This is a genomic window from Streptococcus cuniculipharyngis (assembly GCF_007859195.1).
Lineage (GTDB): Bacteria > Bacillota > Bacilli > Lactobacillales > Streptococcaceae > Streptococcus > Streptococcus cuniculipharyngis.
The window spans coordinates 345,153-402,823 of record NZ_VOHL01000001.1 but is presented as its reverse complement, the minus strand read 5'-3'; the positions used below and the strand labels follow the sequence as shown (position 1 = coordinate 402,823).

Sequence of the window (57,671 nt, the reverse complement as noted above, 5' to 3'; positions counted from 1 at the left end):
CACAGATGATACGGTTAAGACCTTAAAGCTCAATGGTTATGCTCCAACGGCAGAAAATGTCCAAACCAATAAATGGCCTATCTGGTCTTATGAACACATGTATACCAAGGGCAAACCTAGCGCTTTAGCCCAAGAGTTTCTTGACTACATGATGAGTGATGATGTCCAAAATACGGTCATCAAGGAAATGGGTTATATCTCAATTAAGGATATGACGGTCAAAAAAGACGCCAATGGTGTCGTAACGGAGAAATAAGATGGCTAACGATATTTCAAAACGTTTATTATCAACTTCCAAAAATTCTAAGTTGGAAAAATTTGGTAAGACAATTACCTTCCTATGTTTGGTGCTGATTGTCTTTGTAGTCGCTTTAATTTTGTTATTTGTGGCACAAAAAGGTCTGTCAACCTTCTTTGTTGATGGGGTTAATCTGTTTTCCTTCTTGTTTGGCACAAACTGGAATCCGTCACAAACTGATGCCAACGGTTTACCTGTATTAGGGGCCTTACCCATGATTGTAGGATCTTTCTTGGTAACCTTTTTATCAGCCCTCTTGGCAACTCCTTTTGCCATTGGTGTCGCTTTATTTATGACGGAAATTTCTCCTAAACGAGGCTCTAAAATTATGCAACCAGCTATCGAGTTGCTGGTGGGGATCCCTTCTGTTGTTTATGGATTTATCGGATTAACGGTAGTGGTGCCGGCTGTCCGCTCTGTTTTTGGCGGTTCAGGATTTGGTATCCTGTCAGGGGTTTTTGTTCTCTTTGTCATGATTTTACCAACGGTGACCTCAATGACAGTAGATTCTCTGAAGGCTGTGCCACGTCATTACAAGGAAGCAAGTTTAGCCTTAGGCGCTACCCGTTGGCAAACCATCTCCCGTGTGATTTTACAGGCTGCTAAGCCAGGTATTCTAACTGCCATTGTCTTTGGGATGGCCCGTGCCTTTGGTGAAGCTTTAGCCATTCAAATGGTCGTTGGAAATGCAGCGCTGATGCCAACCAGTCTCATCACGCCAGCCTCAACCCTAACCTCAGTGTTGACCATGGGTATTGGAAATACGGTTATGGGAACAGTACGTAATGATGCTCTTTGGAGTCTGGCATTGATTCTTTTATTGATGAGTCTCTTCTTTAATTCGATGATTAAATTGATTACACGTCCGAAAGGTAAGAAAAACTATGTACGCTAAAAAAATTGATAAGGTGGCCACAGGTGTCCTCTATGGCATTTCAGGATTTGTCTTGCTTATCTTGGTCAGCCTGATTGGCTATATTCTCTTTCGTGGGGTATCGCACCTATCATGGTCCTTTGTTTTTGGACAGTCTAGTGCCTATAAAGCCGGAGGTGGTATCGGGATTCAGCTTTACAATAGTATTTTTCTCTTAGTGGTGACCTTGCTGATTTCTTTTCCCCTGTCTTTGGGAGCAGGTATTTATCTATCTGAGTATGCTAAGAAGGGGCCGGTAACGCTTTTGGTACGCAATGCCATTGAGATTTTGAGTTCTTTACCATCTGTAGTAGTGGGCCTCTTTGGTTTTTTAGTCTTTGTTGTTCAGATGGGGTATGGGTTTTCTATCCTTTCTGGTGCCATGGCTTTGACGATTTTTAACTTACCAATGATGACCCGCAATGTTGAAGAAAGCTTAAAAGCGGTCCATCACACCCAACGTGAAGCAGGCTTGGCCTTGGGTCTATCTCGCTGGGAAACCATTATTCACGTGGTTGTACCAGAAGCCTTGCCAGGGATTATTACAGGGATTGTCCTTGCTAGCGGTCGTATTTTTGGGGAAGCGGCAGCCTTGATTTACACTGCGGGTCAATCGGCACCAGCCCTTGACTGGTCAAATTGGAATCCACTGAGTGTATCAAGCCCTATTTCCATCTTCCGTCAGGCGGAGACCTTGGCTGTTCATATTTGGAAGGTTAATGGAGAAGGGCTCTTGCCAGATGCTATCCAGGTTTCTGCGGGTAGTGCGGCTATTCTCTTGTTCTTTATCCTTATCTTTAATTTTTCGGCACGTTACTTGGGTCGGAAAATCCATGCTAAATTGACATCGCAATAAAGGAGAATCATGGTAGAATATAACTGGAATGAAAAGCATATCATTACCTTTGACCAGGATAAGTTGGCTTTGGAGACCAAGGATTTACATGTCTTTTACGGTCAAAAGGAATCCATCAAAGGGGTTGATATGCAGTTTGAAAAACATAAAATTACTGCTTTGATTGGTCCATCAGGTTCAGGAAAATCCACCTTTTTGCGTAGTTTGAATCGAATGAACGACACCATTGATATTGCTCGGGTAACTGGTGAAATTTGGTATGAAGGTTTGGATGTTAACCGACCAGAAATCAATGTTTATGAGATGAGAAAGCAGATTGGGATGGTTTTCCAGCGACCTAATCCTTTTGCCAAGTCCATTTATCGCAATATCACCTTCGCTCATGAGCGGGCTGGGGTCAAGGACAAGGCATTCTTGGATGAACTGGTTGAAACCTCACTTAAACAAGCGGCCCTTTGGGACCAGGTCAAAGATGATTTGCACAAGTCAGCCCTTGCCTTATCTGGTGGTCAGCAGCAACGGCTTTGCATTGCTCGTGCTATCGCAGTCAAGCCTGATATTCTCTTAATGGATGAACCAGCCAGTGCCCTTGATCCGATTTCAACCATGCAGGTGGAAGAGACCATGTTGGAGTTGAAAAAAGATTACACGATTATCATTGTGACCCATAATATGCAACAGGCTGCTCGCTCAAGTGATTATACCGCCTTTTTCTACAATGGCGATTTGATTGAGTACGATCAAACCAAGAAGATTTTCCAAAATGCTAGTTGTCAGTCAACCAATGACTATGTGTCAGGACGCTTTGGTTAGAAAGGGAAGAGAAATGGTAGATCCAATTTTACATATTAGTGACATTTCCCTTTACTATGGGAAGAAGAAGTCCTTAAATAATATTTCCATGGATATTTTTCCAAACGAAATCACTGCCTTTATCGGCCCGTCAGGTTCAGGAAAATCAACGCTCTTACGGTCGATTAACCGCATGAATGATCTGATTCCTAATGTGACCATCACAGGATCCATCATGTATAAGGGGCATAATATTTATAGCCCACGGATGGACACGGTGGACCTACGCAAGGAGATTGGCATGGTGTTTCAGCAACCCAATCCCTTCCCCATGTCAATTTATGATAATGTTGTCTATGGCTTACGCTTAAAAGGGGAGAAGGACAAGGCCAAGTTTGATGAAATTGTGGAAACCTCTTTGAAACAGGCTTCCATCTGGGATGAGGTCAAGGACCGTTTGCATGATTCAGCCCTCGGTTTATCTGGTGGTCAACAACAACGGATTTGTATTGCACGGGTGCTGGCGACCAGTCCAGAGATTATTCTTTTGGATGAGCCAACTTCAGCTCTTGACCCCATTTCCTCAAGTAAGGTAGAAGAAACCCTCTATGAGTTAAAATCTTCTTACACGCAAATCATTGTGACCCATAGTATGCAGCAAGCCAGTCGTATTTCAGACAAGACAGCCTTTTTCTTGAACGGTGATTTGGTGGAATATGATAATACCAAAAAAATCTTCCTTAATCCGTCTAAACAGGAGACAGAAGATTACATTACTGGTAAATTTGGATAGAAAAAGGAGCTCTTTATGTTACGCACACAATTTGAAGAAGAATTAGAAAAATTACACAATCAATTTTACTCGATGGGCACAGAAGTATTAGCTCAAATCAATAAGACCGTTCGTGCCTTTGTTAGTCACGATGTCGATTTGGCCCAAGAAGTCATTGACGAAGATGATGTGGTCAATGAATACGAGGTCAAACTTGAGAAGAAATCACTAGAAATCATTGCTTTGCAACAACCCATCGCCCAAGACCTACGTAATGTCATCACCGTCTTGAAGGCATCTAGTGATGTGGAGCGGATGGGAGACCATGCCGTGTCGATTGCCAAGGCAACCTTGCGAATGCAGGAAGAAAGTCAGTATTTGGTTGGTATTGAAGCTGAAATTAAGAAGATGGGGCGTGCTGTTAAAGCCATGGTTGAAGAGGCTCTTGATGCCTATGTCACTAGCGATGCAGACAAGGCTCGTGATGTGGCCAAGATTGATGCTGATATTGACAATTATTTCCGTACCATTCAAAGTCAGGCCATTGAAGAAATTCGTCAAAATCCAGATGCAATTTTTGCTGGTAAGGAGTATTTCCAAGTCTTGCTTTACTTGGAACGCATCGGCGATTATGCCAAAAACCTCTGTGAGTGGGTTGTTTACCTAAAAACTGGTAAGATTATTGAATTATGATATAATAAGGACAAACAAGGAAGTACAAGGATTACTTCCTTTCCGTCTATATTGAAAAGGAGAAAACGATGGAAAAAGTTGAACATTTAATCCAACGATTTGTGCCGGAACACTATGAACTTTTCTTGGATATTAACCGTAAGGACAAGGTTTTTTCAGGTCGAGTTTTAGTCAAGGGAGAGGCACTGGAGCAGACCGTGGCCTTTCATCAGAAGGATTTAAGCATTGAAACAGTTAGGGTTGCCGGTGAGAGTCTGAACTTTACCGTTAATGACGACTTGGAAGAGGTCCGATTTGAGCTAGCAGCGATAGGACAGCAAGATATTGAGTTGACCTTTTCAGGTCAGATTACAGACGGCATGACTGGCATGTACCCGTCCTACTACCAGCTTGATGGGGTCAAAAAAGAAGTGATTTCCACCCAGTTTGAAAGTCATTTTGCCCGTCAGGTTTTTCCAAGTATTGACGAGCCGGCAGCCAAGGCAACCTTTGATTTGACCATTACCTTTGACCAGCAGGAAGGGGAAATTGTTCTAGCTAACATGCCTGAAAGACTAGCAGGTCAAGGTAGGGAGACTGGGATTTGGGCCTTTGAAACCAGCCCTCGCATGTCCACTTATTTGTTAGCTTTTGCTATTGGTGAGCTACATAGCCAGTTGACAACAACCAAGAGCGGGGTAGAGGTAGGCATTTTTGCAACCAAGGCTCATCAGTCATCTAGTTTGGATTTTGCCTTAGATTTTGCTAAACGTGTCCTGGAATTTTATGAAGATTATTTTGGGGTGCCATATCCGCTCAAACAGTGCTACCATCTTGCCCTACCAGATTTTTCAGCGGGTGCCATGGAAAACTGGGGCTTGATTACCTATCGTGAAATCTACCTGTTAGCTGATGACAATTCCAGTCTCATGTCGCGTCAGCAGATTGCTCTCGTTATCGCCCATGAAGTGGCTCACCAATGGTTTGGTAACCTAGTGACCATGTCCTGGTGGGACGATCTTTGGCTCAATGAAAGTTTTGCCATGATGATGGAAAATCTGGCTGTTGATGCTCTAGAACCAAGTTGGCAGATCAAAAATGACTTTAACATTTCGTCAGTCCCTCATGCTCTTAATCGTGATGCGATTGACGGCGTCCAGTCAGTCCATGTTGCGGTCAACCATCCAGATGAAATCCAAACCCTTTTTGACTCTGCCATTGTCTACTCTAAGGGAAGTCGTCTCATGTTCATGCTCTATCATTGGTTGGGCAAGGAAGCCTTTGTGGCTGGTTTGAAAGACTATTTCGTGGCTTATCAGTATGGTAATACCGTTGGGCAAGATTTATGGCAGGCCTTGTCACATCATTCAGATAAGGATGCGGCTGATTTTATGACTGCCTGGTTGGAACAGCCTGGTTTTCCTGTGGTCACAGCCAAGGTGGTTGATGACAACTTGATTCTTAGCCAAAAGCAATTTTTTGTCGGTCAGCATAAGGACCAAGGACGCCTTTGGCCAATTCCGCTCAATAGCAACTGGACTGGTTTACCAGAAACCTTGACCCAAGAAAGCCTGGTAATTCCTCATTATAGCCAGTTGGCGGCAAATAATACAGGAGCTTTACGCCTTAATCTCGGCAATAACGCCCACTATATCACTGCCTACCAAGGTCAATTACTTGATGACTTGATGGCAGATTTTGCTAGTCTATCTCAGTTAGACAAGTTACAACTTGTTCAAGAATTTTCGCTCTTGGCTGAGGGTGGTGTGATGGCTTACGCTGACTTGCTACCTTTCTTGGACTTGTTGAGTGATGATAGTTCCTACCCGATTGTTTCAGCCCAGCAACAAATTATTGCTGGCTTGAGGGATATGATTGATGAGAATTCTCCAGCTCAAGCAGCCCTCAAAGAGCGTGTTAATCGTAGTTTGATGGCTAGCTATGAACAGTTGGGCTTTGACATCAAGGACAGTGATAGTGATGAAACGGAAAAAGCGCGTCTATTTGTCCTACTAGCCATGACCTGGGCAGGGAATGAGCAAGTTATTGCTCAAGCCAGAGCCATTTATGACCAGTATGCAACTAATATGGAAGACATGCCAGCTAGCCTCCGTCAAGTGGTTTTGAGCACTCAGGTGATGGTTGCTGAAAGTCAAGAACTGGTTGACGCTTATCTGGCTCAATATGTTAAGACACATGATGCTAGATTGCGTTCGGAGTTGTGTTTTGCCCTCTCTCGGACCAAGTCACAAGAAACAGTAAATAAAATCTTGGCAGTTTTGAAGGACAAGGATGTGATTAAGCCACAAGATTTATCCACTTGGTATTATTCTTTCTTGCGTTCTGATTTTGCCCAAGAAGCTTTCTGGACTTGGGGACGAGAAAACTGGCAATGGTTGAAAGAAACCTTTGCTGGTGACATGAGCTATGCTGACTTTGTTGAGAGCGCAGCCGATGTCTTTAAGACAGAAGAACGTTTGGCAGAATTTAAGGCCTTTTATGAACCGGAGATGGAAGATTTGGCCCTCAAACGGGAGATTGTCATGGGGCTTCGTAACATTGACTCGAAGATTGAGCTGATCAAGGCCAATAAAGCAGCCTTGGAGGCTGCCCTAGAAGATAACTAATACAAGAGGGGCTAGATATGGCCTCTCTTTAGTCTGACTTAAGGAAACTGTGCTATATTAAAGGCAGTGAGGATAGTTTATGATTAAAATATTGTTAGTTGAAGATGATTTGAGTTTATCTAATTCAGTGTTTGACTTTTTAGAAGATTTTGCGGATGTCATGCAGGTTTTTGATGGTGATGAGGGACTGTATGAGGCAGAAAGTGGTGTTTATGACCTGATTTTGCTGGACCTTATGTTGCCTGAAAAGGATGGTTTTCAAGTACTTAAAGAACTCCGCGAAAAAGGCGTGATGACCCCTGTCATTATCATGACGGCCAAGGAAAGTTTGGATGATAAGGGGCATGGCTTTAAGTTGGGGGCAGATGATTATATCACCAAGCCCTTCTATCTAGAAGAATTAAAAATGCGGATTCAGGCCTTATTAAAACGTTATGGAAAATTGAGTGAGAATAGTTTACAATATGGCGATTTAGAAATCAATCCACAGACCAATCGGGTCCTGGTCCAAGGAAAAGATGTGGAATTGTTGGGGAAAGAATTTGATTTGGTGGTTTATTTCTTACAAAATCAAAATGTTATTCTGCCTAAATCTCAGATTTTTGACCGGATTTGGGGCTTTGATAGCGACACCACTATCTCCGTTGTGGAAGTTTATGTGTCTAAGGTGCGTAAGAAACTCAAGGGGACAGATTTTGTGGCTAATCTGCAAACCTTGCGCAGTGTGGGGTATATTTTAAAGCATGTTGACTAGGATTAGACGGCTCCTAAAGTCAGAGAATTTTCCCTTCTTTGTTCATTTTTTGGGGGTCTTTACGGGCATTTTTTTGGTCATGACAGTTATTATTCTCCAAGTCATGAGTTTTGGGATTTATACCTCAGTAGATTCTAGCTTACGAACGGCTAAGAATGATATTGATTCCTATATTACCCTAGCCATGATTAAGAATGATTTGTCGTTGCGGTCAAGCAATCAATCACAGGTGATTGAACCACCCAGTGAGGTGGTGGCCAATACTGATATTATCCTTTATAATGCTAAGGGAGAGATTATTAATGCCATAGATGGTCTGTCAGGCTTGGAATATATGGAGTTAGACAAGGAAAATCTAAATAGTATTATCAAGGTATCCTTGAAAAATATTTCAGGGAAGATTTTGGAATATCGAGCTCTGGCCATTCCGGTGAAAAATCTGGCCTATCCCAATGTGGCTTATGCTATGATTGCCATCAATACCAATCAGTTGGAGGAAGCTAATCTTCGCTATTCACGACTGATTATTACGGTCATGATTGTCTTTTGGATTGTTTCAGTGGGAGCTAGTGTTTATTTGGCCAAGTGGAGTCGGCGCCCCATTTTGGAAAATTACCAAAAGCAAAAGACCTTTGTTGAAAATGCTAGTCATGAATTACGGACCCCTTTAGCAGTTTTACAAAATCGACTGGAAACCTTGTTTCGTAAGCCAGAGTCTACCATTATGGACAATACGGAAAATATTGCCTCTAGCCTGGATGAAGTAAGGAATATGCGGCTTTTGACCACTAATTTACTGAATTTGGCACGGCGTGATGATGGCATTAAACCCGAAATTGTTGAGATTAAACCGGACTTTTTTGATGAGATTTTTGATAATTATCAAATGATTGCAGCGGAACAGGAAAAATCGTTTCAGGCTCATAATCGTGTTCAACAGGTGGTTAAATCGGATAAGGTCCTTTTAAAACAGTTGATGACGATTTTGTTTGATAATGCCATGAAATACACGGATAAGACCGACCATATCGTGCTTGAGGTGATAGCGAGGGACAAGTTCTTACTTATTCGGATTTCTGATACGGGGATTGGGATTAGTGCTCAGGATAAACAACATATCTTTGATCGCTTTTATCGAGTGGATAAGGCTAGAACCAGACAACGCGGTGGTTTTGGGTTAGGACTTTCCCTGGCCAAGCAGATTGTTGACTCGCTGAAAGGCAGTATCACGGTCAAGGATAATTCGCCCAAGGGAACGATTTTTGAAGTCAAATTATAAAAAAGAGTTTCGTCATGAAACTCTTTTTTAGTCTTGGTTAGAAATCGAAGCACCTGAGGTGACATCCGACCAGCCCACTAGAGCCTGACCGCTATCTTCTAAATAGCTAGCCAGTAGGTCAGAAATTTCCTGGGTATATTGGAAGATACCTATGAGATTTTTTTGGTCATCGTAGAGTGTTTGAAAAGACTGCACAATTTTTTGGTCAAAGCTTTCTAAACTAAGGGGGAGATGCAAAACACCGGTGGAACTAGCCTTGAGGTCCTGTAATATCCAATCTTCCAAGGGAGGAATGTCCTCATCCAAGAAGAAAAAACTACCGTCGGCTCGTCCATTACTATAAATCAGCTGGCCATCAGGGGCAAAAAAGCTGACCCGCCAAGGGAGATAGTCTAAGAAAGACTTGCTGGTCTGCTGGATAAATTGGTGGATGTCTTTGCTGACTTTCCAAGGGGAGTCAGTTGGGTCAACCACGAGACTGGGCAAGTCTGTCTCAACTGGCTGGGTGGTCAAGATTCCCTGATAGGCTCTCAGGTCAGTTTGGGTCAGCTCTGCCATGTCACAAAAGGTCCAAGTGGCTAAATCAGCAAAATAAGGGGCGATGTCTTGCCAAAAGGTCAAAACCTGTGTCTCCTTGTAGAGGACTAAAAAATCAGCTTTCATCATAATCCTATCTTATGTTTTTTTGTCAAAAAATGCAAGCATGTGCTATACTGGAAAAAAAGAAAGGTCTTAATGTGATGACGAGAATAAATCCTTGGGTTCTTTTAGCCCAGAACAGCGAGCTAGTGACAGAGAGGTTGTGGCTACGCCCCATGACTTTGGCAGACTTGGCTGATTATAGCGAATTTAATCAAGATGATGACCTCCTAAAATATAATTATCCGGCCAGTAACTCTCAGGCGGAATCTTTGGAGGCTCTGGTCTTGTGGTATTTGAAAGCCCCTTTGGGACGCTATGGGATTGAACTGAAAAGTGAGGGGAAGCTGATTGGTAATGCCACTATTTATCTAGATGAGGACTTAGAGCGGGCAGAGATTGGCATTACCCTCAATCGAGCTTACCATCATCAGGGCTATGCTGTTGAAAGTATGACTGCCCTGCGAGACCTTGTGCTCAGCTTGCCCAATATTCGTTTGGAAGCGACTTGCGATGAACGAAACCAGCCTAGTCGAGCAGTTTTGGAAGCTATCGGGCTTAGCCTAGTTGAGCGACAAGAAAATGCTACCAGTTTAAGAGGAGAAAAGATTGTTTCCTTACGTTATCGGTGGTTGGGTGATAAAAAAGATTAGCCCTTGGGCTAGTCTTTTTTGATGGCTTGTTCTTGTCGATATTGTCGGGGAGTACAGTGATAATAGTTTTTGAATTGCCGGTTGAAATTAGAGAGATTATTGAAGCCAACCTGCTGGGCAATGTTCAAAATAGACTCACTGCTGTGTAAAAGGAGTTGGCTGGCCTTGTTTAGCCGAACTTGAATGATAAAATCAGTGCAGGAAATCCCAACTTGCTCCTTAAAAATAGCCATAAAATGCGTCTTACTATACCCCATCTGTTCGGCCAGCTGCCCAATTGACAGCGCTGACGCATAGTGTTGGTTGATGTAATCAATCAAATCACGGAGTTGTTCATTTTTACGGTAGCTGTCCTTGCTTTGTTTGCGGATGACATAGCGATGGAAAAAGAGCAGGTAGAGAAATTCTTGCAACTTGGACTTGAGCAAAAGCTCAAAGTGCCGACCTTCTTCGCGAGCTAGTTGAAAAATCTGCCAGAGACAGTCTTTTAAGTCTTGGTAGCCGGCCATGTCTGGTTTGATGCAAGACAGAAATTTGTATTGACTATTCTGTAAGGGTTGTAGGTAATGCAGGCTGACCTGATCCACATAAGAGGCTCCCACCATATCCAAATCAAAGGCAAAGGTATCTGTCACATGACTGGTCTGAGGTAGGGGGTGAATGGAGTGCATGCCATTGGGCCGAATGAGAATAATATCGCCAGCTTGACTGAGAAAATAATCATAGTCAATATGATACTGGGCACTTCCCTCATAAACATATTGGATTTCTAATTCTTGATGCCAATGAAAGAGAACATCAGGATGACCATTCGTCACTTGTGTACGATAAAACTGGTAGGGAAGCAGGTGCTTGTTTGATAAATCGAGCATGGTAGTCTTTTCTAGTTTTTCTTTTTATTATACCAAAATCAGAGGAAAGTATCAGTTTTTCGCAGGATAATGTCAGATTTTCTGGAAAAAAAGTTTTATATTATTATTATCATAAGATAAAAGGAGTCAACTATGACAAAAACAGTTTTTCCAGATAATTTTTTGTGGGGTGGAGCAACTGCAGCCAATCAATTTGAAGGAGCTTATCAAGAGGGGGGCAAGGGGTTATCTGTCCAAGATGTTCTACCTAAGGGTGGTGTGCCAGTATCGGCAGGCGATAAAAATCCTCGCATTACCGAGGAGCCAACAGCTGATAACTTGAAGTTGGATGGGATTGATTTCTATCATCGTTATAAGGAAGATATCGCCCTTTTTGCAGAGATGGGCTTTAAGGTCTTTCGTCTCTCTATTGCCTGGTCACGGATTTTTCCCAAAGGTGATGAGCTGGAGCCAAATGAAGCTGGTTTAGCCTTTTATGACCAAGTGTTTGATGAATTGGCTAAATATGGCATTGAGCCCTTGGTGACCTTGTCTCACTATGAAACACCTCTACATCTGGCTCGTGCCTACAATGGTTGGGCCAATCGTGACTTGATTGCCTTTTATGAACGCTATGTGCGGACAGTCTTTAGTCGCTACAAGGATAAGGTCAAATACTGGTTAACCTTCAATGAAGTTAATTCTGTCTTGCATGCTCCCTTTATGTCAGGAGGGATCGCGACACCGGTCGAAGACTTGTCTCAACAAGATCTTTATCAGGCTGTCCATCATGAATTGGTGGCGTCAGCTCTTGCGACTAAGATTGGGCACGACATCAATCCAGATTTCAAGATTGGTTGCATGGTCTTGGCGATGCCAGCCTATGCCATGACAGCAAATCCCCTAGACCAGTTGGCAGTTCGTCAGTTTGCTAACCACAATTATTTGTTTAGTGATATTCACGCACGTGGCAAATACCCTAACTATATCAAGCGTTTCTTCAAGGAAAACGAGATTGAGATTGTTTTTGCCCCAGAAGATGAAGAGATTTTGAGTCATACAGTAGATTTTATTTCCTTCTCTTACTATATGAGCGTGGCTCAAGCCCACAATCCAGAAGCCTATAATTCAGGAAGGGGCAATATCATGGGTGGGGTGACAAATCCCTACTTGGAAGCTAGTGACTGGGGCTGGCAGATTGATCCAGTTGGCTTACGTCTGGTGCTCAATGACTTTTATGACCGTTACCAATTGCCTCTCTTTATCGTAGAAAATGGCCTGGGTGCCAAGGATGTCTTGGTCGATGGTCCTAATGGGCCAACTGTTGAGGACGATTACCGAATTGACTACCTGCAAAAACATTTGGTTCAGGTTGGTGAAGCCCTGCAAGATGGTGTAGAACTCTGGGGTTATACCACTTGGGGACCAATTGATTTGGTGTCGGCGTCAACAGCTGAAATGAGCAAGCGCTATGGCTTTATCTATGTTGACCGCCATGATGATGGCACAGGCAGTATGGCTCGTTACAAGAAAAAATCCTTTGATTGGTATAAAGAAGTCATTGCGACAAATGGTGCCAGTCTGTATTAATCCTCAGTTGAGTAGATGTCAGAGGGAGGTAGGATGACTTTTCTTTCTAACCTAAGGAAATTATCTAATCACTAGGTCCATTCCCCAATAGGGGAATTTTTTTGTTATAATAGTAAAAACAATATCTATAAAGTAGGTAAGGACATGTCTAGGATAAAAATTGTAACGGATTCGTCAATGACTATTGCACCTGACTTGATTCAGGAATTGGGGATTACAGTGGTTCCCTTATCCGTAACCATTGGTGATCAGGTTTATTCAGATAGTGACCTGAAAGAAGAAGGCAAGTTTCTCGCCTTGATGAAGGCCAGTAAGGAACTTCCCAAAACCAGTCAACCACCGGTTGGTTTATTTGCAGAGACCTATGAAAGCCTGAAAGAATCAGGGGTTGAGCAAATGATTGCCATCCATCTAACCCATGCTCTTTCTGGCACCAGTGAAGCTTCACGTCAAGGAGCGGCTATTGCTGGAGCAGACGTGACAGTGGTTGATTCTGGTTTTACGGACCAGGCCATGGCCTTTCAGGTTGTTGCTGCGGCAAAAATGGCCCAGCAGGGAGCTAGTTTATCGGAAATTTTAGCTGAGATTGAAAAAGTTCGTCAAGCTACCCAACTCTTTATTGGTGTTTCCACCTTGGAAAATTTGACCAAGGGAGGGCGAATTGGCCGAGTAACTGGGCTTTTAAGCTCGCTCCTTAATATTAAGGTAATCATGGAGTTAAAAGATCATAAACTACACACCGTTGTCAAAGGGCGTGGTCAAAAGACCTTTAGTAAGTGGTTGAATGAGTTGAAGACTAGATTAGCGGCCCGTTCGATTGCGGAGATTGGTATTTCTTACTCAGGTGACGGTCGCTTTGCCACTGAATTGAGGGATAGTTTACAAGATTTGGTGGCTACTGAGATTAGCTTATTGGAAACGGGATCAATTATTCAAACTCATACAGGCGAAGATGCCTTTGCGGTTATGATTCGTTATGATTAACAAAATCTTGCGCGTTCTTTTCTTCTTAGGCAGCCTGACCTTACTCTTTTTTATTCTATTTGATTATTTGATCCCTAAAAGCAAGGTCAGCCTAAATGGAAAAGAGGTGGAAAGGAAGGTTTCGCAGCAGTTTAACTATGTCGCTATTGGAGATTCCTTGACAGAAGGTGTAGGAGATAGTAGTCAGCAAGGAGGTTTTGTCGGTCTTCTCAAGGAGGATCTGGCTAGGACCTATCAGTACAAGGTTAAAGCAAGTAATTATGGCCTTGCGGGCAATACTAGTCAACAAATTTTAACTCGTATGGAGAAGAATCAAGACCTGCAAAATCAGTTACAGATAGCTGATTTAGTAACCTTAACAGTGGGTGGTAATGATTTAATTCAGGTGATTCGGAAAAATTTTGCCCAACTAACAGTGGCAAGTTTTGCCGAGCCCATGCAGAACTACCAAAAGAATTTGCGGCAGATGATTACTTTAGCTAGGCAACAGCAGGACAAACTTCCCATATACATTATCGGTATTTATAATCCTTTCTATCTTAATTTTCAAGAATTGACCGAAATGCAGGAAGTTGTTGATCAGTGGAATCAGGCAACAGAAGCGGTTAGTCAAGACTATCAAGGGGTGTATTTTGTTCCTGTCAATGATTTGCTTTATAAGGGAACAGGAGAGCAAACCACTCCCACTAACGATGTCCTATTTGCAGAAGATAATTTCCACCCTAATACCCTAGGCTATCAAATTATCGCCAACGCAGTAATGGAGAAATTAAATGAAACAAGAAAAGATTGGCAAAAGTAAGCTTTGGAAATGGGCCTTTTTCCTACTTCTAGCCTTGAATCTAGCCTTTGTCGCTTTTATTGCAAGTCGACTGTTGGAAAAAAGTGACCGTCAAATGCCGCAAACAAATCAAACCAGTCAACAAGATGTGACCCTGGGCCTTTTCCAAACCAACCGCCAGCAGCTTAATCAAGCCCTGGCCAGTTATTTAGAGGATTATCAATCTAAGCAATTAAGTTACCAGGTTTATGCAACGGCCAATGCCATTGTTTTTGAAGGGACTTATCAGTTATTGGGGTATGATCTCCCACTTTACCTCTATTTTCAACCCTACCGGCTAGCTTCTGGAGCCCTAGAATTAAAGGTAACTTCAGTGTCTGTAGGGACTTTAGCTCTCCCGATTAAGGAGGTCTTGAAATATATTCAATCCAGTTATAAACTCCCTCAGGTTGTTACTATCTTGCCTAAGGAGGAGGCGATTAGAATCATGCTTCAAGACCTGAAAAATGAGGCTGGTATTTATGTTAAGGCTAGTAAGGTTGATTTGCTTGAGGATGAAATTATTTTTGAAGTTTTCAAGAAAAAGTGACGCCGAAGGGCATTAAATACTTGACCCCAAGCCTTTTTTGCGATATGATATAGCATGTACAATATGAATGGAGGATTTGTTTACATGGCAAACAAACAAGATTTAGTGGCAAAAGTTGCAGAAGCAACAGAATTGACCAAGAAAGATTCAGCAGCAGCAGTAGATGCAGTCTTTGCAGCAATCGAAGAATTTCTTGCAGCTGGTGACAAGGTTCAATTGATTGGCTTTGGTAACTTTGAAGTGCGTGAGCGTGCAGCCCGCAAAGGTCGCAACCCACAAACTGGTAAGGAAATTACTATTGCCGCTTCAAAAGTCCCTGCTTTTAAAGCTGGTAAAGCCCTTAAAGATGCTGTGAAATAAGTAATGATAGTAAAGTCCCTCGGCGCAAGTCTTCTTACTTGTGTGAGGGGCTTTTTATGTTTTGGAACAGTCAATTAGACATGTTTGGGTAGTGTTCCAGTTAGCGTTTTACAGGACTAATTCGTTTGCCTACTTTAGGGAGTCAGCCTTGGTTAATAAATCCCCTCCTGCTATTTTATACAGGAGGGGATTGATACAATGATTAACCAATTCGTTTTTCTGTGTCTTTGTCGAAGAAATGGCCTTTGGCGATATTGAAAGTCAAAGTGATGTCTGTGTCAGGATGGTAAACTTCGCGTGCATCAACACGAGCAGCAAATTCATGTTGCCCCTTTTTAACATAGAGCATGGTTTCACTACCTAGTAATTCAGCAACTTGAATACGAGCCGTCAAGGTAGATTTTGGATAGGTTTCTTGAGCGATTGGTTGACTAGAAATATCTTCTGGTCGAATTCCCAAAATGACTTCCTTACCAAGGTAACCGTGGCTTTCTAAACGCTTGGCTTGACCTTCTGGTAGACCTAGCTCAAAACCATCTTGCGTGATGAGACGATCTTTTTCGATTCTGACGGTAAAGAAATTCATGGCTGGACTGCCGATGAAACCGGCAACAAACTTATTGGCAGGTTGATTATAGAGTTCCTGAGGGCTACCAATTTGTTCAATACGGCCGATCGTTCCATTACCATCAGGATTTTTAGTTGCACTCATGATAACAATGCGGTCTGCGAGCGTCATGGCTTCGGTTTGGTCGTGGGTAACATAGATGGTTGTTGCTCCCAACTTTTGATGAATCTTGGCAATTTCAGTCCGCATGGACACCCGTAATTTAGCATCAAGGTTGGAGAGTGGTTCATCCATCAGAAAGACCTTTGCATCACGAACAATGGCCCGTCCCATGGCCACCCGTTGCCGCTGTCCTCCTGAAAGGTCTGCGGGTTTGCGGTCAAGAAATTCTGTTAAACCTAAGATATCAGCAGCTTCTTGGACCCGCTTGTCAATATCTGCCTTACTGTATTTGCGGAGTTTCAAGCCAAAGGCCATATTGTCATAAACGCTCATGTGAGGGTAGAGGGCATAGTTTTGAAAGACCATGGCAATATCTCTGTCTTTGGGAGAAACATCATTCATCAGGACATCATCAATGTAAAATTCCCCTTGGGAAATATCTTCAAGCCCAGCAATCATGCGTAGGGTGGTTGATTTACCACAACCGGAAGGACCAACAAAAACGATGAATTCCTTATCTTTGATGTCAAGATTGAAATCTTCAACGGAATAGTGGCTACTATTAGGATATTTTTTATAAATGTTATTGAGTTTTAAGGTAGTCATAAGTATCTCCTATCAATTAGGCTTATTTTACAGAACCGCCAGTAATACCTTCAACATAGTATTTCTGCATGAACATAAAGAGTAGGGTAATGGGAATAGCCACCAGAATAGAGCCTGCTGTAAAGGCCTTGAACCAATTATTGATGGTGTCTTGTTCTAGCATGGAGTAGAGCCCAATTGCCACTGTATATTTTTCGTTGGCATCGCCTAGGATAACGCGAGCAAAGATAAAGTCAACCCAGGGACCGATAAAACTGGTTAAGGCAGTGTAGACGATAATCGGTTTGGAAAGAGGCAGGGTAATGTTCCAAAAAATATCCATTCGACTGGCTCCATCAATCATGGCAGATTCGTCTAATGAGTAAGGGATGGTATCAAAGAAGCCTTTGGCGATGTAGAAGCCGAGGGCGGCCCCAGAAGAATAAACTAGGACCAGGGCAGTAAGGGTTTGAGTCAGATTGAAAGCTTTTAAAATGTAGTAGATGGCAATCATGCTCATAAAACCGGGAAACATATTTAAAATCAAGGCTAGTTTTAAGAAACGATTTCTGAATTTAAATTTAATTCGACTGAGCGAATAAGCCATGGCTACGGTAATAAACGTCGAAATAAGGCAAGTAGCTACAGCGACCCAGAGAGTATTAAAGAACCATTTAGCAAAAGGATAAGAGCTATTAGAAAAGAGTTGAGCATAGTTGGCCAATGTCCAAGTCTTAGGAATAAGATAAGAAACATAGGCTGCTCCTTCACCACGAAAACTGGTTAAGAAAATCCACAGAATAGGAAATAGCCAAATGATGGATAATATGCTGAGTATAGTATAAACAAGGCCAAGATGTAGGCGACGTTTGTTTTTCATTAGCGTGCCCCTCCTTCTTTGTATGATGCAGTACGTGTGTAAGCCAATAAACTAAAGATAGCAGACACACTAAAGATGATAATACCGATAACAGAAGCTAAATTATAGTCAGCAGCAGTGACGGTTAATTTATAGAGCCAGGTTACCAAAAGATCAGTAGACCCTGCCTGGTAGAAATTAGAATTGACAGGTCCCCCACCTGTGAGGAGGTAAATCACGTTGAAGTTATTGATATTACCGATAAACTGTTGAATCAGCGATGGTGTCATGACTAAGAGAATTTGTGGGAAAGTAATTGATTTAAAGATTTGGAATTTATTAGCCCCATCAATCTCTGCTGCTTCGATTTGTTCACTAGGTAAATTCATGATGATACCTGTAGCAATGAGCATGGTAAAGGGAATCCCGACCCACATATTGACAACGATAACGGAAAATTTCGCCCAAACTGGATCCGCTAGGAAAGGTAGGGGATTTTGAATAAGCCCAAGCTGCATGAGGAAGCTATTCAACGGACCTGAGTCATTGAGGAGGGTTCTCATAATTAAAAGAGAAATAAATTGAGGAACTGCGATGGTCACCACAAAGACAATTCGCCAAAACTTTTTGAACTTAAGCCCTTTAGTATTAATGAGTAGGGCTAGGACAATGCCAAAGAAGAAGTTGGTCACAGTAGCAAAGACTGCCCAGATGAGGGTCCAAGATAATACTGGAAAGAAGGTACTAGCCATACGACCATTAAAAATACTACCAAAGTTAACCAGTCCAATCCAATCAAACAAGGATTTTGGCGGTAGGTGGTTATGGTCGTAGTTGGTAAAGGCTAAACAAATCATGTAAATTAGCGGCAGCACTGTGAAGAGGAGCACACCGATGAGCGGAACCGTCATTAAGGTCATGTGGAAACGCTCATTTGTTAGGCTTCTAAAATCTTCCCTAAAGTTTGGGATTGTTTCCCCCTGTTCTTTAAGAACATAGATGTTTCGAGCACTCTTGAGGTTGCACCAGTAGATATAGGCAAAGACCAGGCAAAAAATTAGAGAGGCGAGGCCAAAAATAAGCATGAGCATGGAGTTATCCCCATCAACAGCTACCTGCAAACTAACCCCGTCAATTTCACGAGTCTCCATGCCCTGAGTTTTAGTACCTAGTGTGATGAGACCAGCTAGAGCGGGAAGGATTTGATTAACAAAGGCTACTAGGAAGGCTAGTTGACTAATTAGAAAGAGGGAGCCTTTAACCCACTGTTTATTAGCGAGATTTGCAAATCCCATGATAACAGCAGATAATTTTATGTCCCATCCCCCTTTCTGAAGGGCTTCTGGAACAGACGTATTATCAAAATAGATGGTTTTAGCCATAACATTTCTCCTTTTAATAAGTAAAAGGTGGGACAGAACTCAAGGTAACAAGCTCACTGTCCCACCCCTAAGGCTGACTAGATGACATCAAAATAGTGTTAAAATCGGTAAGCTATTACAAGAAGATTAGCTTGCCCAAGTTTGACCACGAAAGACCTAGTCAACTAAGGCTACAGAACTAAAGCATTAGTTAGTAGCTGCAATATCTTTATCAAATTGTTGGAGTTTTGCAAGGTAGTCACTTTCTGGGATTTTACCATTGTAAACATCTGCCATTAAAGCTTTTGACTCAGTCCAGAAGGTCGCCATTTGGCTAAGTTTTGGCATAACCACAGTGTAATCTGATGATGATCCCATGGTAATAACGGTTTTAGCTAGCTCATCAGATTGAACGGCCTCAGAATCTTGGACGGCCTTATTGGATGGCACGATAGAACGTGTCTTGAATTGATTTTCTTGACTTTCAGCATTAGTCAAGTAAGAAGCTAATTTGTAGCTAGCAGCGATACGTTCAGCGTCACCTTTGGCTGGTGCCTGGTTGACCGCATATAATTTAACACCGAGGAAGGCTTTTTGTTGAACGGTTTTACCACCAATAGTGACAGTAGGATATGGTGCTACGCCAAGATTTTCTTTGCCAACAGCATCTTGAGCAGCTTGATAATCCCAGGGACCAGTTTCAATGGCTGCGACGGAGCCGTCACCAAATTTTGAGATGACATTACTTGGGTCTAGGTTGACAAAACCAGGATTATTGTTTTGGTCAGCAATCCATTTGAGGACAGAAACACCCGCTTCATTCCCCCAGTTGGTGCCTTTTGGATCTTCACCACTTTCACCAAAGAGGGTATCCCCTACAGACATGAATAAAGGTCCAGCAGCATAGGCATTGATGTCCTTGAATGGGGCACCAAAGGTTGCCTTACTAGTAATGGTTTCATAGTTGGCAACGTCTTCTGCCGATAATTTTGTTTTATTATAGAGGAGAACTTGTGATTCGATGCCAAATGGGAAAGCATAGGTTTTGCCATTATATTGGGCCCCAACCAAAGCTTGGGTGGTTTGATTATCACTAATGTCTTTAGCATAGTTTTCAGGAATGGCTTGAATGATACCAGATTCTACTAATTGACCGAGTTGATCGTGTGGGAGTGAGAAGACATCAGCTGCTGCACTAGGGTCTTTTTTGATTTTTTCTTGTGCTTGGGAATCGTTAGATTCAATCATAGATACTTTATAGCCAGAATCACTTTCGAATGTTTTAACGATGTCCTCGTAAGATTTCTTAGCATCTGTTGGAACCCAAAGCTTGATGGTTTTGTCTCCTGACTTGCTAGCTTGGTCTGAGCTAGATTGAGATGAATTTGATCCGCAAGCGGTTAGGACACTTGCTGTTAAGGTAAGGCTTGCGCCACCAATCATTAATTTTTTCCATGTTTTCATAAAAATTTTACCTCCATATTTGAAAACGTTTACTTACAACTCTATTATGCAACCGTTTGCGAGTTTTGTCAAGACTTTTTTACTATTTTTTATAAATTAAGTTTAAAACAGTGATAAAATCGCGAAAGCAAGCAATTTTTAAAAAAGGGCTTGCGTTGTGCAAACGTTTGCGTTATAATAGAGGTATCAGTTAAACTATAAAGAAAAGGAAGTGATTCTTATGAAACGAGCGAGTGGCATTCTGATGCACATCAGCTCTTTGCCTGGTAAGTTTGGCATTGGAACTTTCGGTCAAGAAGCTTATCGGTTTGTTGATTTTTTAAAGGCTAGTCAGCAAACTTATTGGCAAATTTTACCTTTGACGACAACTAGTTATGGCGACTCTCCCTACCAATCTTTTTCGGCAGTAGCTGGTAATACCAATTTTATTGATTTTGATTTATTGATAGAAGCGGGTTGGCTCAGTCAAGATGCTTATCAAGGGGTTTCATTTGCCAACCAGGAGGAGTCGGTTGATTATGCCCATCTCTTTAAGGTTAGGCGTCCGATTTTAGAAAAAGCTGTGGAAACCTTCCTTGAAGAAAGTAGCAACCAAGCACTATTGGCTGAATTTGAAGCTCAAAATGCGTCTTGGCTCCAGGATTATGCAGAATTCATGGCCATTAAAGAACATTTTGACCATCGTGCCCTCCAGGAATGGGGAGATCAAGAGGCGCTCTTGCGTCATGAAGCCACTTTAGCAATCTACCGGCAGCAATTAGCCACGGTGATTACCTATCATAAAGTGGTTCAGTATTTCTTCTTTCACCAATGGCAGGAGCTGAAAGCCTATGCCAATCAGGCTGGTATTGCCATTATTGGAGATATGCCAATTTATGTGGCGGCTGACAGTGTTGAAGTGTGGACCCAACCCCGACTTTTCAAACTAGATTCGGCTAAACGTCCTCTGTATGTGGCGGGATGTCCAGCTGATGATTTTAGTGCAGATGGTCAGTTATGGGGCAATCCGATTTATGATTGGGATTATCATCGGCAAACCAAGTTTGCTTGGTGGGTTTATCGCATTAAGGAGAGTTTTAAACTCTATGACTATCTACGCATTGACCATTTTAAGGGCTTCTCTGATTACTGGCAGATTGCAGCTGATTCAGAAAGCGCAGCGATTGGTTCTTGGCAGCCAGGGCCGGGTTATGACTTGTTTAAGACGGTCAAAGAACAATTGGGAGATATGCCAATTATTGCAGAAGATTTGGGTTATATTGACGACAAGGCTAGGGCTTTGTTAGCTGATTGTGGCTATCCAGGGATGAAGGTTTTGGAATTCGGTTTTTATGATATCAGTGGTCATAGTATTGACATTGCTCACCGTTGTGTACCTAACAGTGTTGCCTATATTGGTACCCATGACAATGAGGTGGTTAATGGCTGGTATGATAATCTGAGTAATGAGCAACAGACCTTCGTTGATGATTATACCAACCGTAGGCCAGGTCAGCCCATCAATGAAACCATGCTTAAACTACTTTTTTCAACGACTAGCCAGACCGTTATTGCTAGCATGCAGGATGTATTGGATAAGGGAGCAGAATCTCGAATGAATCTGCCATCAACTGTTGGTGGAAATTGGCAGTGGCGGATGCGTTGGGAAGACCTCAGTCCAGAAAAAATTGATTTTTTGACAGCTATAACCGTATTATATGAGAGAGGAAGAGATGAAGATGACTAATGTAACGACTTATGTAGAAACAAAAACCGGTAAAGCATTGGCCGAGTTAAGCAATCAAGACATTTATTACCAGTTGTTGAATTACACCAAGGATTTGGTGGTGGATTACCCTAAAAATACTGGAAAACGCAAGGTTTATTATATCTCAGCTGAATTTTTGATTGGTAAATTACTATCAAATAATTTGATTAACCTTGGTATCTATCAAGAGGTCAAAGATGACTTGGCTAAGGCAGGTAAATCCTTGAGTGACATAGAGGGGATTGAGCCAGAGCCATCCTTGGGTAATGGTGGTTTGGGACGCTTGGCGGCTTGTTTTATTGATTCAATGGCAACCTTGGGTATCAATGGGGAAGGTGTAGGTCTCAACTATCATTGTGGTCTCTTTAAACAAGTGCTAACAGATAACCAGCAGGCAACAGAACCCAATTATTGGATTGAAGACCAATCTTGGTTAGTCTCCACAGACGTTCATTATGACGTTCCTTTCCGTGACTTTACCTTGCGGTCAACCCTCCAACGCATGGCTGTTTTGGGCTATGGGAAATCAAGCAAGAACTATTTGAACCTGTTTGATATTGAAGGGGTCAATCCTCACCTTATCCAAGAAGGGATTAGTTTTGATAAAACAAAAATTCAGGAAAATCTGACCCTCTTCCTGTACCCAGATGACTCAGACAAGGCGGGAGAGTTGCTTCGCATTTACCAACAATACTTTATGGTGTCAAATGCTGCCCAACTTCTTATCGACGAAGCCTTGGAACGTGGCAGCAATTTACATGATTTGGCTGACTACGCCTATGTGCAAATTAATGATACTCATCCGTCCATGGTTATTCCAGAGTTGATTCGGTTGTTGACTGAAAAACATGGACTGGATTTTACTGAGGCAGTAACGATTGTCAAGAATATGGTCGGTTATACCAACCACACAATCTTGGCAGAAGCTTTAGAAAAATGGCCTCTAGCCTATTTGGAAGAAGTGGTGCCACATTTAGTTCTGATTATCAAAAAATTAGATGATTTGATTCGTGGGCAATATCAAGATCATCAGGTTCAAATTATTGACCAAGATGACCGTGTGCATATGGCAAACATGGATATTCATTTTTCAACTTCAGTCAATGGGGTGGCGGCTCTTCATACCGAGATTTTAAAACAATCAGAATTGAAGGCTTTCTATGAGCTTTATCCTGAGAAATTTAACAATAAAACCAATGGGATTACCTTCCGTCGCTGGTTGGAATTTGCCAATCAGGATTTGGCGGCCTACATTAAAGAATTGATAGGAGATGCCTACTTGACAGATGCTAGTCAGCTTGAGAAACTCCTTGCCTTTGCTGATGACAAGGGTGTACAAGACCGTCTGGCAAGTATTAAATATCAGAATAAGTTGAACCTCAAGGCCTTCTTGCAAACCCATCAGGGGATTGAGTTAGATGAGCATTCCATTATTGATACTCAAATCAAGCGTTTCCATGAATATAAACGCCAGCAGATGAATGCCCTCTATGTTATCCATAAGTATCTTGAGATTAAAGCAGGTAAACTGCCAAAACGTAAAATTACCGTTCTTTTTGGAGGTAAGGCAGCTCCAGCTTATACTATCGCACAGGATATCATTCATCTAATCCTCTGTCTATCTGAATTGATTAATAAGGACCCTGACGTTAGCCCTCACTTGAATGTTTTCTTGGTGGAAAATTACAATGTGACGGTGGCTGAAAAATTGATTCCAGCCACAGATGTGTCAGAACAGATCTCCCTAGCGTCTAAGGAAGCTTCAGGAACAGGGAACATGAAGTTCATGCTTAACGGCGCCTTGACCTTGGGAACCATGGATGGTGCCAATGTTGAAATTGCTGAATTAGCAGGTGCAGAAAATATCTACACCTTTGGTCAGGATAGTGATACCATCATCAAGCTCTATGAAACAGCTGGTTATCAACCAAGTGACTATTACCAAGACCAGTTAATTCAACGGGCGGTGGACTTCATTGTGAGTGAGGAGCTACTAGCATTAGGCAATGCAGAGCGACTTAACCGTCTGTATCAAGAATTGATGACGAAGGACTGGTTTATGACCCTGATTGATTTGAAAGATTATATTGCGACCAAGGAGCAGGTATTTGCTGACTATGAACAAGAAGACCTCTGGCAGAAAAAAGTGATTCACAATATTGCCAAGGCCGGCTTCTTCTCATCAGATCGAACCATCGCTCAGTACAATGATGACATCTGGCATAGTCGGTAACGGAGAGTGTTAGCATGAAATTATTAACTCTCAATGTTCATGCCTGGTTGGAAGACCACCAAGATGAAAAATTAGACCTTTTGGCCCAGGTTTTGGCAGAAAAGTCCTACGATGTGATTGCACTCCAAGAGGTTAATCAATCCTTGGACAGTCTGTTAGTAACCCCGCAGCTTAAAGAAGATAATTATGGGCTGTTATTGGTTGACAAACTTAATCGTCTGAGCGGGCTATCTTATTCCTTTTATTGGACTTATTCTCATATCGGCTATGGTCGATATGAGGAAGGTCTGGCTATTTTGACCAAGTTGCCGGTCTATGCTGTGGATGAGTTTTACTGTAGTCAACACCAGAGCGTGGATTCTATTTTATCTCGTAAGATTATCGGTCTCACCCTGTCTTATAAGGGGAGATTGATTGATTGTTATTCTTGTCACATTAATCTGCCTGACAGTACGGAAGAAAACCAGCTCAGCAATATTAGAACGATTTTAAATCGCGTGTCAACTAATCGACTGGCACTTCTTATGGGTGATTTTAATACGGATGCTTGCTCCAATCCTCTGGCCTATCAGGCAATTCTTGAGCTGGGTCTTGTGGATACCTATGAGTTGGCTCAGGTGAAAGATGATGGCATCACTGCTGCTAAGGCTATTGATGGTTGGGAGGGGCATCTGGCCCAAAAACGCTTGGACTATATTTTCCTAACCCAGGAGCAGGATGTATTAAGTAGTCAGGTGATTTTTAACGGTAAAAATTATCCCCCAGTTTCGGATCATTTTGGGGTTGAGGTGGAAATAAAACTGTAGGAGAAGTAAGATGAAAAAACTGTTTAGTTTTGAGTTTTGGCAAAAATTCGGCAAATGTTTGATGGTTGTTATTGCGGTCATGCCAGCCGCAGGTTTGATGGTTAGTATTGGGAATTCCTTGCCCTTATTGAGTCCTAATTCAGAGTTGCTTGCTCGGATAGGGAATATTATTGCCCAAATTGGTTGGGGTGTGATTGGGAATCTTCATCTATTGTTTGCCCTGGCTATTGGAGGGAGTTGGGCTAAAGAACGAGCTGGAGGAGCTTTTTCCGCCGGCTTGGCCTTTATCTTAATCAATCTGATTACGGGAAATTTCTTCGGGGTAACCTTGGACATGTTGGCAGACAGTAAGGCCCATGTCAACACGGTTTTTGGTAGCCAGATTCCTGTTGCTAATTATTTTATTAATGTCCTAGGGCAGCCAGCTCTTAATATGGGGGTTTTTGTTGGGATTATTGCAGGTTTTGTTGGGGCAACTGCCTTTAACAAATACTACAATTATCGTAAGTTGCCGGATGTCTTGACCTTTTTCAATGGTAAGCGATTTGTGCCTTTTGTGGTGATTTATCGTTCAGTTTTGGTAGCCTTGGTTTTGGCTGTTTTCTGGCCTTTGATTCAAACGGGGATTAATGGTTTTGGGAAATGGATTGCTAATTCTCAAGATACTGCCCCAATTTTGGCTCCCTTTATTTATGGTACCTTAGAGCGCCTCTTGCTTCCGTTTGGTCTGCACCATATGTTGACTATTCCGATGAATTATACATCACTGGGAGGAACCTATGATATCTTGACTGGTGCCCAACAAGGATCACAGGTTTTTGGTCAGGATCCCCTCTGGTTGGCTTGGGTAACTGACTTGATTAATCTCAAGGATGCGGGTGACATGAGTCAGTATCGTCAATTGCTTGAAACAGTCACCCCAGCACGCTTCAAGGTGGGACAAATGATTGGCTCAAGCGGTATTCTCATGGGGTTGACCTTAGCCATGTACCGCAATGTTGATGCTGACAAAAAACATAAGTATAAAGGGATGTTTATTTCATCAGCTTTGGCGGTCTTTTTAACTGGGGTGACAGAGCCAATTGAATACATGTTTATGTTTGCAGCAATGCCCCTCTATATTGTCTATGCAGTGGTACAAGGGTTGGCATTTGCTATGGCTGATTTGGTTAACCTACGTGTCCATTCCTTTGGTAATATTGAGTTTTTGACAAGAACTCCGATGGCTATTAAGGCAGGGATTGGCATGGATATTGTTAACTTTATCTGGGTATCTGCCCTATTTGCTGTGGTGATGTACCTGATTGCTAATGTTATGATTCAAAAATTTAATTTAGCGACAGCAGGTCGCAATGGGAATTATGACACTGAAACAGGACAAGATGGTGAGTCTGATGTCAGTGGCCAAGCTCCTGTAAACTCACAAGTAGCGCAAATTATTCATTTCCTGGGTGGCCCAGATAATATTTTGGATGTTGATGCTTGTATGACTCGGCTCAGAGTTAGTGTCAAGGATACTGAAAAGGTTAGTGATGAAGCATCTTGGAAACAAACAGGGGCTATGGGACTGATTGTCAAAGGTAACGGCGTTCAAGTGGTTTACGGGCCTAAGGCTGATGTTTTGAAATCTGATATTCAAGATGTCTTGGACTCAGGAGTTCCTATCCCAGAGGTGGTAACCAGTCGTCAGCCAAATCTCGAGCTTAATCCTCGTTTTAAAGGCGAAGTGGTGGATGTGTATAGTGTCGCTGCTGGTAGAGCCCAATCAATTACTGAGGTTAAGGATCCCGTCTTTTCTCAAAAAATGATGGGTGATGGGTATGCCATTGAACCTAGTGAGGGGAAGATTTATGCTCCGATTGCGGGAGTGGTTACCAGTGTTTTCCCCACCAAGCATGCTATTGGCCTATTGACCGATAATGGACTGGAAGTACTGATTCATGTTGGTTTGGATACTGTGGCCCTAAATGGCGTACCTTTTTCTAGCAAGGTAGTTGATGGTCAGCGAGTAGAAGTTGGTGATTTGTTGCTGGTTGCTGATCTTGATGCCATTAAATCAGCTCAGCGGGAGACCACTATTATCGTTGCCTTTACCAACATGGTTGAAATCAAGGCAGTCCATCTTCAAGATTTAGGACAGGTTGAACCAGGGCACCTGCTAGCTCAGGTAGAATTATAATGACAGAGGGTCTTTTCTAGTTAAGGCTAGGGAGACCTTTTGGTTAAGGCTGACAACAGGGATAGATTTTGGTAGAATAGTCACATGGTATTTCAAGAAAAATTAGTAACCATCAAGCAGGAGATTTGTCAAGATCCTCGGAATCAGACATACACTGCTGCGGGGCTAGCTCCCTTGTTTCAGGTAGATGAGCAGGCTAGTTTATTGATTATTGGTCAGGCACCAGGAATAAAGACCCAAGAAGCAGGTCAGTGTTTTCGAGATCGGAGTGGCGATCGGTTGAGAGACTGGTTGGGCGTGGGTGAGGAGGAATTCTATGAATCAGGTCAGATTGCCCTTTTACCCATGGATTTCTACTATCCTGGCAAGGCTAAGTCGGGGGACTTGCCACCTAGACCATTCGTGGCTCCAAGTTGGCATCCACGTCTCATCGAATTAATGCCAAAGATTAGACTGACCCTCTTGGTGGGGCAATATGCTCAGGACTATTATTTGGCAGACAAGCGTTCTGTAACGGAACGGGTAGCCTGTTATCATGATTATTTACCGGACTATGTTCCCCTGGTTCATCCTTCGCCGAGAAATAATCTCTGGTTAGCCAAACACCCTTGGTTTGAGGCGGAGTTTATTCCTCAATTGCAAAGTCTAGTGCGAGAAAATTTGGTAAGAACTAGCTAAAATAGTTGACAAAGAGAGAAAATTTAGTTATTCTATTAAGGAACGTGAAAATGTTACATTGAAATTGAGGGGAGTGAAACACATGTCAAAAACAGTTGTACGCAAGAATGAATCGCTTGACGATGCTCTTCGTCGTTTCAAACGTTCTGTTACTAAAGCTGGTACACTTCAAGAATCACGTAAACGTGAATTCTACGAAAAACCTTCTGTAAAACGCAAACGTAAATCAGAAGCAGCTCGCAAACGTAAAAAATTCTAATTGATGATATTAGATAACTGGTAAGGAATTTCCTTACCTTTTTATTATGTCGACGATAAAAAAGCCCTAAACCATGCCAAGATTGTAGAGATAGTGGCAGCATGGTTTAGGGTAGGACTGATTGGGCTAACTCTTTAAAAATTTGGGTGTGTTAGTCAGAGTAGCCAAGAACTCTGGCTAGCAAGGAGGAAGTCTTACTAGGCAGGGGTCCTAAGGACCGTTGTCTGATAAGACAACAAAACGACCACAAAAGTAATCGTTTTCATAGAGTTTATTATAACCTATTTGGTTAAACTTGTCAAAAATTTTAAATGACATTGGAGAAAAGAAAAAAACTCCTACGGAAACGGGAGTTTTCTTATGTGTGTTTAGCCTTATTTTTTAGCCAACAAATCACGGATTTCAGCAAGAAGTTCTTCTTGTGTTGGTCCAGCAGGAGTTTCTTCAGCAGGTGTTTTCATTGCCTTATTGGCAGCTTTAACGATGAAGAACAATACAGTACCAACGATAAGGAAGTTAACCACAGCATTGATGAAGTTACCAATAGCGATTGATCCGAGCATGATGCCAGAGAAATCTGGTTGACCAATAACCATACCAATAATTGGCGTGATGATATCAGTTACCAACGAAGTCACGATTGCACCGAAAGCTCCACCGATAATCACGGCTACAGCAAGATCAACGATGTTACCCTTGAACAAGAAATCTTTAAGTTCTTTAATCATGGAGAGTTATCCTTTCTAAAAATTGATTCGTGTAACATTATACAAGATTTTAATGGTCAAAGCAAGTAAGATGTTCTTTTATTTTACAAGTTATTTTTCCTATGTTATAATAACATTTAAGTGTATTAATTGTAAAAAAGTCTGACGTGGGGGTGGTTAATTGGCAATTCATAAAGAACTAATCACCGATATCAAAAATCAAACGAACATTGTGGAAGTGATTGGTGAGTTTGTTCCTTTGGTACGTTCGGGTCGCAATTATTTGGGGAGGTGCCCGTTTCATAAGGAAAAAACGCCCTCCTTCAATGTTGTTGAAGATAAGCAGTTTTATCATTGTTTTGGTTGTGGAAAATCTGGGGATGTTTTCCATTTTTTAGAGGAATACCGTCAGATTAGCTTTAATGACAGTGTTAAAATTCTAGCTGAGCGGCTAGGCATGAGGGTCGATTTTGGAGATGAAGGGAGACGTCCTCATCATCCCCATCAAGAATTGTATGATATTCATACAGAAGCCAGTAATTTTTATCATGCGATTTTGATGACGACGAGATTGGGGCAATTGGCCAAAGACTACCTTTATCAGCGGGGTTTGACCGACGAGCTAATCAATTATTTTAAAATTGGTTTAGCGCCTGAACAAGCAGATTACCTTTATCAGAAAGTTAAGGGGCAGTATTCAGAGGAGACTATCTTTAATTCAGGTCTCTTTCAAGTTTCCAATCAAGGAAGGGTCTTTGATAGCTTTCAAAATCGTATTATGTTTCCCTTGACGGATGATCAGGGGAGAGTAATTGCCTTTTCAGGTCGTATCTGGTCGGAAAAGGATAGCCAACAGGCTAAATATAAAAACACGCGAAAAACCAGTATTTTTAATAAGTCCTATGAGCTCTATCATTTGGATCGAGCTAAAGCTGTGGCTCATAAAACCAAGGAACTTTATTTGATGGAAGGTTTCATGGATGTGATTGCGGCCTACCGGGCTGGATTGGAAAATAGTGTGGCTTCTATGGGGACCGCTCTGACCTCTGAACATGTCAACCACCTCAGACGATACAGTCAGAAACTGGTTTTGGTCTATGATGGTGATGGGGCTGGTCAGGAAGCGATTGCCAAGTCCTTGGCTTTGCTTGAGGAAATGTCGGTGGAAATTGTCCGTTTACCTCAGCAAATGGATCCAGATGAATTTATACAAAAAAATTCTCCTGAACAATTGGCAGAATTGCTAACCCATTCACGAATTAGTAAGATAGAGTTCTTTTTGCACTATTATTTGCCAGTCAATTTGGATAATCTTCAGGCTCAGCTGGCCTATGTGGAGCAAATGGCTCCTATTATTACAGAAGAAAAGTCTGTGTCTCGTCAGGATATTTACATTCATCAACTAGCTGATTTGCTACCGAGCCTTAATTATAAGCAGGTGGAGTTGGTTGTCAATCAGGAGCGGCTGAAAAAACGACAAACTTCGGCTAAACAGATGCGGAGGCCGGAATCTTCACAGATCTTGGAGACGTCGGTAATTGCCTTGAAATCCCCTTTGTTACGGGCTGAAATGCATTTGTTTCATCGACTTCTCCATCACCCGTCCCTTCTGGCTGAATTTAAGCAGCGGGAGGATTTGGTGTTTCAAACCCCAGAATTGGCTCAGCTTTACCTTATTCTTAAGGAGCAAGGAAGCCTTGAACCCAATCAGTTGCAAGATCTAGGCCTGTCGGAGCAAGAAAGTCAGATGTACTATGCTGTTTTAGCAGAGCATTTACCAGATGAGATAGCTGATGATGAGATTGCTCAATTAAAACAGAGTTTACGGCGTTACCATCAGGGTGAAGCCTTGAATCGCCAAGGACAGAAAATCCGTGACTTTAGTGGTCAGGGTGATGACCAGCAGGTCCTCGCGGAATTGGCAAAGTATATTGCACAAAAACGACAAATGGAAAAAGAGGAATTATGACAAATACAAAAGAAATCACAACCTTTGATGTACAAGTGGCTGAATTTATCCGCCACCACAAAAAAGCGGGAACAGCAGTGGATAATGAGGTGACAGAAAAATTGGTCATCCCTTTTGCCTTGGATGCTGATCAAATTGATGACTTATTGGAGCGTTTAACCGATGGAGGCATTTCAATCACAGATAAAGAAGGGAATCCGTCAACTCAATATGTGGTGGAAGAGGTTGAACCAGAGGAACTTAGTGACGAAGAGCTTTTGGGAAGTAATTCTGCCAAGGTCAATGACCCTGTCCGTATGTACCTCAAAGAAATTGGGGTTGTGCCCCTTCTGACTAATGAAGAAGAAAAAGAGTTGGCTGTTGCTGTGGCAGCGGGTGACCTTTACGCCAAGCAACGTTTAGCTGAAGCCAACCTACGTCTGGTGGTATCCATTGCTAAACGTTATGTCGGCCGTGGCATGCAGTTTCTTGATTTGATTCAAGAGGGCAATATGGGCTTGATGAAGGCCGTGGACAAGTTTGACTACGAAAAAGGCTTCAAGTTTTCAACCTATGCCACTTGGTGGATTCGTCAGGCCATTACCCGTGCCATTGCTGACCAAGCGCGTACTATTCGGATCCCGGTTCATATGGTGGAAACCATTAACAAATTGGTCCGTGAGCAACGTAACCTCTTGCAAGAATTGGGGCAAGATCCGACACCGGAGCAAATTGCAGAGCGGATGGATATGACACCAGACAAGGTGCGAGAAATCTTGAAAATTGCTCAAGAACCAGTATCTTTGGAGACACCGATTGGTGAGGAAGATGATAGCCACTTGGGAGATTTTATTGAAGATGAAGTTATCGAAAATCCTGTTGACTACACAACACGGGTAGTCTTACGAGAGCAACTAGATGAAATTTTAGATACCCTGACTGACCGTGAAGAAAATGTCTTGCGCCTACGTTTTGGTTTGGATGATGGCAAGATGCGCACGTTGGAAGATGTGGGTAAGGTCTTTAATGTCACTCGTGAACGGATTCGTCAAATTGAGGCCAAGGCCCTACGTAAGCTCCGCCAGCCAAGTCGCAGTAAGCAGTTACGTGACTTTATGGAGGACTGATTTCAGAAAAAGGAAGGACAAATGTCAGTAGAATATAATGAAGATCAGGTGATGGCCATCAAGGACCGGATTTTAGAGCAACTGGAATTGGTTATTGATCCAGAACTAGGCATTGATATTGTCAATCTGGGCTTGATTTATGATATCCGTTTTGCTCAGGATGGCTCGACAGAAATTGATATGACCCTGACGACCATGGGCTGTCCTTTAGCAGATTTAATCACTGATCAGATTTATGATGTGATGAAGGCGATTCCTGAGGTCACAAAAACAGAGGTCAAGCTGGTTTGGACACCAGCCTGGTCAACAGACAAATTGAGTCGCTATGCGCGTATTGCTCTTGGTATAAGGTGAGGTTTCTATGCAAGTATTATCCCTAGTTGTCCCTTGTTATAATGAGGAAGAAACCATCACTCCCTTTTTGCAGGCGACGCAGGCAGTTGAGGTTGCCATGGCCGAACAAGTCAGGTTTGAGTATATTTTTGTCAATGATGGTTCTTCCGACCAGACCTTATCGGTTTTACGCCAGGTGGCTAAGGCCTATGCTAATGTTCACTACCTGTCTTTCTCGCGAAATTTTGGCAAGGAAGCAGCTCTCTTGGCTGGCTTAGAGGCAGCAACTGGTGATTTGGTCACGGTTATGGATGTCGATTTACAAGACCCACCTGAGCTTTTACAGGACATGTATGTCAAGATTCAAGAGGGTTATGATGTGGTCGGGACTCGCCGAGCTGATCGCAAGGGCGAGCCGAAAATTCGTTCTTTCTTTGCCCGTGCGTTCTATTTTCTCATCAATAAAATTTCGGATACGGAAATGGTTGATGGGGCCCGTGATTTTCGTTTGATGACCCGCCAAGTTGTTGACAGTATCCTATCTCTGGAAGAAGTCAACCGCTTTTCCAAAGGTCTCTTTTCCTGGGTTGGTTTCAAGGTTACCTATGTTAGCTATGAAAATCGGGAACGTGTGGCTGGTCAAACCTCTTGGAATTTTTGGAGCCTGTTCAAGTATTCCATGGACGGTTTTATCAATTTTTCAGAAGCTCCGCTTAATTTGTCCATGTGGGCAGGTGCTATGTCTTTCCTGGCCTCTATTTTGGGGATTCTCTTTGTCGTCATTCGCAAGTTAACCATTGGGGGGAGTGTGACGGGCTGGGCCAGTCTAGTGTCTATCATTCTCTTTATTGGTGGTCTGCAGTTGCTCAGTCTGGGTATTATCGGCAAGTATATTGCCAAGATTTTTTTGGAGACTAAGAAACGCCCGGTTTATATTATCAAAGAAAAAGGATGATATCATCCTTTTTTTAGTGTATAATAAAGAAAAAGTGCAAAAGGAGATCATCATGATTTTAGTAACAGGAAGTAAGGGTCAGTTGGGGACGGAGCTTTGCCATTTGTTAGATGAACGGCAAGAGGACTATGTGGCGGTTGATGTGGCTGAGATGGATATTCTGGATGCAGCCAAGGTTGATGCGGTTTTTGAACAGGTCAAACCAAGTCTGGTCTATCACTGCGCAGCCTATACGGCGGTTGATGCGGCAGAAGATGAGGGCAAGGAACTCAATTATGCCATCAATGTGACAGGGACGGAAAATGTTGCCAAGGCTTGTGCCAAGTTTAATGCAACCTTGGTCTATATTTCCACGGATTATGTTTTTGATGGGGAAAAGCCTATTGGTCAGGAGTGGTTAGAAACAGACCAGCCAGATCCGCAGACGGAGTATGGACGTACCAAACGTTTGGGAGAAGAAGCGGTGGAAAAATATTTGGATAACTATTACATTATCCGCACGGCTTGGGTTTTTGGTCACTATGGCAAGAATTTTGTCTTTACCATGCAGCATTTAGCAGAAAAACATCCTAAATTGACCGTGGTTAATGACCAGCATGGTCGTCCAACCTGGACGCGAACCTTGGCAGAATTTATGACCTATTTGACAGAGCATGGTAAGGATTATGGCTATTATCATTTGTCAAATGATGCGACAGAAGATACGACTTGGTATGATTTTGCTGTTGAGATTTTGAAAGATACTGATGTAGAAGTGGTTCCAGTAGATTCTAGCCAATTTCCAGCCAAGGCCAAACGCCCACTCAATTCAACCATGTCCTTGGCTAAGGCTAAGGCGACTGGTTTTCTTATCCCAACTTGGCAAGAAGCTCTCGCAGCCTTTTACCGCCAAGAAGTGAAGAAATAAGTCTGTAGCATGCTAGGGTCTCCCTAGCTTTTTTAGTCTCAAATGGGGTCAAATATGGTATAATAGACTATAATTGTAGCTTGAAAGGAGTAGAGCCATGCAGGATGTTTTTATCATTGGTAGTCGAGGCCTACCTGCCCAGTATGGGGGATTTGAAACCTTTGTGGAAGAATTGGTAACGCGTCAGCAGGATAAAAGCATTCGTTATCATGTCGCTTGTTTGAGCGATGATAAGAACAAGCAGCATGTTGACTATCGAGGAACCGATTGTTTTATGGTGCCTGTTCCTAAGTTTTTGGGGCCAGCTCGGGTTATTGCCTATGACCTTAAAGCTATTGCCTATGCCCTGGACATGATTAAAGAGCAAGGGCTGAAACATCCTATTTTTTATGTTTTGGGGAATACCATCGGTGGCCTGATTGGACCAGTGGCCCATCAGATTAAAAAAGTAGGTGGGAAATTGTATGTCAATCCCGATGGTTTGGAGTGGAAACGCTCCAAATGGTCTCGTCCGGTGCAATATTACCTTAAGCAGGCAGAGAAGCAGATGAGTAAATCGGCAGATCTTTTGATTTGTGATAACCCAGGCATTGAAGATTATATGACAACTAGCTATCCATGGGCTAAAACCACCGTCATCGCCTACGGTACGGATGTGGTCAAATCAAGTTTGACGGCTGACCATAAGCAGGTGCGAGCTTTTTTTGAGCAATGGCAGAGCCGAGAAAAAGGCTATTACTTGATTGTTGGTCGCTTTGTTCCAGAAAATAATTATGCGGCCATGATTAGAGCCTTTATGGCTAGTCAGACCCAGCGGGATTTACTGATTATTTGTAACCATGAGGGCAATTCCTATTGGGAAACCTTGCGGAAAGAAACTCAGTTTGACCGAGATAGACGGATTAAATTTGTCGGAACGGTCTATGACAAGGCCCTTTTGTCCTATGTGCGTCAGTCTGCCTTTGCCTATTTGCACGGTCATGAGGTTGGTGGGACCAATCCTGGTTTGCTAGAGGCCCTAGCTCAGACGGATTTGAACTTGGTTTTGGGAGTTGATTTTAACCGTCAGGTGGCTAAGGATACCGCCCTTTATTGGGATAAGGGAAATCAGAGCCTAACTCAGTTGATTGATCATTATGATCAAGAGTCAGATTTTTCGGCTTGGGGTAAGAAGGCTCGGCAGCGTATGCTAGCGGCTTACAGCTGGGAACAAATCGTTGGACAGTATGAGGAGTTGTTTTTAGATGAAGGTTAATATTCTCATGGCTACCTACAATGGTGAGCGTTTTTTGGCGGAACAGATTGAAAGTATTCGTCAGCAGACCTTTGATAACTGGCAACTCTTGATTCGTGATGATGGGTCTAGTGATGCGACAAGACAAATTATTCAAGATTTTGTTGCCCAAGACAATCGAATTCGTTTTGTCAATCCTGATACGATAGAGAATATCGGTGTCATCAACAGTTTTCATACGCTTCTCAAGCAGGAGCAGGCGGATTTTTACTTTTTCAGTGACCAAGACGATGTTTGGTTGCCAGAAAAATTGAGCCTCTGTTTGGAGACCGCTCAGGCTTATGAACCAGACCGCCCCTTGTTAGTCTATACCGATTTGTCGGTGGTTGATGATGGGTTGAATTTAATAACTCAGAGTATGATTAAAAGTCAATCCCACCATGCCAACACGAGTTTACGGCAGGAATTGACCGAGAATACGGTAACCGGGGGAACCATGATGATTAATCATGCCTTGGCTGAAAAATGGTCGCAGACTGACGGTTTGTTGATGCACGACTGGTATTTGGCCCTCTTGGCCAGTGGTTTGGGGCAGTTGGTTTATCTGGACGTGCCAACGGAGCTTTATCGTCAGCATGATGCCAATGTTTTGGGGGCAAGAACCTGGTCCAAACGGATGAAAAATTGGCTCCGTCCACACCAGCTGGTAGAAAAATATTGGTGGCTGATAAAAGCCAGTCAAAAGCAGGCTAATTACTTGCTCCAAGAAAGGCTAAGCTCAGCAGATAGGGACTTGGTCTCTGCTTATGTGACCCTCTTAGACCAGCCTTTCTTGGAACGGATTAAAATATTACACAAATACAAGCTGGCAAAAAATCGCTGGTTTCATACCCTGGTTTTTAGGAGTTTGATCATTAGTAAGTTTGGTTATAGGAGAAACTAATGGATTTTTTTACAAAAGAAAATAGAATTTTACTGAAAGAATTGGTCAAGACTGACTTCAAATTGCGTTATCAGGGCAGTGCTATTGGTTACTTATGGTCTATTTTGAAACCAATCATGCTATTTGCTATTATGTATTTGGTCTTTGTCCGTTTTTTGAAATTTGGTCAAGATGTTCCTCATTTTGCAGTCGCCCTCTTGCTGGGAATGGTCACTTGGACTTTTTTTTCTGAAGCGACTAATATGGGCATGATGTCCATTGTAGCTAGGGGAGATTTGTTGAGAAAACTCAATTTTTCTAAAAGCATTATTGTCTTGTCCTCAGTGGTAGGAGCCTTGATTAACTATGGGATTAACCTCATTGTGGTTATGATTTTTGCCCTTATCAATGGTGTGAGTTTCAAGTGGACAGCTCTCTTTGCTCCTGTTTTAATCATTGAAGTGGCTCTCTTGGCCATGGGAATTGCTCTGTTTTTGGCAGCTCTGTTTGTGAAATTTCGTGACATTGGCCCAGTTTGGGAGGTGATGATGCAGGCGGGCATGTATGCCACACCCATTATCTACCCCTTGAGTCAAATCTCAAATACTAGCCTTGTAGCAGCCAAAATTGTCATGCTTAATCCGATGGCTCAGATTATTCAAGATTTACGCTATCTTCTCATTGATCCAGCCAATACGACCGTTTGGCAGATGGTGAGCTTTCCCTATCTAGTCATTCCTTACCTTTTACCTCTAGCCATTTTTGGTTTTGGTTTTGGTTATTTTAACAAGCATGCGAAAACATTTGCGGAGATTCTTTAATGACAACTAATATTGCAGTAAAAGTAGAACATGTCAGCAAGTTTTTCAAATTGCCGACAGAGAGTACCCATAGTTTGAGGACCAGTTTGGTTAACCGATTTAAGGGAATTAAGGGGTATAAAGAATATCATGTGCTCAAGGACATTAACTTTGAAGTGGAAAAGGGTGATTTTTTTGGCATTGTTGGCCGTAATGGTTCTGGAAAATCAACCCTGCTCAAAATTATTTCCCAAATTTATGTCCCAGAAAAAGGACAGGTGACCATTGACGGCAAATTGGTTTCTTTTATTGAGTTGGGTGTGGGCTTTAATCCTGAACTGACAGGTCGAGAAAATATCTACATGAATGGTGCCATGCTGGGCTTTACTACCGAGGAAGTGGATGCCATGTATGATGATATTGTTGATTTTGCTGAGTTACGGGATTTTATGAACCAAAAACTGAAAAATTATTCCAGTGGGATGCAGGTTCGTTTAGCCTTTTCAGTAGCTATTAAAGCCCAAGGTGATATCCTTATTTTGGATGAAGTCTTGGCTGTTGGTGATGAAGCCTTTCAGCGGAAATGTAATGATTATTTCTTGGAGCGTAAGGCCAGTGGCAAGACCACTATCTTAGTCACTCATGATATGGGGGCGGTTAAAAAATATTGTAACAAGGCAATTTTGATAGAAGATGGCTTGATTAAGGTCAATGGTGAGCCAGATGATGTCGCCAATCAGTACAGTTTTGACAATGCGGTAGTTAAGGAAGTGGTCGAGGAAGACCAAACAGAAGAAGCCCTTGAGAAAAAACTCCAGGTTGATAACCTTCAGGTCAAGCTCCTATCACCTGCTCAGCTAACGCCCAAAGAGAAGATTTCTTTTGAAATTTCTTATGATGTCTTAGAGGACATTGAGACCCATATCGTCTTTTCATTGACGGATATTGATCGGCAGATTTGGATTTATAATGACAATGCTTGGGATATCCCCTCTCAAGGGCGGGGGCATAAACGCTATCGTTATAGCTGTGACCTTCCCAATCTCAATGATATCAAACTGAAACTCCAAGTCACTATCTTGGGCAAATCCAAGGAAATGTTGGCCTTTGCTAATGCCAGCAATGCACCCATTATTCTGATGACTCGTGATGATTTGGCCTTGGATGATTTATCGGCTCTAGATTCGGCCTCAGGTATTATTCAGCGTAATGGTACTTGGGAAATGTTATCTGAATAAATAAGGAAGGCGATTATGGAAAAATCACAACCACTGGTGTCTATTATTTGTACGAGCTATAATTACGCTGCTTATATTGCACAGGCCTTTGATGGTTTTTTAGCACAGAAAACAAGCTTCCCTTTTGAAATTATTGTTGTTGATGATTGTTCAACAGACCATTCGATGGAGATTATTGAAGGCTATAAAAACCAATACCCTGATTTATTTCGCGTATTTGTCAATGATAGTAATCAGGGGATTACCAAGACTTGGCTTGCTATCTGTCAAGAGGCTAGAGGGAAATATATTGCTCGGTGTGATGCGGATGATTATTGGATTGATCCTTATAAGTTACAAAAACAGGTGGATTTACTAGAAAATTCGGCTGATTCTAGATGGTGTAACACTGAGTTCAACATTGTGGATGAAGAGAATAAGGTGATTCACCCTAGTGTTTTTGCTAATGGTCCTATCGCCTATGCCAATACCTATGAAAAAATGTTGGCAACTAAGGGGATGACCTTGACCTCGTCTTGGTTGGTTGAGAGTGACTTGATGCGAGAGGTTAATGCCCTAGTGGACCCTGAAGCTGTTGATGATGGTTTTCCCATGCAGTTGGAATTTTTTAAAAGGACTAGGTTGTCCTATATTGCAGAACCGACAGTGGCCTATCGCATGACCCAAAATTCAGATTCTCGTCCTCAGTCAGAAGAAAAAGCCCTTTGGCGAATCAATGGACTACTGGCAACCCAGTTGACCTATATTGACAAATATCCTGAACAAGATATGACGGAAATGGTTAAACTATTGGTTAAGCAAGATGCTAAACAAGAGGAACGTATTTACCATTTCGGTCAGGCTATTCATGGCTTAAATGAACAAATTCGGCAACAGTCCTTGCAACAGGAACACTTAAGGCAACATATTGCAGAGTTAGAGCAAGCAAAAATGGATCTAAACCAAGAAAAAGAGGATTGGCAGTCGCAGTACCACCAACTCAAACACCAGTATGAACAGTTGTGGACTCAATATAACGGTGTCATCAGTTCTCGGCGGTGGACCATACCAACAAAATTGATAAATATGTTTAGGAGAAAGAAATGAAGAGAGTCCTCTTGTATGTTCATTTTAATAAATACAATCGTGTCAGTTCTCACGTTTATTATCAACTGACTCAACTGAGACCCTTATTTTCAAAAATTTTAGTGATTTCAAACAGTGAGGTTAGCCAGAAGGATTATCAAAGCTTAGTCAATCAAGGCTTGCTGGATGACTTTATTCAGCGGGAAAATAAAGGCTTTGATTTTGCTGCTTGGCGGGATGGAATCTTGCAGTTGGGCTTTGATCATCTAACCACCTATGATAGTCTGACCATCATGAATGACACCTGTTTTGGTCCCTTATGGGAGATGAAGGATTATTATTTGACTTATGAGGCAAATCAAGAGGTAGACTTTTGGGGCTTGACCAATCATCGGGCAACCAAGGCCTTTAAGGAGCATATTCAGAGTTATTTTATCAGTTTCAAGCAGGCTGTTTTGCAGTCTGAGGCCTTTGAGGATTTTTGGCAGGGGGTCAAAGATTTTACGGATGTTCAAGAGGTCATTGCACATTATGAAACACAGGTGACCACGACCTTACTGGATGCTGGCTTTACTTACCAGACCATTTTTGATACGGTTGATGAAGATACTAGCGGCATGTTGCATGCGGATTTTTCTTATTATAATCCCACAGCCATTTTGCAGAAAAAAGTGCCTTTTATCAAGGTTAAAACCATTGATGCCAACCAGTCGATTAGTCCTTATCTGCTGGATACCATTGACAGAGAAAGTGATTATCCAGTGGACTTGATTGTTTCCCATATGTCAGAAATGGGTATGCCTGATAGTAAGTACCTTTTGGGACGCAAATACCTAGCAGGAGGGGAGCTGCCCTTACCAGATAATCCATCGGTTGCGGTTCACTTGCATGTCTTTTATCCAGATTTATTACCAGAATTTTTATTGGCTTTTAAGTCCTTTGAGTTTGCTTATGACCTGTTTATTACAACAGACACCGCAGTGAAAAAGGCGGAGATTGCTAGCTTGCTAGCCGAGGAAAAACAGGAAGCTCAGCTATTTGTGACGGGTAATCTTGGCCGTGATGTTCTTCCCATGCTCAAACTGAAAAATGTGCTATCAGCTTATGATTATGTCGGCCATTTTCATACCAAAAAATCCAAGGAAGCAGATTTTTGGGCGGGAGAGTCTTGGCGTCAGGAATTGATAGCCATGTTAGTCAAACCAGCCAATCAGATTTTGGCTCAGATGGCCCATCAGGAAAAATTAGGTTTGGTAATTGCTGATATTCCTAGTTTTTTCCGTTATAATAAAATTGTGGATGCTTGGAATGAGCATTTGATTGCCCCAGAGATGAATGACCTGTGGCAGAAAATGGGCTTGACCAAGACCATTGATTTTCAGGCCATGCACACCTTTGTCATGAGTTATGGGACCTTTGTTTGGTTTAAGTATGAGGCCCTCAAACCCTTGTTTGAACTGGGCTTGACTGATGAAGATGTCCCTGCTGAGCCTTTGCCACAAAATTCCATTCTTCATGCGATTGAGCGTCTCTTGGTCTATATTGCTTGGGACCAGCATTATGATTTTAGAATCTCGCCAAATCCTCTTGCCCTAACCCCATTTATTGACAACAAACTCTTGAATGAACGGGGCCAGTCAGCGCCTAATACCTATGTTGACTTTACCTATATGGGAGGGATTAAGGGGGCCTTGAAATATATTGTGATTGGTCCTGCTAGGGCAGTCAACTATATTTATCGGCGATTAGTTGGGAAATTAAAACAATGACGTTTGAAGAAAAACTTAGTGCCCAGCTGCCCAAACTGTATCGGCTGGTTATCTTTGTTCTTGTTTTTTATGTTAATTTCCAGTTGCTCAATCTCTCTCTGTTAAGGGCGACCAAAGATGTGGGGTATAAGTGGTCTATTGGCTTTGGTTTTAGCCTATTGTTCCTGTCTTTATTTGCCCTAGCCTTATTTCTCAGTCAGGAGTTATCCAAAAGATTTATTAGGGATCTCGGTTTAGGTTATGCCTCTTATATAGTCATAGCTTATGGCATTCGCATGAGCCAAAACATTAATAATGAAGGCTTTAATCCTTGGCATTTGCTAAAAAATGGCTTTTTCCAATGGAATGCCTTTGGGGCATTGGGCTGTTTAATTTTGCTTAGCCTGGTTTGGCGAAGCTTTTTGCAAAAATATTATGCCAAGAATGAGTTGTTTTTGGCCCTTAAAGACCATGCCCGGTGGCCGACGGGTCTATTCCATCTTTTGATGGCGACTATGATGATTAATGATAGCAGCTACCGAGATTTTTTGAGTCCTTCCTTGGCTGCTAGTCTGGCGGCAGGAGAAATGGCTGCCTACCACCTTAATATCATTTTGAATGTGTTGTGGTCCTTACTGTTTTTTACCTTGATGAGTTATCTCTTGGCCAAGGCTTGGCAGGAGTTAAGATTACAACGTAGAGGATTTTCTTTAGCAATAGCAACCAGTTTCATACTGGCTCTGGTGACCAATTATGCCTTGCAGTTAGGGGTTAGAAAGCCAGAAATGTTGTTAGGACAGTATCTTGTTGTCGGGGCAACTAGTTTCCAAATCAGTATCTTGTTTTTATTGGCCCTACTGGTCTATTTGCTCATCAATCGTTACCTCTTGGCAACCTTCTTTTTGGTCGGTCTAGCCACTACCCTGTCTTTGGTCAATATGATCAAAGAGGCCATGCGGAGCGAGCCCCTATTGCTAACTGATTTTATTTGGTTAGGTCGGCTATCCCTGGTGCTAGATTCAGTTAGTCCCGGACTGATTTGGCTGGTCTTACTCGCCTTAGTCTTTCTTGTCTTTCTTTACAACCTTTGCCATCGCCACTGGTTTTCTCCCCGTCTTTTGTCGTTCAAACAACGCCTGCTGGGATTGCTGGTTGTAATTCTTTCCTTCTTTTTCCTTTTGTTTGTCAATGATGAGTCAGTTAAGAAATTAAGATTCAATTTGCCAAATTTATCTCGTTTAGAACGTTCTATGGCTATTGACTGGCTAGGTTTCTCAACCAATGCTCGTTACAAGTCTTTGATGTATGTTTGGAGCAAGCAGTTAACTCAATCCATCATGACAAAACCAGATAATTATAGGGCGCAGGCCATTGAAGAATTGGTTAATAAGTATACTAAGTTGGCAACTCGTATTAACCAGGAGAGAAGCACTAGAATTGAAGACCAGACAGTGATTTATATCTTGAGTGAAAGTCTAGCCAACCCTAATCGTCTGCCCGGTGTCAACCTGTCACAGGAGGTCTTACCAAATCTGGAACAGATTCAAGAGACAACAACCAGTGGCCTGATGTTGGTAGATAGTTATGGTGGCGGAACGGCTAATACTGAATTTCAGGTCCTGACAGGTTTGCCATCTTATAATTTTTCTTCTTCAGTGTCTATTTTTTACACTGAGGTTGTTCCTAAAATGAAGACATTTCCTGCTATTAGTGACCAGTTCCAAGCTGATAATCGTGTGGTGTTGCACCCGGCCAGTATCAATAATTACAGTCGTAACTATATTTATAATCGTTTGGGGTTTAAGACCCAGGTTTTCTCAGAAGGGATAAGTGATCAGTTTAGTCAAGCACAACGGCTAGGAGCTAGTGTCAGCGATCAGTCGGTCTATGATGAGATATTGAGACGACTGGATCCACAAAGTAATCAATTTTTCTCAGTCATCACCATGCAAAATCATGCCCCTTGGTCTGTCGGTCAACCAGATGAAGTCACCGCAAAAGGGAAAGGCTTTAGTAGTGCTGCTAATAGTAATTTTACCGAATATGCCCGTTTACTGACCCACTCAGATCAAGCTTTGGCTGAATTTATTGACCAGCTAGCTCAAATTGATAAGCCAATTACTGTGGTCTTTTACGGCGATCATTTACCAGGATTTTATCCTGAGTCTGTCTTTGCTAAAGAACCAACCCTGCAATACCAAACCGATTATGTCATCTGGAGCAATTATCAGGACCAGAAACTTGACTATCCTCTGGTACGTTCCAGTGATTTAACAGCCGAGTTGTTAGCCCATACTAATGCTAAGGTTTCTCCCTACTATGCCTTGTTAACCAAGTTGTTAGAGGCTGAAAATTCGAAAAATTTGCTTCAGGTCAATGATCAGGAAGAAGAATTCAGGGAAGACTTAAAATTATTACAGTATGATATGACCTTGGGGAAAAATTATATTAGTCAATACCGTCAATTTTTCGACACGGTAGAATAGATTAGGAGAGGAAAATGAAGCATACTTTTGTGATTTGTGCCTATGGCGAGAGCCCTTACTTGGAAGAGTGTATTCAGTCTCTGAAAGCTCAAACCTATTCATCTCGAATTATTTGTTATAGTTCGACTCCCAATCAGTTAATCAAGCAAGCCTGTCAAACCTATGACATTCCCTTTTATCATAAGGAGGGAGGTGGTATTGGTAAGGATTGGAATAATGCGTTGAGCTTTGTGGAAACACCTTACTGTACCCTTGCCCATCAAGATGATGTCTATGAAAAAAACTATGCGACAAAGATTATGGCAGCATTTGAGGCCTCTCCTGAAACCACGATTGCTTTTTCCAACTATGCGGAATATCGAGAAGGAGTGGTAATGGGGAGCAATCTTAATCTCAAGATTAAATCAGTCATGCTAGCGGTCATGTCCTGGTTTCCCAGCTCCAAGGCTTGGCGGCAATTGATTTTGGCCTTTGGCAATCCGATTGCCTGTCCAGCTGTTTCGTATCATTTGAAGAAGCTGCCAGGATTTCAATTTTCAGAAGAGTTGAAGGTTTCACTGGATTGGTATGCCTGGTACCAGATTTCTAAGCATTACCAAGGTCGATTTTCTTATGTGCCTGAAAAATTGATGTATCATCGTATTCATGCGGATTCGGAGACAACGGCCATGATTTCGGATCAAACACGGACCAAAGAAGATTTGTTTATGTATGAACTGCTATGGCCCAAGCCTCTAGCAAAAGTGCTGAATGGCTTTTATAAATGGAGCCAAAAATCCAATCATTAGGAGATTGTGGTGAAGAAGAAGTTAATAATTATCCCAGCTTATAATGAAGCGGCAAGTATTGTTCAGACGGTAACGGAGATCAAAAAGGAAGCTCCAGAGTTTGACTATGTTGTTATCAATGATTGTTCAACTGACCAAACCTTGGCGATTTGTCGTCAACATGGGTTTGACGTTATTGATTTACCCATTAATTTAGGAATCGGTGGGGCTGTTCAAACGGGCTATCTTTATGCCTATCGTCATCATTATGATCTGGCGGTTCAAGTAGATGGTGACGGTCAACACAACCCAGCCTTCCTAGCCGCTATGGCCCAAGAATTTGAAAATGACTCAGTCAATATGGTCATCGGTTCTCGCTTTATAACCAATGAAGGCTTCCAGTCCTCTTTTGCTCGAAGAATTGGCATTCGCTATTTTACTTGGTTGATAAGATTGCTGACCAGTCAGACCATTACCGATGCTACTTCTGGCTTGCGGATGGTTGATCGTTCCTTGATTGAACGCTTTGCCCATACCTATCCAGATGATTATCCAGAACCAGAAACAGTGGTAGATTCCTTACTCAATGGTTATAAGGTCAAGGAGATTCCAGTCGTTATGAATGAGCGCCAAGGGGGTGTTTCATCCATTTCCTTGTCAAAATCCATTTATTACATGATAAAAGTTAGTCTGGCAATTTTATTTGTCAGAGTTAGGGGGAAAGAATGACGATTACAGCAAGTTTGTTCATTAGTTTGGTCATCTTGACCTTTGTCATTTATCTGCTTAGTCTGATTAAGCACAATAAACTGTTGATTAAATACTCCCTATCTTGGGTTTTGACAGCAGTAGTGATTCTCTTTTTTGTCTGGGTTCCTCAATCCTTGTTGCTTTTGACTAAGGCTTTGGGCATTTACTCGCCGACGAACATGCTTTTTTTCTTGGGTTTCTGTCTCAGCCTGTGTATTATTTTTAGCTTAACCAATACCCTATCTCGGCAGTCTGTTAAGATTAAGACGCTAACGCAAGAACTTGCCTTATTAAAAAAAGAAGGGTTCGTTACTGATGACAAGGAGTAATCACAGTCAATTTATCTGGAATCTATTTGGGAGTTTGTCAACAGCCCTGGTTTCAGTGGTCTTGCTTTGGATTGTCTCACGGACCCTCCCGCTTGATGAAGCAGATATGTTCTCTTTTGCCTATTCCTTTGGTAATTTAATGGTCATTGTTGGCTTATTTCAGGTTAGAAATTTTCAAGCGACTGATTTGAGACACGAATATTCCTTTGCCAGCTATCTTTTATTACGCTTGTTGACAGCCACAGCCATGTTGTTGTTGAGTTTGGCCTATGTTTTTTTTGGAGGTTTATCAGGAACTAAGGCTCAGGTGGTCATTTTGGTGATTTGTTTTCGTTTGGCAGATGTTCTATCAGATGTATTTCAAGGCTTTTACCAGCAGCACAACCGTTTAGATAAGGCAGGTAAGTACCTGACCGTCCGCAATGGTCTTAGTCTGTTGATTTTTGGGCTTATGTTGTCCTTTAGTAAGGGGCTTTCTCTCTCTCTGGCTGGGGTTAGCTTGTTATCCTTGGCCTATGTTTATTGTTATGATTGGCGAAAGAGCTTTACCATCAGCCCCTGGGCAATGGCAGAGCTCTGGCAAAAAGAAACCCTGCTGCAGGCGAAAAGTATTCTTCTGGCCACCTTTCCTCTCTTTTTGAATGGCTTTATCCTTCTGTATATTTACAACAATCCTAAGTATGTTTTGGATAATTTATTGGAGGCTGGAGTGATTCCTAGTGGTTTACAGACTTATTTTAACGTCCTCTTTATGCCTGCTTTTGTGATGAACTTGGTCATGCTATTTTTTAGGCCCCAATTAACTAAGATGGCGGATTTCTTTACCTCTCGGGATATGCTTGGTTTCCATCGTTTGCAATACCAGATTCTGCTTTACTTGGGCCTGTTCAGTGCCTTGGTCCTTATCGGGTCATGGATCTTGGGAATTCCCGCCCTAGAGCTGGTCTACGGCCTGTCCCTCTCTCCATACAAAAGAGCTTTTTTATGGCTAATGGCAGGAGGCGTTTTAGGTAGTTTTGCCACGGCATTTGATAATTTTTTGACCATTTTACGGCAGCAACGATTTTTGTTGGTTTCTTATCTCGGCTCTTTGCTAATGTCCTTGATCATTACTAAGCCCTTGGTTCAAGCGAGGGTGCTAGAAGGAGCAGCTCTTAGTTACTTTATAACCATGCTAGTCTGGTTGCTGCTATCAGTGCTTACTTATAGCTATCTCAACCATCGGATGAAGGAGGTTTATGATGTCGATTCCCTTAAGGATAAAAGAAATAATTAGGAAATTCTCCTATCATTATCACTACTTGCTCCTATTAATTTTGACTTGTTTTTATATGGTTATCATGTACACCGATAGCCTTAAACTCCCTCTGGGACATTTGACTTTCCTCGTTCTGGTATCTATGGCCCTGATCATGTATCAGCCCAGTAGCCAAATCAGGAGAGTTTTAGTGATGATTGGAGTTTTGGGTGGCCTGTCTGCCTTTTATTCCCCCATCAATGATGTTCCTGACGAGTATGTTCACTATGCCAGATCCCTCTTTTTATCAGAAGGTGACTTAAATCTAAGTAACAATCCCCAAGACCTAGAGGTATCAGAAGATATTAAGGCCATTGATCAACGAGCAGGTAAGAGTCTTTTAAAAGATAAGCTAGGGCAAGTCAGGCACAGCGACCAGCAACTATCTTATCTAGCGGTAAAAATGACCAATGCTTACTATAGTATCTCTTATCTGCCTCAGGCCTTAGGGCTTGCCTTGGGGAATGCCTTGAAACTTCCAGTCATTTGGACCTACTACCTTGGGCGTCTAGTCAATCTATCGGCCTACTTGTTGCTTATCTACCTAGCGCTTAAACGAGCGGGTGCCTATCAGCAGGTGATTGCAGTAGTGGCCATGAATCCAATGACAGTCTATCTGGCAGCTTCTTATAATCAAGATGGTTTTGCCACAGGGATGATTTTGTTGGTGATTTCGCTCTTTTTAAATTTACTAGAGTCGCCGAAGGTTTCTTATCGCCAACTGCTAACCTACTATCTGGCTTGTTTGATTTTGGTGGTAACCAAATTTCCCTACCTCTTATTAAGTCTTCTTCCTTTATTTATAAGAGAGGAGGGGGAAAAGCATGAAAGGATGGAAAAATTCCTTAACAAGTTCTTGTTGACTATTATTGTTATCGGCTTTGGTTTAATTTGGTACCTTTTGTATAATCAGATTCAACCACCTAAGCTGGCTGACTTTTTGGAAAAGGTCAATAGCAGCAAGCAGTTACAGACGATTTTTTCCAACTTACCTCTTTATGGCCGTTTGATTTTTAGAAAAATGTTTGAGAGTTTGCTTAATCTAAACGGAATGTTAATCTATGGGCCTCTGACCTATGGTACAGCTAGCAGTTTTACCTTGTATTTGGCCTATCTTGGTTTGGTCTATCTCAATAATCTAGGGAAAGCTAGAGTGGGTGCCGGCCTCAAACTTGGTCTCTTACTCGTTATTTTAGGAGTCTCTGGCATGATCACCTTGGCTCTTTACCTGACTTGGACACCTGTTGGAGATTTGGAAATTTTAGGAGTTCAGAGTCGTTATTTTATCGGCCTCTTGCCTTTGATTTACCTCCTCTTAAGCTCACATAAACCAGCAGCACAAGGACTGACTAATTTAGTTACCGACAAAAAAGTGATAAATTTGGGACTTGTCTTTCTCTTAACCATGTTGATAGCAACCGTCTTACAATATTATCGTTAATAAAAAACTCAAGCGACTAAGCTTGAGTTTTTCTTGTTAGGATGCGTCAAAATCGACTTTCCGCTTAACATCTGCGTATTCTTGAGCAACCTCATCCTTGAGGATATCATCATAAGCAGGAAGGTCAAGGTCTTGACCATATTTATTTCGGAGGGCAGTTGTCACTAAGCGATAGGCTAACTGCGGATTACGGGCTAAAATTGGTCCATGGAAATAACTGCCAAAGACATTTTTATAGTGGACCCCTTCTGTTTGGTCTTCCTTATTATTTCCGCAACCATAGACGACCTTGCCTAAAGGTTTTTCATCTTCAGAAAGGAAGGTGCGGCCTTGGTGATTTTCAAAGCCATAATAGTATTCATCGAATTCTTCATTATGAATTTTAATATCGCCAATAAAGCGGTTATTATTTTGATTGAGGGTGTAGTGGCCCATGACCCCAATGCCATCAATTTTAACCCCATTCGATTGGATGTAGTATTGTCCTAGAAGCTGGAAGCCACCACAGATAGCCAGAATCACCCGGTCATTTTGAATGAACCGGTCAACAGCCTGGCGTTTGCTGGGGAGATCTTTGGCGACTAAAGATTGCTCATAGTCTTGGCCCCCGCCGAAAAAGATAAGATCATAGTAATCAGGATCTAAAGGATCATCAATTGAGACAATATCCACGGTCATGGCGGCTCCCAATTTTTCACTGACGTATTTTATCATGAGGACATTGCCATTGTCACCATAAGTATTCATCAAATTACCATAAAGGTGGGCTAGATTGAGCTGGTAGGCAAAATCTTGAGGATTTTTGGTCTGTAATGAAGTATAGGTCATTAGTTGTCCTCCCTTGTAATGGCTTTTTGCTTGGTTAATAGGTCGCGTAATTCCAGCATGGCAGTATAGGTGGCCAAAATATAGGCGTGCTCTGTTTTTTGATGTTTAATCAGGTCCACCAAGTGCTCAAGACTTTGGGCTGTTTGGATTTTTTGGGAATCATAACCTGTCACACGTAGGCGACGGGCAATTTCTGCCGAGCGAACACCACCAGCAAAGACTTGGCTAATCGGCATGTTGGTAATAGCCTCAAAATCAGCATCCCAAATCCAGCTAGTATCAATCCCATCAGCATAGTTGGCATTGAGCAAGACAGAGAGACTGAAAGGATAAGGAGCTAATTTAATCATTTCTAAAGCTTGGCTGGCCCCGACAGGATTTTTGACGAGAACCAAGGTACATTGTTTATCACCAATGGTAAAGGTTTCCTGGCGACCAAAGACAGCCTTACTTTTTTCAAATCCAGCCTTGATTTGCTGAGGGGATACTCCGAAGTATTCAGCGACGGCAACACTGGCTAGGGCATTATAGATATTGTAAAGGCCGCCGATATTAATCTGATACTCTTGTCCATCAATGATAAATTGAGACGAGACATTAGTAATTTCAGTGAGTTGTGTTAGGCGGTAGTCCAATGGGGGTCTGCTGAAACCACAGGCGGGACAAATATAATCTCCCAGGTTAGCATAGGTGTTGAGGCGATAGGTTAAGATGCTCTGGCAAGCTGGACAGACAATCCCTTCGGTATTGTAATGGGCAAGTCTTGCCTCATGTTTTTCCGTATCAAATCCATAATATTTGACAGGGTTGGTCATGGTAGACGAATGAAAGAGTGGACTATCACCATTGGCTAAAATGGTTGCCTGAGGCGCATTTTTTGCCCCGTCTAAAATAAATTGATAGGTAGTGTAAATCTCCCCATAGCGGTCCATTTGATCTCGGAAAATATTGGTAAAGACGAAAAGACTAGGGGTAATATATTGGGTAATTTTAGGCAGGCTAGCCTCGTCAATTTCCAAAACAGCAATTTTTTTCCCTGATTTTCCTTTTTTAGCAGTTAAAAAAGTAGAGGTGATTCCTGTAATCATATTAGCTCCGCTAGGATTGGTCACAATTTCCCCAAAAGCTTCTTTAAGAATCCCAACGGTCAGAGAAGTTGTTAAGGTCTTACCATTTGAGCCTGTAATGACAACAATTTCGTAATCTTTGGAGAGGTCATCCAGGATCTGTTTGTCAATGCTAAGGGCGATTTTCCCAGGAAGGGTAGAACCACGCCCGAGTTTACTGAGAACAAGGTGGGCTGATTTTCCAGCCATTTTTGCAAATATCGATTTAACTGTCATGATACCATTTTATCACAAAATTTATGTTAAGATAAAGAAAAACAACGCAGAAAATGATATAATAGAAATGATTAATAGATTTTTAAGATAAAAGAAGGACATGTATGAGTAATATCTTTCCCATGGATGCCAAATTTTGGTCCAGTTTGATTGCTGATCCATGGACGATTATGGTTAATCTCCTAGACATTCTTATCGTCTCGTGGCTCATTTACCGGTTTATAAAGACTTTGGCAGGGACCAAGATTATGTCCCTGGTCCAAGGGATTCTCTTGTTTTTATTTTTAAGATTTGTCACTGAGTTGATTGGATTTCCAACCCTGACCTGGCTGATGAATCAAATTTTGACCTACAGTGTGATTGCTCTGGTTGTGATTTTTGCACCAGAAATCCGTTCAGGACTGGAGCGCTTTGGGCGGGCTCCTAATGTTTTGATTCAACAAAATGTAGCCAGTGATGAAGAGCAAATGATTGCTGCCTTTGTCAAAGCAGTTGCCTACATGAGTCCACGGAAGATTGGGGCGCTGATTTCAGTGGAGCAAACCCAAACCCTGCAAGAATATGTGGCCACAGGTATTCCCTTAAATGCTGAAATCACTCATCAATTGCTAATTAATATCTTTATTCCTAACACCCCTCTCCACGATGGGGCAGTCATTGTTAGGGGAAAAGAAATTGTGTCAGCCTGCTCTTACCTTCCCTTATCTGAGTCAACTAGGATTTCTAAGGAATTTGGCACGCGCCACCGAGCGGCGATTGGTTTATCGGAATTATCAGATGCTTTTACCATTATTGTTTCAGAAGAGACGGGAGATATTTCAGTTGCCCATTTGGGGGAATTTTATCATGATCTCAGTCTTGAAGGGTTTGAAAAACTCTTGCGGAAAACCTTTATCAGAGAAACGGCGCCAAGTAAGGTAGGCTTCTGGTCTCGTTTAGGAGGAGGGCGTCATGTTTAAGCGATTGTTTAGTACCAGGTTTAGCCTGATTTTGATTTCTGTAGGACTGACCCTACTCTTATTTTTAACCGCAACGGCAGCTCGTTATAATAACAAAACAAGCCCTTCCAATCAATCATCAGAAACCTACACCTACACCTTAGAACATGTGCCAATTGATATCCAGTATGACAGTGATAAATATTTTATTGTTGGTTATTCTTATGATGCGGAAGTTTATCTCACTTCAACCAATCGAGTCAAGCTAGATTCTGAAATTAATAGCGATACCCGCAAATTTAAGGTGGTAGCAGATTTACGAAATGTCCGTGAAGGAACCACCAAGGTGAAATTGGATATTAGGGATTTGCCATCGGGAATGACGGCAAAGGTTTCACCGCCAAGTATTAGTGTGACAATCGGTCTGAAAAAGACCAAAACCTTCAAGGCCAGTGTGGATACAAATAGCATAAAATTAGCTGATGGTTATCGTCTGGTTTCTATGGCAACAGAGGATGATGAGGTGACTGTCACCAGTGATGAAAATACCTTGGCACAGGTTAGTCGGGTGGTGGCCAAACTGCCAGATGATTTGGTCCTATCTGATAATTATAATGGTCAAGTAACCTTACAGGCGGTATCAGCAGATGGTGTGGTTTTACCAAGCATCATTGAACCGCCTAAGACGAGATTAAAGGTAGAGGTTGCCCCTATTATTAAAACCGTTCCAGTTAAGGTGGAATTAACTGGAAAACTGGAAGATAATTTGTCCAACATTCTGTATAAACTTGAGCAGGAGCAGGTTACTCTACAGGGGAGTCAAGAACGCCTAGACGCCATCAATGAGTTGGTCGCCAAGGTGGATATTACTGGCATTTCTAAAGACACTAGCCAGATGCTAACCCTGACAGCCCCAGAAGGAGTAACAGTGACACCAGCGCAAGTTAAGGTTAAATTAACAGTTGTCCCTAAATAATTACTAAATAAAAAAGATCAATAGAAAGTAGAGGAAGTGCCAAGGGCACGTAATAACATGGGAAAATATTTTGGAACAGACGGTGTTCGTGGTCAAGCCAATCTTGAATTAACACCAGAATTAGCATTTAAATTAGGTCGTTTTGGTGGCTATGTTTTGAGTCAACATGAGACAGGGCAACCACGAGTGTTTGTGGCTAGAGATACGCGGATTTCTGGTCAGATGTTGGAAGCAGCCCTAGTAGCGGGTCTCTTATCGGTTGGTATTGAAGTTTATCAGCTCGGTGTTTTGGCGACACCAGGAGTCTCTTATCTGGTGCGTACGGAAAATGCTAGTGCTGGGGTCATGATTTCAGCCAGTCATAATCCAGCTCAAGACAATGGGATTAAATTTTTCGGTAATGATGGCTTTAAACTCAATGATGATGTTGAATTGGAAATTGAAGCCCTCTTGGATGCGGAGACAGACCAGCTCCCTCGGCCAAGTGCTGAAGGGCTGGGACGCTTGGTTGCCTACCCTGAGGGAATTCGGAAATATGAGAAATTCTTGACATCAACAGGGGTTGATTTAAATGGCATGAAAGTAGCCCTTGATACAGCAAATGGAGCTGCAGTTGCATCTGCTCGGAATATTTTCCTGGATTTGGGGGCAGATATCACTATGATTGGTGAGAAACCGAATGGTTTAAATATTAATGACGGTGTTGGTTCAACCCACCCAGAAGATTTACAAGCCTTGGTGCTTGCGGAAAAGGCAGCCATTGGTTTGGCCTTTGATGGTGATAGTGACCGTTTAATCGCAGTTGACGAGCTAGGTCAGCTGGTTGATGGTGACAAGATTATGTTTATTATCGGTAAGTACTTGTCAGAAAAAGGCTTGTTGGCTAAAAATACCATCGTGACGACGGTCATGTCCAACTTGGGTTTCCATAAAGCCTTGGACAAGTTAGGCATTGAAAAGGCTATTACAGCGGTAGGTGACCGATATGTTGTTGAGGAAATGCGTCAGTCAGGCTATAATCTTGGTGGTGAGCAGTCAGGTCATGTCATTATTATGGATTACAACACTACCGGAGATGGTCAATTAACGGCAATTCAACTTACTAAAATTATGCAGGAGACAGGGAAGTCCCTCTCTGAACTGGCTGCAGAACTAACTATCTATCCACAAAAGTTGGTCAATATCCGTGTTGATAATCAAATGAAGGATAAGGCCATGGAAGTACCGGCTATCGCAGCGATTATTGAGAAAATGGAGACAGAAATGGCTGGTAATGGGCGGATTTTGGTTCGTCCAAGTGGCACAGAACCCCTTTTGCGGGTGATGGCTGAAGCTCCAAGTCATGAAGCAGTTGACTATTATGTAGATACCATTGCTGCAGTTGTTCAGGCAGAAATTGGTCGTTAACCTTAAAAGTACCTGATGGTACTTTTTTGCTACAGAAAGGAAGCGCGATGACCCCTAAGCAAGAAGATTTTGTTAAATCTTTTTCCTCTCAAGCCCAAGTGGTGTTTTCAGAGATGGTCCCTGCTTATCAAGAGGGCTATATGGCCTATGTCTATCAAACCTCCAACCCTCAGACACAAAAAAGACGATTAAGGCAACTGAATAAGATCTTTTGTCGCCTAGCGGAGGAACCTTCATTTTACCTCCAGCCCTTGGACAAGGAACAAGGACAAGAGATTGTCACTAACTGGGCGTCATTATCAGAAGACTCTTTACTAGCTGCGTCCCTTAAAGAATCTCTTTGGGGAAAGGAACCTCCTCAAGCCCAAGGTGAAATCCTCAGAAATGGTGCTCTTGTTGCTTTTTATCAGCTAAGTCTGTTTTCTAGAATAGGGCATCTGGTCCTAATTTTCAAACCCGGCTTGGTTGACAAACATGTGATGACGACAATTTATCAGCTGGTTGAAAATGAAGTAGTCCAGAAAGGTCACATTGATGGCTTACGCCTAAAGGCTACGAATACGGCAACAGAAGCGCTTTATGAACAGTGGGGGTTTCAGTTTAAGGAAGATTTATCAGCTGAAGGGGCTAGATTGTTTCAAAAATCTTTATGAGGTATTTGGAAACATTATCAGGCTCTCTTTGACACTTAAAACCTGGCTTTTGAATGGAAAAGTGGTAAAATATGACTATGTTAAAAAAACCAACCTCAGCCTATGTCCACATTCCTTTTTGTACTCAAATTTGTTATTACTGTGATTTTTCTAAGGTTTTTATCAAAAATCAGCCTGTGGATGACTACTTAGAAGCCTTGATTCGTGAAATCAAAGCTTATGAAATTCGTGATTTACGGACGCTTTATATCGGTGGAGGAACCCCGACCGCTATCACAGCCCGGCAGTTAGATTATTTGCTGAGTCATCTGACCGAGCAAATTAATCTCGACATGTTGGAGGAATTTACCATTGAGGCTAATCCTGGTGATTTAACTGAGGATAAAATTGCTGTGTTAAAAGATTCAGCGGTTAATCGGGTCTCTCTGGGGGTCCAGACCTTCAATGATCGGCATTTGAAGCAGATTGGCCGTAGCCACAATGAAGCTCAGATTTATAGCACCATTGATAGCTTAAAAACAGCAGGCTTTCATAATATTTCCATTGATTTGATTTATGCACTGCCCCGCCAAACCATGGCTGATGTAGAAGAGAATGTCAAGAAAGCTTTGGCTTTGGATATTCCCCATCTGAGCCTTTATAGTTTGATTTTAGAGCACCACACGGTTTTTATGAATAAAATGCGACGGGGTAAGTTAAATTTACCAACGGAAGACCTTGAAGCTGAGATGTTTGAGTATATCATCCAGCAAATGGAAGCTAATGGTTTTGAGCATTATGAGATTTCTAATTTTACCAAACCTGGATTTGAAAGCCGCCACAATCTGATGTATTGGGATAATGATGAATACTTTGGATGTGGAGCAGGGGCGTCTGGCTATATCAATGGTATGCGTTACCGTAATCGGGGGCCGATTCAGCACTACCTCAAGGCAATTCGTGAGACCAACCATGCCCGCCTATCTGAAGAGGTGCTCACTAAAAACGAGCAGATGGAGGAAGAATTTTTTCTTGGTCTCCGAAAAAAATCCGGTGTCTCGGTTAAACGATTTGAGCAAAAATTTGGCCTATCATTTGACGACCAGTATGGTCAGGTTGTCAAAGAGTTACGAGCAGAAGGCCTTTTGTCAGAGGATAAAGACTTTATCCGTATGACGAAAAAAGGCTTGTTTTTGGGTGATACGGTTGCTGAGAAATTTATCTTGGGGTGAGGAAGATGGGAAAACAGTACACGTTTAATTATCAGGTTCCTTTTTATCAAGTTGATGTGAATCATAAGATGCGCTTATCAAGTTTACTATCCTTAGCGTTACAGGTTTCAGGATATCAATCAGAAGCTCTGGGCCTTAGTGACCAGAGTCTTTTAGAGACTTATGGTCTGGTCTGGGTAGTGACAGATTATCAGTTAATGATTGAGCGTCTCCCTCGCTACCGTGAAGAAATTCTTATTCGAACGGAGGCCTTGTCCTACAATCGTTTGATTTGCTACCGTCAGTTTGACGTCTTGACCAAGACCGGAGAGAAATTATTGACCATTAAGGCGAGCTTCGTCCTATTAGATTACCAGAGTCGCAGACCCCATCAGGTTTTAGAAGAGATTGTAGCCCCTTATCAGGCAGAGAAGATCAAACAACGACTCAAAGTCCCTCAATTTGCCAGCTTTACGCCGGAGAGCAAACGGACTTTCCCCGTCCTTTACTCTGATTTAGATCAAAATGCCCATGTTAATAATGGTCGTTATATGGACTGGTTTTATGATGATCTGCCCCTAGCGTTTTTGCGAAACCATAGTCCCAAGACTATTCATTTAAGTTATGTGAAGGAAATTCAGGCAACTGATCAGGTAAGTAGCCAATGTAGCTTAAAGGGAACAAGAAGTCAACACTGTATTAGGTCCGAAGCTGGCCTACATGCCCAGGCAGAAATAGAATGGAGACAAAATGACCTATAGAGGGTATTTAATTGATTTAGATGGAACAATTTATAAGGGGGATGAGATCATTGAGGCCGGTCGTCAGTTTGTCTATGACTTGCAAGCACGGGAACTCCCCTACTTGTTTGTTACCAATAATACGACCCGCACACCAGAGATGATTCAGCAGATGTTGGCTGAAAAATTTGCTATTCAGACCCCCTTGTCAAGTATCTATACAGCTGTCTTGGCTACTGTGGACTATATGAATGATTTGGGGTTGGAAAAAACAGCCTATGTCATTGGTGAAGTTGGTCTACAATCGGCCATTTGGCAGGCAGGCTATCGAGAAGACCTTGAGCAACCAGCTTATGTGGTTGTGGGCTTGAACTGGCAGCTAACCTATGACCAACTAGCTTTAGCCACCCTGGCGATTCAAAAGGGGGCAGTCTTTATTGGGACCAACCCTGATTTGAATATTCCGACGGAGCGTGGGCTGTTACCTGGAGCAGGCTCTATTTTAGCCCTGCTAGAGGCTGCCACGCGAGTCAAACCGACCATTATTGGAAAACCAGAAGGTATCATCATGGAAAAGGCCTTAGCCTGGTTGGGCACTAAAAAAGAGGAAAGCATCATGGTCGGAGATAACTACCTAACTGATATTAAGGCAGGTTTAGATTATGGGCTTGCGACGCTCTTGGTCACCACTGGTTTTACTAAGGCGGAAGAAGTGGCTCAATTACCGGTGCAGCCTAGCCATGTCCTATCAAGTTTAGCGGAGTGGTCATTTGATGAAAATTAATTGGCAATTTTTGGGTCTAGTCTTGTGGCTAGTGGCTTTGAGTGTCCTCGTCACCATTTATTTGGCCTGGCTACTGTTTCCCTGGGAAATTTCTTGGTTGCAGCTAAAGGAAGCGACCTATTTGTCTGCCAAAACCATCATAGCCAATTTTAATCATCTCATGGTCTACTTGACTCAGTCCTGGGTCAATCGTCTAGCCATGCCTGATTTTCCCTCATCTGCCAGTGGTCTTAGCCATTTTAAAGACGTTAAACTCCTCTTTCAATTAGTTACAGCTCTTGTGCTTATTGGTATTTTGCCAAGTCTCTTTTGGCTGAGGCGAGAAATCATAGCGGGGACACTCTTTTTGTATAGGAAATTATTTAGCCAATTAGCTATTTTTCCATTAGCTCTTGCCTTACTGGGGAGTCTAGTGGGCTTCAATCGCGTGTTTATCTTTTTTCATTC

55 protein-coding genes (2 of these 55 cut by a window edge) are annotated in these 57,671 nt (G+C 42.2%); 46 read left to right on the top strand and 9 right to left on the bottom strand.

Annotated elements, in window-relative coordinates; genetic code table 11:
* The 9 genes from FRX57_RS01975 to FRX57_RS01935 form a co-directional block, all read left to right on the top strand.
* Positions 1-256, top strand: the 3' end of a protein-coding gene (locus FRX57_RS01975; RefSeq protein ID WP_146566105.1) for a phosphate ABC transporter substrate-binding protein PstS family protein. Its footprint begins 611 nt before the window's first position; the window shows 256 of its 867 coding nt (coding positions 612-867); its start codon lies beyond the left edge, outside the window; its stop codon occupies positions 254-256.
* A 1-nt stretch (position 257) separates the two neighbouring features.
* A complete protein-coding gene (gene pstC, locus FRX57_RS01970; RefSeq protein ID WP_146566103.1) occupies positions 258-1,193 on the top strand; it encodes a phosphate ABC transporter permease subunit PstC in 936 nt (311 codons plus the stop codon).
* Positions 1,183-2,067 carry a phosphate ABC transporter permease PstA gene (gene pstA / locus FRX57_RS01965; RefSeq protein WP_146566101.1) on the top strand — a complete coding sequence of 295 codons (885 nt, stop codon included), beginning with the start codon at positions 1,183-1,185 and terminating at the stop codon, positions 2,065-2,067. Before pstC ends, pstA begins: the two co-directional genes overlap by 11 nt.
* Before the next feature lie 9 nt (positions 2,068-2,076).
* Complete coding sequence (pstB, locus tag FRX57_RS01960) at positions 2,077-2,880, top strand: phosphate ABC transporter ATP-binding protein PstB (RefSeq protein WP_146566099.1); 804 nt, start codon at positions 2,077-2,079, stop codon at positions 2,878-2,880.
* A 13-nt stretch (positions 2,881-2,893) separates the two neighbouring features.
* Positions 2,894-3,652, top strand: coding sequence for a phosphate ABC transporter ATP-binding protein PstB (pstB, locus tag FRX57_RS01955; RefSeq protein ID WP_146566097.1), 759 nt, complete (start codon positions 2,894-2,896; stop codon positions 3,650-3,652).
* Positions 3,653-3,667: 15 nt separating this feature from the next.
* Complete coding sequence (gene phoU / locus FRX57_RS01950; protein ID WP_146566095.1) at positions 3,668-4,324, top strand: phosphate signaling complex protein PhoU; 657 nt, start codon at positions 3,668-3,670, stop codon at positions 4,322-4,324.
* 68 nt (positions 4,325-4,392) lie between these two features.
* A complete protein-coding gene (locus FRX57_RS01945; protein ID WP_146566093.1) occupies positions 4,393-6,930 on the top strand; it encodes a M1 family metallopeptidase in 2,538 nt (845 codons plus the stop codon).
* A 79-nt stretch (positions 6,931-7,009) separates the two neighbouring features.
* Positions 7,010-7,684 (top strand): response regulator transcription factor, encoded by a 675-nt coding sequence (locus FRX57_RS01940; protein ID WP_146566091.1) that lies wholly within the window; start codon positions 7,010-7,012, stop codon positions 7,682-7,684.
* On the top strand, positions 7,674-8,963 hold the full coding sequence (locus tag FRX57_RS01935; RefSeq protein WP_146566089.1) for a sensor histidine kinase: 1,290 nt from the start codon (positions 7,674-7,676) through the stop codon (positions 8,961-8,963). The genes FRX57_RS01940 and FRX57_RS01935 overlap by 11 nt, the downstream gene beginning before the upstream one ends.
* Positions 8,964-8,990: 27 nt before the next feature.
* Here the strand turns inward: FRX57_RS01935 and FRX57_RS07730 are convergent, their stop codons facing one another.
* Positions 8,991-9,629, bottom strand: coding sequence for a hypothetical protein (locus FRX57_RS07730; protein ID WP_246100893.1), 639 nt, complete (start codon positions 9,627-9,629; stop codon positions 8,991-8,993).
* A 74-nt stretch (positions 9,630-9,703) separates the two neighbouring features.
* Between FRX57_RS07730 and FRX57_RS01925 the strand changes: the two genes are divergently transcribed.
* Positions 9,704-10,255 carry a GNAT family N-acetyltransferase gene (locus FRX57_RS01925; RefSeq protein ID WP_146566691.1) on the top strand — a complete coding sequence of 184 codons (552 nt, stop codon included), beginning with the start codon at positions 9,704-9,706 and terminating at the stop codon, positions 10,253-10,255.
* An 8-nt stretch (positions 10,256-10,263) separates the two neighbouring features.
* On the opposite strand, the gene FRX57_RS01920 is transcribed toward FRX57_RS01925, so the two are convergent.
* On the bottom strand, positions 10,264-11,127 hold the full coding sequence (locus FRX57_RS01920; RefSeq protein WP_146566087.1) for a helix-turn-helix transcriptional regulator: 864 nt from the start codon (positions 11,125-11,127) through the stop codon (positions 10,264-10,266).
* Between the two features lie 132 nt (positions 11,128-11,259).
* Between FRX57_RS01920 and FRX57_RS01915 the strand changes: the two genes are divergently transcribed.
* The 5 genes from FRX57_RS01915 (at position 11,260) to FRX57_RS01895 (ending at position 15,410) form a co-directional block, all read left to right on the top strand.
* Complete coding sequence (locus FRX57_RS01915) at positions 11,260-12,696, top strand: glycoside hydrolase family 1 protein (RefSeq protein ID WP_146566085.1); 1,437 nt, start codon at positions 11,260-11,262, stop codon at positions 12,694-12,696.
* A 144-nt stretch (positions 12,697-12,840) separates the two neighbouring features.
* Positions 12,841-13,680: a DegV family protein gene (locus FRX57_RS01910; protein WP_146566083.1), complete on the top strand. Its 840-nt coding sequence runs from the start codon at positions 12,841-12,843 to the stop codon at positions 13,678-13,680.
* Entirely contained in the window at positions 13,673-14,482 is an 810-nt protein-coding gene (locus tag FRX57_RS01905) for an SGNH/GDSL hydrolase family protein (protein WP_146566081.1), read from the top strand. Before FRX57_RS01910 ends, FRX57_RS01905 begins: the two co-directional genes overlap by 8 nt.
* Positions 14,454-15,050: a YpmS family protein gene (locus FRX57_RS01900; protein ID WP_146566079.1), complete on the top strand. Its 597-nt coding sequence runs from the start codon at positions 14,454-14,456 to the stop codon at positions 15,048-15,050. Before FRX57_RS01905 ends, FRX57_RS01900 begins: the two co-directional genes overlap by 29 nt.
* 84 nt (positions 15,051-15,134) lie before the next feature.
* Positions 15,135-15,410, top strand: a complete 276-nt coding sequence (locus FRX57_RS01895; protein ID WP_146566077.1) for an HU family DNA-binding protein — start codon at positions 15,135-15,137, stop codon at positions 15,408-15,410.
* Between the two features lie 202 nt (positions 15,411-15,612).
* On the opposite strand, the gene FRX57_RS01890 is transcribed toward FRX57_RS01895, so the two are convergent.
* The 4 genes from FRX57_RS01890 to FRX57_RS01875 all read right to left on the bottom strand — a co-directional run bounded on the left by FRX57_RS01890 (position 15,613) and on the right by FRX57_RS01875 (position 20,409).
* Positions 15,613-16,746: an ABC transporter ATP-binding protein gene (locus tag FRX57_RS01890; RefSeq protein ID WP_146566075.1), complete on the bottom strand. Its 1,134-nt coding sequence runs from the start codon at positions 16,744-16,746 to the stop codon at positions 15,613-15,615.
* Positions 16,747-16,768: 22 nt separating this feature from the next.
* Positions 16,769-17,605, bottom strand: coding sequence for a sugar ABC transporter permease (locus FRX57_RS01885; protein WP_146566073.1), 837 nt, complete (start codon positions 17,603-17,605; stop codon positions 16,769-16,771).
* Positions 17,605-18,966, bottom strand: coding sequence for a carbohydrate ABC transporter permease (locus tag FRX57_RS01880; RefSeq protein WP_146566071.1), 1,362 nt, complete (start codon positions 18,964-18,966; stop codon positions 17,605-17,607). Before FRX57_RS01880 ends, FRX57_RS01885 begins: the two co-directional genes overlap by 1 nt.
* Before the next feature lie 186 nt (positions 18,967-19,152).
* Positions 19,153-20,409: an extracellular solute-binding protein gene (locus FRX57_RS01875; protein ID WP_146566069.1), complete on the bottom strand. Its 1,257-nt coding sequence runs from the start codon at positions 20,407-20,409 to the stop codon at positions 19,153-19,155.
* Between the two features lie 220 nt (positions 20,410-20,629).
* Between FRX57_RS01875 and malQ the strand changes: the two genes are divergently transcribed.
* From malQ to rpsU, 6 genes are all read left to right on the top strand, one after another.
* On the top strand, positions 20,630-22,135 hold the full coding sequence (gene malQ, locus FRX57_RS01870; RefSeq protein ID WP_146566067.1) for a 4-alpha-glucanotransferase: 1,506 nt from the start codon (positions 20,630-20,632) through the stop codon (positions 22,133-22,135).
* A complete protein-coding gene (gene glgP, locus FRX57_RS01865; RefSeq protein ID WP_146566065.1) occupies positions 22,128-24,389 on the top strand; it encodes a glycogen/starch/alpha-glucan family phosphorylase in 2,262 nt (753 codons plus the stop codon). The genes malQ and glgP overlap by 8 nt, the downstream gene beginning before the upstream one ends.
* A 14-nt stretch (positions 24,390-24,403) precedes the next feature.
* Positions 24,404-25,195, top strand: a complete 792-nt coding sequence (locus FRX57_RS01860; protein ID WP_146566063.1) for an endonuclease/exonuclease/phosphatase family protein — start codon at positions 24,404-24,406, stop codon at positions 25,193-25,195.
* A gap of 10 nt (positions 25,196-25,205) precedes the next feature.
* Positions 25,206-27,374 (top strand): PTS transporter subunit IIBC, encoded by a 2,169-nt coding sequence (locus tag FRX57_RS01855; RefSeq protein ID WP_146566061.1) that lies wholly within the window; start codon positions 25,206-25,208, stop codon positions 27,372-27,374.
* Positions 27,375-27,458: 84 nt separating this feature from the next.
* A complete protein-coding gene (locus FRX57_RS01850) occupies positions 27,459-28,052 on the top strand; it encodes a uracil-DNA glycosylase family protein (RefSeq protein ID WP_146566059.1) in 594 nt (197 codons plus the stop codon).
* An 82-nt stretch (positions 28,053-28,134) separates the two neighbouring features.
* Positions 28,135-28,311, top strand: coding sequence for a 30S ribosomal protein S21 (rpsU, locus tag FRX57_RS01845; protein ID WP_000048058.1), 177 nt, complete (start codon positions 28,135-28,137; stop codon positions 28,309-28,311).
* 374 nt (positions 28,312-28,685) lie between these two features.
* Here rpsU and mscL read toward each other — a convergent pair whose 3' ends face one another.
* The gene (gene mscL / locus FRX57_RS01840; protein ID WP_146566057.1) at positions 28,686-29,039 is read right to left on the bottom strand and encodes a large conductance mechanosensitive channel protein MscL; all 354 of its coding nucleotides are present in this window, start codon (positions 29,037-29,039) and stop codon (positions 28,686-28,688) included.
* Positions 29,040-29,199: 160 nt separating this feature from the next.
* Here mscL and dnaG point away from each other — a divergent pair, with 160 nt between their 5' ends.
* The 17 genes from dnaG (at position 29,200) to FRX57_RS01755 (ending at position 48,365) form a co-directional block, all read left to right on the top strand.
* Positions 29,200-30,987 carry a DNA primase gene (gene dnaG, locus FRX57_RS01835; RefSeq protein WP_146566055.1) on the top strand — a complete coding sequence of 596 codons (1,788 nt, stop codon included), beginning with the start codon at positions 29,200-29,202 and terminating at the stop codon, positions 30,985-30,987.
* Positions 30,984-32,093 carry an RNA polymerase sigma factor RpoD gene (gene rpoD / locus FRX57_RS01830; protein WP_146566054.1) on the top strand — a complete coding sequence of 370 codons (1,110 nt, stop codon included), beginning with the start codon at positions 30,984-30,986 and terminating at the stop codon, positions 32,091-32,093. The genes dnaG and rpoD overlap by 4 nt, the downstream gene beginning before the upstream one ends.
* Before the next feature lie 21 nt (positions 32,094-32,114).
* Positions 32,115-32,447: a metal-sulfur cluster assembly factor gene (locus FRX57_RS01825; RefSeq protein WP_146566053.1), complete on the top strand. Its 333-nt coding sequence runs from the start codon at positions 32,115-32,117 to the stop codon at positions 32,445-32,447.
* 7 nt (positions 32,448-32,454) lie between these two features.
* Complete coding sequence (locus FRX57_RS01820; RefSeq protein WP_146566052.1) at positions 32,455-33,381, top strand: glycosyltransferase family 2 protein; 927 nt, start codon at positions 32,455-32,457, stop codon at positions 33,379-33,381.
* Between the two features lie 52 nt (positions 33,382-33,433).
* Entirely contained in the window at positions 33,434-34,288 is an 855-nt protein-coding gene (gene rfbD / locus FRX57_RS01815; RefSeq protein ID WP_146566051.1) for a dTDP-4-dehydrorhamnose reductase, read from the top strand.
* A gap of 97 nt (positions 34,289-34,385) precedes the next feature.
* Positions 34,386-35,543 (top strand): beta 1-4 rhamnosyltransferase Cps2T, encoded by a 1,158-nt coding sequence (cps2T, locus tag FRX57_RS01810; RefSeq protein ID WP_146566049.1) that lies wholly within the window; start codon positions 34,386-34,388, stop codon positions 35,541-35,543.
* Positions 35,533-36,465, top strand: a complete 933-nt coding sequence (locus FRX57_RS01805) for a glycosyltransferase family 2 protein (RefSeq protein ID WP_146566047.1) — start codon at positions 35,533-35,535, stop codon at positions 36,463-36,465. The genes cps2T and FRX57_RS01805 overlap by 11 nt, the downstream gene beginning before the upstream one ends.
* Positions 36,465-37,265, top strand: coding sequence for an ABC transporter permease (locus FRX57_RS01800; protein ID WP_146566045.1), 801 nt, complete (start codon positions 36,465-36,467; stop codon positions 37,263-37,265). The genes FRX57_RS01805 and FRX57_RS01800 overlap by 1 nt, the downstream gene beginning before the upstream one ends.
* Positions 37,265-38,482 (top strand): ABC transporter ATP-binding protein, encoded by a 1,218-nt coding sequence (locus FRX57_RS01795; protein WP_146566043.1) that lies wholly within the window; start codon positions 37,265-37,267, stop codon positions 38,480-38,482. The genes FRX57_RS01800 and FRX57_RS01795 overlap by 1 nt, the downstream gene beginning before the upstream one ends.
* Positions 38,483-38,497: 15 nt before the next feature.
* Entirely contained in the window at positions 38,498-39,568 is a 1,071-nt protein-coding gene (locus FRX57_RS01790) for a glycosyltransferase (protein WP_146566041.1), read from the top strand.
* Positions 39,565-41,316 carry a rhamnan synthesis F family protein gene (locus FRX57_RS01785; RefSeq protein WP_146566039.1) on the top strand — a complete coding sequence of 584 codons (1,752 nt, stop codon included), beginning with the start codon at positions 39,565-39,567 and terminating at the stop codon, positions 41,314-41,316. Before FRX57_RS01790 ends, FRX57_RS01785 begins: the two co-directional genes overlap by 4 nt.
* Positions 41,313-43,781: an LTA synthase family protein gene (locus FRX57_RS01780; RefSeq protein WP_146566038.1), complete on the top strand. Its 2,469-nt coding sequence runs from the start codon at positions 41,313-41,315 to the stop codon at positions 43,779-43,781. Before FRX57_RS01785 ends, FRX57_RS01780 begins: the two co-directional genes overlap by 4 nt.
* Before the next feature lie 14 nt (positions 43,782-43,795).
* Complete coding sequence (locus FRX57_RS01775; protein WP_146566035.1) at positions 43,796-44,569, top strand: glycosyltransferase family A protein; 774 nt, start codon at positions 43,796-43,798, stop codon at positions 44,567-44,569.
* Between the two features lie 9 nt (positions 44,570-44,578).
* The gene (locus tag FRX57_RS01770) at positions 44,579-45,277 is read left to right on the top strand and encodes a glycosyltransferase family 2 protein (protein WP_146566033.1); all 699 of its coding nucleotides are present in this window, start codon (positions 44,579-44,581) and stop codon (positions 45,275-45,277) included.
* On the top strand, positions 45,274-45,627 hold the full coding sequence (locus tag FRX57_RS01765; RefSeq protein ID WP_146566031.1) for a DUF2304 domain-containing protein: 354 nt from the start codon (positions 45,274-45,276) through the stop codon (positions 45,625-45,627). Before FRX57_RS01770 ends, FRX57_RS01765 begins: the two co-directional genes overlap by 4 nt.
* Complete coding sequence (locus FRX57_RS01760; protein ID WP_146566029.1) at positions 45,614-46,903, top strand: lipopolysaccharide biosynthesis protein; 1,290 nt, start codon at positions 45,614-45,616, stop codon at positions 46,901-46,903. Before FRX57_RS01765 ends, FRX57_RS01760 begins: the two co-directional genes overlap by 14 nt.
* Positions 46,866-48,365, top strand: coding sequence for a DUF2142 domain-containing protein (locus FRX57_RS01755; RefSeq protein WP_146566027.1), 1,500 nt, complete (start codon positions 46,866-46,868; stop codon positions 48,363-48,365). The genes FRX57_RS01760 and FRX57_RS01755 overlap by 38 nt, the downstream gene beginning before the upstream one ends.
* A 36-nt stretch (positions 48,366-48,401) precedes the next feature.
* Here FRX57_RS01755 and gatD read toward each other — a convergent pair whose 3' ends face one another.
* The gene (gene gatD, locus FRX57_RS01750; RefSeq protein ID WP_146566025.1) at positions 48,402-49,193 is read right to left on the bottom strand and encodes a lipid II isoglutaminyl synthase subunit GatD; all 792 of its coding nucleotides are present in this window, start codon (positions 49,191-49,193) and stop codon (positions 48,402-48,404) included.
* Complete coding sequence (murT, locus tag FRX57_RS01745; RefSeq protein ID WP_146566023.1) at positions 49,193-50,536, bottom strand: lipid II isoglutaminyl synthase subunit MurT; 1,344 nt, start codon at positions 50,534-50,536, stop codon at positions 49,193-49,195. Before murT ends, gatD begins: the two co-directional genes overlap by 1 nt.
* 104 nt (positions 50,537-50,640) lie before the next feature.
* Here murT and cdaA point away from each other — a divergent pair, with 104 nt between their 5' ends.
* The 8 genes from cdaA to FRX57_RS01705 all read left to right on the top strand — a co-directional run.
* The gene (gene cdaA / locus FRX57_RS01740; RefSeq protein WP_146566021.1) at positions 50,641-51,495 is read left to right on the top strand and encodes a diadenylate cyclase CdaA; all 855 of its coding nucleotides are present in this window, start codon (positions 50,641-50,643) and stop codon (positions 51,493-51,495) included.
* Positions 51,488-52,450 carry a CdaR family protein gene (locus FRX57_RS01735; protein ID WP_146566019.1) on the top strand — a complete coding sequence of 321 codons (963 nt, stop codon included), beginning with the start codon at positions 51,488-51,490 and terminating at the stop codon, positions 52,448-52,450. Before cdaA ends, FRX57_RS01735 begins: the two co-directional genes overlap by 8 nt.
* A 57-nt stretch (positions 52,451-52,507) precedes the next feature.
* The gene (gene glmM / locus FRX57_RS01730; protein WP_146566017.1) at positions 52,508-53,857 is read left to right on the top strand and encodes a phosphoglucosamine mutase; all 1,350 of its coding nucleotides are present in this window, start codon (positions 52,508-52,510) and stop codon (positions 53,855-53,857) included.
* A 47-nt stretch (positions 53,858-53,904) separates the two neighbouring features.
* A complete protein-coding gene (locus FRX57_RS01725) occupies positions 53,905-54,510 on the top strand; it encodes a hypothetical protein (protein WP_146566015.1) in 606 nt (201 codons plus the stop codon).
* Between the two features lie 77 nt (positions 54,511-54,587).
* A complete protein-coding gene (gene hemW / locus FRX57_RS01720; protein WP_146566689.1) occupies positions 54,588-55,721 on the top strand; it encodes a radical SAM family heme chaperone HemW in 1,134 nt (377 codons plus the stop codon).
* 5 nt (positions 55,722-55,726) lie between these two features.
* The gene (locus FRX57_RS01715; protein WP_146566013.1) at positions 55,727-56,461 is read left to right on the top strand and encodes an acyl-ACP thioesterase domain-containing protein; all 735 of its coding nucleotides are present in this window, start codon (positions 55,727-55,729) and stop codon (positions 56,459-56,461) included.
* Complete coding sequence (locus tag FRX57_RS01710) at positions 56,451-57,224, top strand: TIGR01457 family HAD-type hydrolase (protein WP_146566011.1); 774 nt, start codon at positions 56,451-56,453, stop codon at positions 57,222-57,224. The genes FRX57_RS01715 and FRX57_RS01710 overlap by 11 nt, the downstream gene beginning before the upstream one ends.
* Positions 57,214-57,671: the 5' portion of a TIGR01906 family membrane protein gene (locus FRX57_RS01705; RefSeq protein ID WP_146566009.1), read on the top strand. It continues 184 nt past the right edge of the window; only the first 458 of its 642 coding nucleotides appear in the window; the start codon lies at positions 57,214-57,216; the stop codon falls past the right edge of the window. Before FRX57_RS01710 ends, FRX57_RS01705 begins: the two co-directional genes overlap by 11 nt.

Bases quoted from the DNA above. Each gene is read 5' to 3' on its own strand.
- pstC (WP_146566103.1), top strand. From the start codon at position 258: ATGGCTAACGATATTTCAAAACGTTTATTATCAACTTCCAAAAATTCT.
- pstA (WP_146566101.1), top strand. From the start codon at position 1,183: ATGTACGCTAAAAAAATTGATAAGGTGGCCACAGGTGTCCTCTATGGC.
- pstB (WP_146566099.1), top strand. From the start codon at position 2,077: ATGGTAGAATATAACTGGAATGAAAAGCATATCATTACCTTTGACCAG.
- pstB (WP_146566097.1), top strand. From the start codon at position 2,894: ATGGTAGATCCAATTTTACATATTAGTGACATTTCCCTTTACTATGGG.
- phoU (WP_146566095.1), top strand. From the start codon at position 3,668: ATGTTACGCACACAATTTGAAGAAGAATTAGAAAAATTACACAATCAA.
- FRX57_RS01945 (WP_146566093.1), top strand. From the start codon at position 4,393: ATGGAAAAAGTTGAACATTTAATCCAACGATTTGTGCCGGAACACTAT.
- FRX57_RS01940 (WP_146566091.1), top strand. From the start codon at position 7,010: ATGATTAAAATATTGTTAGTTGAAGATGATTTGAGTTTATCTAATTCA.
- FRX57_RS01935 (WP_146566089.1), top strand. From the start codon at position 7,674: ATGTTGACTAGGATTAGACGGCTCCTAAAGTCAGAGAATTTTCCCTTC.
- FRX57_RS07730 (WP_246100893.1), bottom strand. From the start codon at position 9,629: ATGATGAAAGCTGATTTTTTAGTCCTCTACAAGGAGACACAGGTTTTG.
- FRX57_RS01925 (WP_146566691.1), top strand. From the start codon at position 9,704: ATGACGAGAATAAATCCTTGGGTTCTTTTAGCCCAGAACAGCGAGCTA.
- FRX57_RS01920 (WP_146566087.1), bottom strand. From the start codon at position 11,127: ATGCTCGATTTATCAAACAAGCACCTGCTTCCCTACCAGTTTTATCGT.
- FRX57_RS01915 (WP_146566085.1), top strand. From the start codon at position 11,260: ATGACAAAAACAGTTTTTCCAGATAATTTTTTGTGGGGTGGAGCAACT.
- FRX57_RS01910 (WP_146566083.1), top strand. From the start codon at position 12,841: ATGTCTAGGATAAAAATTGTAACGGATTCGTCAATGACTATTGCACCT.
- FRX57_RS01905 (WP_146566081.1), top strand. From the start codon at position 13,673: ATGATTAACAAAATCTTGCGCGTTCTTTTCTTCTTAGGCAGCCTGACC.
- FRX57_RS01900 (WP_146566079.1), top strand. From the start codon at position 14,454: ATGAAACAAGAAAAGATTGGCAAAAGTAAGCTTTGGAAATGGGCCTTT.
- FRX57_RS01895 (WP_146566077.1), top strand. From the start codon at position 15,135: ATGGCAAACAAACAAGATTTAGTGGCAAAAGTTGCAGAAGCAACAGAA.
- FRX57_RS01890 (WP_146566075.1), bottom strand. From the start codon at position 16,746: ATGACTACCTTAAAACTCAATAACATTTATAAAAAATATCCTAATAGT.
- FRX57_RS01885 (WP_146566073.1), bottom strand. From the start codon at position 17,605: ATGAAAAACAAACGTCGCCTACATCTTGGCCTTGTTTATACTATACTC.
- FRX57_RS01880 (WP_146566071.1), bottom strand. From the start codon at position 18,966: ATGGCTAAAACCATCTATTTTGATAATACGTCTGTTCCAGAAGCCCTT.
- FRX57_RS01875 (WP_146566069.1), bottom strand. From the start codon at position 20,409: ATGAAAACATGGAAAAAATTAATGATTGGTGGCGCAAGCCTTACCTTA.
- malQ (WP_146566067.1), top strand. From the start codon at position 20,630: ATGAAACGAGCGAGTGGCATTCTGATGCACATCAGCTCTTTGCCTGGT.
- glgP (WP_146566065.1), top strand. From the start codon at position 22,128: ATGACTAATGTAACGACTTATGTAGAAACAAAAACCGGTAAAGCATTG.
- FRX57_RS01860 (WP_146566063.1), top strand. From the start codon at position 24,404: ATGAAATTATTAACTCTCAATGTTCATGCCTGGTTGGAAGACCACCAA.
- FRX57_RS01855 (WP_146566061.1), top strand. From the start codon at position 25,206: ATGAAAAAACTGTTTAGTTTTGAGTTTTGGCAAAAATTCGGCAAATGT.
- FRX57_RS01850 (WP_146566059.1), top strand. From the start codon at position 27,459: ATGGTATTTCAAGAAAAATTAGTAACCATCAAGCAGGAGATTTGTCAA.
- rpsU (WP_000048058.1), top strand. From the start codon at position 28,135: ATGTCAAAAACAGTTGTACGCAAGAATGAATCGCTTGACGATGCTCTT.
- mscL (WP_146566057.1), bottom strand. From the start codon at position 29,039: ATGATTAAAGAACTTAAAGATTTCTTGTTCAAGGGTAACATCGTTGAT.
- rpoD (WP_146566054.1), top strand. From the start codon at position 30,984: ATGACAAATACAAAAGAAATCACAACCTTTGATGTACAAGTGGCTGAA.
- FRX57_RS01825 (WP_146566053.1), top strand. From the start codon at position 32,115: ATGTCAGTAGAATATAATGAAGATCAGGTGATGGCCATCAAGGACCGG.
- FRX57_RS01820 (WP_146566052.1), top strand. From the start codon at position 32,455: ATGCAAGTATTATCCCTAGTTGTCCCTTGTTATAATGAGGAAGAAACC.
- rfbD (WP_146566051.1), top strand. From the start codon at position 33,434: ATGATTTTAGTAACAGGAAGTAAGGGTCAGTTGGGGACGGAGCTTTGC.
- cps2T (WP_146566049.1), top strand. From the start codon at position 34,386: ATGCAGGATGTTTTTATCATTGGTAGTCGAGGCCTACCTGCCCAGTAT.
- FRX57_RS01805 (WP_146566047.1), top strand. From the start codon at position 35,533: ATGAAGGTTAATATTCTCATGGCTACCTACAATGGTGAGCGTTTTTTG.
- FRX57_RS01800 (WP_146566045.1), top strand. From the start codon at position 36,465: ATGGATTTTTTTACAAAAGAAAATAGAATTTTACTGAAAGAATTGGTC.
- FRX57_RS01795 (WP_146566043.1), top strand. From the start codon at position 37,265: ATGACAACTAATATTGCAGTAAAAGTAGAACATGTCAGCAAGTTTTTC.
- FRX57_RS01790 (WP_146566041.1), top strand. From the start codon at position 38,498: ATGGAAAAATCACAACCACTGGTGTCTATTATTTGTACGAGCTATAAT.
- FRX57_RS01785 (WP_146566039.1), top strand. From the start codon at position 39,565: ATGAAGAGAGTCCTCTTGTATGTTCATTTTAATAAATACAATCGTGTC.
- FRX57_RS01780 (WP_146566038.1), top strand. From the start codon at position 41,313: ATGACGTTTGAAGAAAAACTTAGTGCCCAGCTGCCCAAACTGTATCGG.
- FRX57_RS01775 (WP_146566035.1), top strand. From the start codon at position 43,796: ATGAAGCATACTTTTGTGATTTGTGCCTATGGCGAGAGCCCTTACTTG.
- FRX57_RS01765 (WP_146566031.1), top strand. From the start codon at position 45,274: ATGACGATTACAGCAAGTTTGTTCATTAGTTTGGTCATCTTGACCTTT.
- FRX57_RS01760 (WP_146566029.1), top strand. From the start codon at position 45,614: ATGACAAGGAGTAATCACAGTCAATTTATCTGGAATCTATTTGGGAGT.
- FRX57_RS01755 (WP_146566027.1), top strand. From the start codon at position 46,866: ATGATGTCGATTCCCTTAAGGATAAAAGAAATAATTAGGAAATTCTCC.
- gatD (WP_146566025.1), bottom strand. From the start codon at position 49,193: ATGACCTATACTTCATTACAGACCAAAAATCCTCAAGATTTTGCCTAC.
- murT (WP_146566023.1), bottom strand. From the start codon at position 50,536: ATGACAGTTAAATCGATATTTGCAAAAATGGCTGGAAAATCAGCCCAC.
- cdaA (WP_146566021.1), top strand. From the start codon at position 50,641: ATGAGTAATATCTTTCCCATGGATGCCAAATTTTGGTCCAGTTTGATT.
- FRX57_RS01735 (WP_146566019.1), top strand. From the start codon at position 51,488: ATGTTTAAGCGATTGTTTAGTACCAGGTTTAGCCTGATTTTGATTTCT.
- glmM (WP_146566017.1), top strand. From the start codon at position 52,508: ATGGGAAAATATTTTGGAACAGACGGTGTTCGTGGTCAAGCCAATCTT.
- FRX57_RS01725 (WP_146566015.1), top strand. From the start codon at position 53,905: ATGACCCCTAAGCAAGAAGATTTTGTTAAATCTTTTTCCTCTCAAGCC.
- hemW (WP_146566689.1), top strand. From the start codon at position 54,588: ATGTTAAAAAAACCAACCTCAGCCTATGTCCACATTCCTTTTTGTACT.
- FRX57_RS01715 (WP_146566013.1), top strand. From the start codon at position 55,727: ATGGGAAAACAGTACACGTTTAATTATCAGGTTCCTTTTTATCAAGTT.
- FRX57_RS01710 (WP_146566011.1), top strand. From the start codon at position 56,451: ATGACCTATAGAGGGTATTTAATTGATTTAGATGGAACAATTTATAAG.